Genomic DNA, 57,671 nt, shown 5'->3' on the forward strand with positions numbered 1-57,671 from the left:
CACGTCGCGCGAGGTGCCGAAGTTCTGCACCTGGGCGTCGCCGTAGCCGATTTTCGTGAGCGAGTCGCGCAGCGGCTCGAGCGGCACCGCCTGCGGATACTGCACTTCAATGACCGTGCCGCCCGTGAATTCGATCGACAGGTGCAGGCCGCGGTGGAAGAGGAAGAACACCGCCGCGATGAAGGTAAGAAGCGAGATCGCGTTGAAGATCAACGCGTGCTTCATGAACGGGATGTCCTTGCGGATGCGGAAAAATTCCATGTTCGTGACTCCGTATCAGCGGGACGAGCCGGTGTTGTTGCCGGAGCCGCCGGTGCCGCCCTGGGCATCGCGGCGGCGCACGACCGGTTTGGCGCGCGTGGCGCCCTTCGCGCCGGCCTTGGCCGGTTCGCGCCGGGCGGTGCCGGTGGTGGCCGCAACGGCGCGGCCCGTGTCGGTGCCAGCATCGGCGCCGGCGAGCGCGGGCGGGCCTTCATCCGGCTCCGGACGCCAGACTTGACCCACTGCAAGCGACTTGAGCTTCTTCTTGCCGCCGTACCAGAGGTTCACGAGACCGCGCGAGAAGAACACGGCCGAGAACATCGACGTCAGAATGCCGATACAGTGCACGATCGCAAAGCCGCGCACCGGGCCCGAACCGAACGCGAGCAGCGCGAGACCGGCGATGAGCGTGGTCACGTTCGAGTCGAGAATCGTCGCCCAGGCGTGTGCGTAGCCGTTCTGGATGGCCAGCTGCGGCGGCGCGCCATTGCGCAGTTCTTCGCGCACGCGCTCGTTGATCAGCACGTTCGCGTCGATCGCCATACCGAGCGCCAGCGCAATAGCCGCGATACCCGGCAGCGTGAGCGTGGCCTGCAGCATGGAGAGCACGGCCACGAGCAGCAGCAGGTTCACCGACAGGCCGATCATCGAGATCGCGCCGAACAGCATGTAGTACGCGATCATGAACACGGCGATGGCGGCGAAGCCGTAGATCACTGAGTCGAAGCCCTTGCGAATGTTGTCCGCGCCAAGGCTCGGGCCGACCGTGCGTTCCTCGATGATGTCCATCGGCGCGGCGAGCGAGCCTGCGCGCAGCAGCAGCGCAAGGTCGGCGGCGGCCTGCGGCGTGGGCTGGCCCGTGATCTGGAAGCGGTCGCCCAGTTCCGACTGGATGGTCGCCACCGTCAGCACTTCGCCCTTGCCCTTTTCGAACAGCACCATCGCCATCGGCTTGCCGATGTTGTCGCGCGAGACGGCGCGCACCGCGCGGCCGCCCGCCGAGTCGAGGCGGATGTTGACCGACGGACGTTGATGCTCGTCAAAGCCCGCCGAGGCGTCGATGATGCGGTCGCCGGTGAAGATCACCTGCTTGCGCAGCAGCACCGGCGCGGCGTTGCCTTGCGTGAAGAGCTCGTCGCCCGGCGGCACCGGCGCATTCACGTCCGGATGCAGGCCCATCGGGTCGGCGAGGCGCGCTTCGAGCGTCGCCGTGCGGCCGATGATGTCCTTCGCCTTGGCGGTGTCCTGCACGCCCGGCAGCTCGACCACGATACGGTCGTCGCCTTGCTGCTGGATCACGGGCTCGGCCACGCCAAGCTCGTTCACGCGGTTGTGCAGCGTCTGGATGTTCTGCTTGAGCGCGGCTTGCTGAACCGCCGTCTTCACGGCCGGCGTGAACGTGCCGACGAGCTGTACGCCGCCTTCGGGGTTGTTCTGGGAGGCCCACTGCAGTTCGGTGATGCCGCCCGAGCCCGCGAGGACCTTGCGCGCCTGCTCGGCCGTATCGGCGTCGGCGAAATTGACGACCACCGACTGGTTCACGCGGTTCACGCCGCCGTCGCGGATGTTCTTGTCGCGCAGGAGCGTGCGCACGTCCGAAGCGTCGGAGTCGAGCTTCTTGTTGAGCGCGCCGTTCATGTCGACCTGGAGCAGGAAGTGCACGCCGCCACGCAGGTCGAGGCCGAGGTACATCGGCAGCGCGTGCAGCGACGTGAGCCAGCGCGGCGACGCGCTCTGCAGGTTCAGGGCGACGATGTACTGCGGGTCGTTCAGGTCGGCGTTCAGCGCCTTGTTCAGCGCGTCTTTCAGGCGCAGCTGCGTGTCCGTGTCGGCGACGCGCACGCGGATATTCGCGTTCATCGTCGAGTTGTCGAACGTCACGTCGGTCGCGCGGATATTGTTCGCGGCGACCGCGGCTTCGACCTGGGCGAGCGTGCCCGAGTCGAGCTTGACGGTGGCTTTACCGCTCGACACCTGGACCGCGGGCGCTTCGCCGAAGAAATTGGGCAATGTGTACACGAAGCCGATGACGAGCGCCACCAGCATCACGACATATTTCCAGAGGGGATAACGGTTCATTGGTTGACCCAACGGGGGAGGGGAATGGCCTTAAGCGCTGCGTGCGCGTCCGGCGTTGCCTTCGGGGCGTACCTGCATTGACGTTTGCTGGTCAGTGGCTGCGAGGGCGGGCCGGATGCGCGAGGCCGTTCTTTTGATGGCAACGGCCTCGGGGAAACCGTGAAGCTTTACAGCGACTTGATCGTGCCCTTCGGCAGGATGGTCGAGACCGACGACTTCTGCACGGTGATTTCCGTGCCGTCCGCGATTTCGACGCCGACGTAGGCTTCGCTGACCTTGGTCACCTTGCCGACGATGCCGCCGCTCGTGATCACTTCGTCGCCCTTGGCCATGGCCGCGAGCATGTTGCGATGTTCCTTCTGACGCTTCATCTGCGGACGGATCATGATGAAGTACAGCACAGCGAACATCAGAATGAGCGGCAGGAAGCTCATGAGGCTCGATTCGGCACCACCTGCTGCACTGCCTTGCGCGAAGGCATTGGAAATGAACGACACGTTGGTCTCTCCGTTTTTTACGATCAAAAAGCGAGCCGGTTATTCTACCACCGGCATTCATCGCGACGATGACGCAAAATAGGCTTTGCGATCAAGTGCTTATCCCGGATCCCGCCCCGGCGCGGCATGTGTGTGCGCGAAAACCGGGGCGGTGCGAGCGGACCGCATGCCTTGCCCGCGCCATCGTCACGAAAGGATATTGTAATGTTTGGCGTCCGGCGTTAGTCCACGCCGCGTGCGCGCTGCTCGGCGAAGCGCTGGCGGAACGCCGCGAACGTCTTCGTCTCGATCGCCGCGCGCATCTCGCTCATCAGCTCCAGGTAGTAGTGCAGATTGTGGATCGTGTTGAGCTGCGCGCCGAGGATCTCTCCCACGCGGTGCAGGTGGTGCAGGTAGCCGCGCGTGAAGTTGCGGCAGGTGTAGCAGCCGCATTGTTCGTCGAGCGGGCGCAGCGAGTTGCGGTGCACGGCGTTGCGGATCTTGATGTCGCCAAAGCGCGTGAAGATCCAGCCATTGCGCGCGTTGCGCGTGGGCATCACGCAGTCGAACATGTCGACGCCCGAGGCCACGCCCGCCACCAGGTCTTCCGGCGTGCCTACGCCCATCAGGTAGTGCGGCTTGTCGGCCGGCAGCTTCGGCGCGATGTGTTCCAGCACGCGCATCATGTCTTCCTTCGGTTCGCCCACCGAAAGACCGCCGATCGCATAGCCGTGGAACGGCATCTGCGAGAGGCCGGCGAGTGATTCGTCGCGCAGGTCCTCGAACATGCCGCCCTGCACGATGCCGAACAGTGCATTCGGGTTGCCGAGACGGTTGAACTCGTCGATCGAGCGCTGCGCCCAGCGCATCGACATGCGCATCGAATCCGCGGCTTCCTTGTGCGTGGTGGGCACGCCGTTGGTCGCGTAGGGCGTGCACTCGTCGAACTGCATGACGATGTCCGAGTTCAGCACCTTCTGGATCTGCATCGACACTTCGGGCGAGAGGAACAGCTTGTCGCCGTTGACGGGCGAGGCGAAGCGCACGCCGTCTTCCGAGATCTTGCGCAGGTCGCCGAGCGAGAACACCTGGAAGCCGCCCGAATCCGTGAGGATCGGCCGGTTCCAGCCCATGAAGCGATGCAGGCCGCCGTGCGCCTCGATTGTTTCCAGGCCCGGGCGCAGCCAGAGGTGGAAGGTGTTGCCGAGAATGATCTGCGCCTTCATCTCTTCGAGCTCGCGAGGCTGCGTGGCCTTCACGGTGCCGTACGTGCCCACGGGCATGAAGATCGGCGTCTCGACCACGCCGTGATTGAGCGTGACGCGGCCACGGCGGGCGAGGCCGTCGGTGCCGAGCAGTTCGAATTTCAGGCCGTTTTGCGGGCGTTCACCCAGATAGGCGCCGTGTTCGGCGCGTGCGTTGCTTTGATGACCGTCGGTCATGCGGTTGACTCCTGTGCAACCGGAAAACAGTCCGGCGCAGATGGTGAAACGCCGCCGCGCGTTCGATGTATCGCGCGACGGCTTGGGAAAGGTGCGTGTTACTTGTTGAGCGCGTCGTCGGTTCGGGTCAGCAGCATCGCGTCACCGTAACTGAAGAAGCGATAGCGTTCCGCAATCGCGTGACGATACGCAGCGCGTATCGTTTCGATGCCCGCGAACGCCGAAACGAGCATCAGGAGCGTGGACTTCGGCAGGTGGAAGTTCGTCACGAGCCGGTCCACCACACGGAACTGGTAGCCAGGCGTGATGAAGATATCGGTTTCCGCCTGCGTTGCCGCAAGCGCGCGGCCTTCGCGGTCGGCGTCGCGCGCAGCGGCTTCGAGCGCGCGCATCGAGGTCGTGCCCACGGCGATCACACGGCCGCCGCGCGCACGCGTGGCCGCGATCTTGTCGACGAGCGATTGCGGCAGTTCGTACCACTCGCTATGCATCTTGTGCTCGGCGATGTTCTCCACGCGCACCGGCTGGAACGTGCCCGCACCCACGTGCAGCGTGAGCGTGGCGCGCTCCACGCCTTGCGCGTCGAGTTGCGCGAGCAAGGCGTCGTCGAAGTGCAGGCCCGCCGTGGGCGCGGCCACCGCGCCCGGATTCTGCGCGAACACCGTTTGATAGCGCGTTTCGTCGCTCGCGTCGGCGTCGTGCGTGATGTAGGGCGGCAGCGGCAGACGGCCGTGCTGCTCGATCAGCGTGAGGCAGTCGTCGGGGAAGTGCAGTGTGTAGAACTGATCGACGCGCTCGCCCACCGTCACTTCGAACGCATCGGCGAGGCGCAGCACCGTGCCGGGGCCGGGGCTCTTGCTCGCGCGGATCTGCGCGAGCGCCGTGCGCGCGCCGGTCAGGCGCTCCACGAGCACCTCGATCTTGCCGCCGCTCGCCTTCTGGCCGAAGAAACGCGCCTTCAGCACCTTGGTATCGTTGAAGACGAGCAGGTCGCCCGCCGCGATGCACGCGGGCAGGTCGGAAAAGCGGCGATCGGTCAGACGCGCGGGTTGGCCTGGCAACTGCGTCGTGTTGTCGACCTCGAGCAAGCGGCTCGCGCTGCGCTCGGGCAGGGCGGTCTGCGCGATCAGTTCCTCGGGGAGGTCGAAATCGAAATCGGAAAGCTTGAACATGCGGCCTGAAATAACGGAAATGCGCCGGAGGCCCGGCGCGCGGCGGCTTTGCGGAGCCGAACCGTCGAACGGTTGTGCCCCAAAAAGCGGCTGCAATGGCCGTTCGTGCGTGACGAAAGGCTATGATTGCGGGACGTGCGCGATAGCGATGCGTGCGACGCGCCCGATGGCAGAGGCCTTGCGCCGCACGCGGCGCGCCATGCCGGAAAGCCGATATTGTACTTGCGAAGCTGCCCATGCCCCCATCCGTTAGCCGATTGATGTCCGAAGCCGATTCCGCGAGCGACGCGCCCGACGACGCGCGCACGCCCGAGGACGGCGCGCGCAAGCGGCAAACGGACGCGACGCAAGGGGCCGCAGCGCCCGCGCGCAAACGCGCCGCGAAAAAGTCCGCAGACAAGGCCGTGGAAGACGCCGTAGAAAAAGCCGCAGCCAAAGACAAGCCCAAGCTCACTAAAACCGCCGACCGCCTCGCCAAACTCGGCCTGCGTAGCGATATCGATCTCGTGCTGCATCTGCCGATGCGCTACGAGGACGAAACCACGCTCACGCCCATCGGCGAGCTGCTGCCGGGCGGCATCGCGCAAACCGAAGGCGTGGTGTTCGACAACGAGATCGCCTACCGGCCGCGCCGCCAGCTCCTCGTGAAGCTGGAGGATCACAACGGCGACCAGCTTCATTTGCGCTTCCTGAACTTCTACGGCTCGCAGGTCACACAGATGGCGATCGGCAAGCGCCTGCGCGTGCGCGGCGACGTGCGTGGCGGCTTCTTCGGCATGGAGATGGTGCATCCGGCGGTGAAGGTCGTGGAGGGCGACGCGCCGCTGCCGCAGGCGCTCACGCCGGTGTATCCGTCCACGGCGGGCGTGAGCCAGGCGTATCTGCGCAAGGCGATCGACAACGCGCTTTCGCGTGCGCATCTGCCAGAACTGCTACCGGATGCGGTGGCGCACGAGTTCATGGAGCCGCTGAATCTGCCGCCCTTGATGGACGCAGTGAAGACGCTGCACCACCCGCCCGTGAACGCCGACGAGCATGAGCTGATCGACGGCACGCATCCCGCGTGGACGCGCATCAAATTCGAGGAACTGCTCGCGCAGCAACTGTCGCTCAAGCGTGCGCACGAAGAGCGCCGCACGCGCGCCGCGCCGGCGATGGCGCGCCACATCGCGGGCCGCAAGAGCGATGAGACGCTGCTCGCGCGGCTGCGCGGCGCGCTGCCGTTCACGCTCACCGGCGCGCAGGAGCGCGTGGTGGCCGAAATCGCGCACGATCTCGAACAGCCGCACCCCATGCAGCGCCTGCTGCAAGGGGACGTGGGCAGCGGCAAGACCGTGGTCGCGGCGCTCGCGGCTGCGCAGGCCATCGACGCGGGCTACCAGGCCGCGCTCATGGCGCCCACCGAAATCCTCGCGGAACAGCACGCGCGCAAGCTGCGCGGCTGGCTCGAGCCGCTCGGCGTGCAGGTGGCGTGGCTCGCGGGCAGCCTCAAGGCGAAGGAAAAGCGCGCGGCGCTCGAAGCCGCGGCGCTCGGCACGGCGCAGCTCGTGATCGGCACGCACGCGATCATTCAGGAGGCCGTGGAATTCGCGCGCCTTGGCCTCGTGATCGTCGACGAGCAGCATCGCTTCGGCGTCGAGCAGCGGCTCGCGCTGCGCGCCAAGGCGCAGAATGCGAAGGCGCCTGGAGACACGCATCGCGAGTTTCAGCCGCATCAACTGATGATGTCGGCTACGCCGATCCCGCGCACGCTCGCCATGACGTACTACGCGGATCTCGACGTCTCCACCATCGACGAACTGCCGCCCGGCCGCACGCCGATCCTTACGAAGCTCATTTCCGACGCGCGCCGCGAGGAAGTGATCGCGCGCGTGCGCGCGGCGGCGCTCACGGGTCGTCAGGTGTACTGGGTATGTCCGCTGATCGAGGAAAGCGAGACGCTGCAGCTGCAAACGGCCGTCGAGACTTACGAAACGCTCGTGGCTGCGTTGCCGGAACTCACCGTGGGCCTCGTGCACGGGCGCCTCGCTTCCACGGACAAGGCCGCCGTCATGGATGCGTTCTCACGCAACGAGGTGCAACTGCTCGTGGCGACGACGGTCATCGAAGTGGGCGTGGACGTGCCCAACGCGTCGCTGATGGTGATCGAGCATGCCGAGCGCTTCGGCCTCGCGCAATTGCACCAGTTGCGCGGGCGCGTGGGGCGGGGCAGCGCCGCTTCGGTGTGCGTGCTGCTCTATACCGGGCCGTTGTCGCTCACGGGGCGCGCACGCCTGCAAACGATGCGCGAGACCACCGACGGCTTCGAGATCGCGCGCAAAGACCTCGAAATCCGCGGCCCCGGCGAATTCCTGGGCGCGCGTCAATCTGGCGCGGCGATGTTGCGCTTCGCGAACCTCGAGACCGACGCGTGGCTCATCGAGCCGGCGCGCGGCGCAGCCGATCGTCTGCTGCACGAGTTTCCGCTCGTCGTCACGCAGCATTTGAACCGTTGGCTCGGCGCCCGCGAGCAGTACCTGAAAGCCTAAATAGTCCAACTGCGAGTCCATTGCGCGGAACCTGCGCGCGCCTACGCCGTCTGACCCTTTTGCGCTGATCACGCCCCGCATAGGGGTGTTGATTATTGGCGAATCACCGCCATAGGTGTATAACTACAAGCTATTGATTCACCTTTTTTGATTGGTCCCCGAATGACGCTCACTGAACTGAAATATATTGTCGCGGTAGCTCGAGAGCGCCACTTCGGACGGGCAGCGGAAGCCTGCTTCGTGAGCCAGCCGACCCTTTCGGTCGCGATCAAGAAGCTCGAAGACGAACTGAACGTGCAGATCTTCGAGCGCGGCACGAGCGAGGTGAGCGTGACGCCCATCGGCGAGCAGATCGTCACGCAAGCGCAGCGCGTGCTCGAACAGACGCTCGCGATCAAGGAAATCGCCAAGCAGGGCAAGGACCCGCTCGTGGGGCCGCTGCGCCTTGGCGTGATCTATACGATCGGGCCCTACCTGCTGCCCACGCTCGTCAAGCAGATGATCAAGCGCGTGCCGCAAATGCCGCTCATGCTGCAGGAGAACTACACGCTCAAGCTCATCGAGCTGCTCAAGCAGGGCGAGATCGACGTGGCGATCATGGCGCTGCCGTTCCCCGAAACCGGCCTCACGCTGCGGCCGCTCTATGACGAACCGTTCGTCGTGGCGCTGCCGTCGGGCCATGCTTGGGAACAACGTCCGAAGATCGACCCGGACGACCTCAAGCAGGAAACCATGCTGCTGCTCGGCAGCGGTCATTGCTTCCGCGACCACGTGCTGGGCGTGTGCCCGGAACTGATGCGCTTCTCGCAGAACGCCGACGGCATCCAGAAAACGTTCGAAGGCTCGTCGCTGGAGACGATTCGTCATATGGTCGCGAGCGGCGTGGGCATTACCGTGCTGCCGCGCATGTCGGTGACCGAGGTGAAGCCGCACGCGGGCGGCGTGGATTCCGGGCTGCTTTCCTATGTGCCGTTCGACGAACCCGTGCCGGACCGCCGCGTGGTCCTCGCATGGCGCAAGAGCTTCACGCGCATGCCGGCGATCGAGGCGATCGTCGACGCCATTCACGCCTGCGATCTGCCCGGTGTGAAGAAGATCGAGGCGCCTGCCGAAGCGGCCTGACGTACATCGCGCCGTGCGCTTTCGGGCTGCGCGGCGCGTTTGCCTCTCCGGCGCGGCATTCGTCCGCGCCACCATTCCCCAGTCTTACGTTTCTTGCGACCCCAATAATCAACGTCTATTCGATAGATTGAATAAATCAAATTACAGATATCGATAGTCATTGATAAAGTTTCCTCTAACCGATCCCAACCGGAAACCCCTGGAGGAAGCGATGCAAACCACCACCCCGAACACTCCCAGCACGTCGGCACGCGCCCATTCTGGCCTTCGCACCGTGTGGTTCTCGCTGCTCGTCGACCGAGCGCTGTCCGCCTGACGGCCACGCGCCATCCCGAAGCAAATATCACCGAATTCCAGAACACACACGCAAGCAAGGAAGGAATCCAGCATGACCGACCGTACTCTCACCTCGGCAGCCGGCGCGCCCGTCGTCGATAACCAGAACTCGCTCACCGCCGGTCGGCGCGGCCCGGTGATGCTGCAGGACGTGTGGCTCCTCGAAAAGCTCGCGCACTTCGACCGCGAAGTGATTCCCGAACGCCGCGTGCACGCGAAGGGCTCGGGCGCGTTCGGCACGCTCAAGGTCACGCACGACATCTCGCGCTATACGAAGGCGAAAGTGTTCGGCGAGGTCGGCAAGGAAACGCCGCTCTTCATCCGCTTCTCGACCGTGGCGGGCGAGCGCGGTGCGGCCGACGCCGAGCGCGACGTGCGCGGCTTCTCGATCAAGTTCTACACGGAAGAGGGCAACTGGGACATCGTCGGCAATAACACGCCGGTGTTCTTTATTCGCGATCCGCTCAAGTTCCCGGACTTCATCCACACGCAAAAACGTGATCCGCGCACCAACATGCGCAACAACGTGGCGGCGTGGGACTTCTGGTCGCGTCATCCGGAGTCGCTGCATCAGGTGACGATCCTCATGAGCGATCGCGGCATTCCGAAGAACTATCGCCAGCAGCACGGTTTCGGCTCGCACACGTTCTCGTTCATCAACGCGAATAACGAGCGCTTCTACGTGAAGTTCCACTTCAAGTCGGCGCAGGGCGTGGAGAACTACAGCGATGCCGAAGCCGCGCAAGTGATTGCTCAGGACCGCGAATCGGCGCAGCGCGATCTCTTCAACGAGATCGACAAGGGCAATTTCCCGAAGTGGCATTTCCGCATTCAGGTGATGCCAGAGGCCGATGCCGCGAAGGTGCCGTACAACCCGTTCGACATCACGAAGATCTGGCCGCACAAGGACTATCCGCTGATCGACGTGGGCACGATCGAGCTGAACCGCAATCCGGAGAACTATTTCGCCGATGTCGAGCAGGCCGCTTTCACGCCGGCGAACGTGGTGCCGGGCATCGGTTTCTCGCCGGATCGCTTGTTGCAGGGGCGTCTGTTCTCGTATGGCGACACGCAGCGCTATCGCCTCGGTGTGAACCATCACCAGATTCCGGTGAACGCGCCGCGCTGCCCGTTCCACTCGTTCCATCGCGACGGCGCGATGCGCACTGACGGCAACCTGGGCGGCAACGTGAACTACGAACCGAGCCGTTTCGGCGACTTCGCGCAGCGTCCGCAGGCGGGTGAGCCGCCGCTCGCGGCCGGTGCGGTCGATCACTACGATCACCGCGAAGACGACGATTACTACAGCCAGCCGGGCGCGTTGTTCCGGCTGTTCGATGCGCGCCAGCGCGAGCGGCTTTTCGCGAACATCGCCCGGCATATCAACGGCGTGCCGGCGGAGATCGTGGAGCGCCAGATCGAGCACTTCCGCCGCGCCGATCCGGCGTATGCGCAAGGCGTGATCGACGCGATCGCGAAGCTGGCGAAGTAAGGACGCGGGCGCGGTTTGTTGTCACAACCTTGAGACAGCGAGCCGCGCCCGAAGCAGGACTTCGAGGAAACACCACAGGAGCACGATCATGACCCGAACGATGACGATGACCCTCAAGACCATGGGCCCAGGAAATGCGACCGCGATGGCGCGCACGCGCGCGCAAGGCACGGAGATCGTGCGCCGGGTGGTGGGCTTCGCGATCGTGGCGAGCGGTTTCGTGGCGATCGCCACGCAAGCCTTCGCACACCTGGCGGGGCACTGAACGAGCCGGGCACGTTGCTGCACAGTAGGGTCGGATGAGCGGGCTTTCTGATATTTCCAGGCTACACTGACGACCGATCGAGCGCTCGCGCGCCAGTTTTTCAAGGCGCAGGCGGCGCAACAGGATCGTCAAGCACGCGTAGTCTCACTGCTACACAAGGAGTCGTCATGGCCAAAAAAGCAACCGTACAGCACGTGAATATCGGTATCAGCGACAAGGATCGCAAGAAGATCGCGGACGGTCTCTCGCGCCTGCTCGCGGACACCTACACGCTGTATCTGAAGACGCACAACTTCCACTGGAACGTCACGGGGCCGATGTTCAACACGCTCCACCTGATGTTCGAAGGGCAGTACAACGAACTCGCACTGGCCGTGGACGCCATCGCCGAGCGTATTCGTGCGTTGGGCGTGCATGCGCCGGGCAGCTACAAGGAATTCGCGAAGCTCTCGTCGATTCCCGAAGCGGACGGCGTGCCGGCCGCGGAAGACATGATTCGCCAATTGGTGGAAGGCCAGGAAGCCGTGGTGCGCACCGCGCGCGCAATTTTCCCGTCGACGGAAGCGGCCAACGACGAACCGACCGCCGACCTGCTCACGCAACGCATGCAGACGCACGAAAAGACCGCGTGGATGCTGCGCTCGCTGCTGGCCTGATGCCGATGCAGCGCCTGGGCGCTGCACCTGAAGCACGATTAGCACGATGAAAGGCCCGCCGGATGTCCGGCGGGCCTTTGTTTTTGCGCGGGTGCGGCTCGCGGCGACGGCGTGCCGCCGTGGCCTACAATAGCGGCATCGCTTTTCCCGCCCCGATCATGTTCGCCCGACTCCCGCTCTATTTGCGGCTCGTCCGCATGGACAAGCCGATCGGCAGCCTGCTGCTGCTGTGGCCGACGCTCAACGCGCTATGGATCGCCTCGGACGGCCATCCGCCCCTCTCGCTGCTGATCATTTTCACGGTCGGCACCGTGCTGATGCGCTCGGCGGGCTGCGCGATCAACGACTACGCCGACCGCGACTTCGACCGCCACGTGAAACGCACGGCCGAACGCCCCATCACGTCGGGTCGCATTCGCGCCTGGGAAGCGGTGGCGATTGCCGCGGGCCTCGCGCTCGTGTCGTTCCTGTTGATCCTGCCGCTCAATGCGCTGACGAAGCAGCTTTCGGTCGTGGCGCTGTTCGTGGCGGCGTCGTATCCGTTCACCAAGCGCTTTTTCGCGATTCCGCAGGCGTATCTGGGCATTGCGTTCGGCTTCGGCATTCCTATGGCCTTCGCCGCCGTGCAGGATCACGTGCCGGCGCTCGCGTGGATCATGCTGTGCGCGAACGTGTTCTGGTCCGTGGCCTACGACACCGAGTACGCGATGGTCGATCGCGACGACGACATCAAGATCGGCATTCGCACCTCGGCGCTCACGTTCGGCCGCTTCGACGTGCTCGCGATCATGCTCTGCTATGCGGCCACGCTCGGCATTTACGTGTGGGTGGGCGTGACGCTGGGCTTCGGCTGGCTCTACTGGCTCGGCTGGGCGGCCGCCGTGGGCTGCGCCATCTACCATTACACGCTCATCAAGAACCGCGAGCGCATGCCGTGCTTCGCCGCGTTCCGCCATAACAACTGGCTGGGCGGCGTGCTGTTCGTCGGGATTGCGGCCCACTACGCCGTCGCGGGACTCTGAGGCCAGATCGATGAAAAAAGCGCCGGGTGCATGACACACCCGGCGCTTTTTTTATCTGGACGCTGCAGCAGGTTTACTGCTTGCCGAATTCCTCGCCCATTTCCTTCGCACGTGCATCGGCCGCGAGCGCGCCCTTGACGATGGCGGCCTTCACGCCCGACGCGTCGAACGACGCCAGCGCCGCAGCGGTCGTGCCGCCCTTGGAGGTCACACGCTCGCGCAGCACGGCGGGCGGCTCGTCCGATTGCAGCGCGAGTTGCGCCGCGCCCGTGAACGTGGCGATGGCGAGCGCGCGGCCTTGCTGCTCGTCCATGCCGAGCTGGCGCGCCGCTTCTTCGAGCGCTTCGATGAAGTAGAAGACGTAGGCTGGGCCGCTGCCCGAGATGCCCGTGACCGCGTCGATCTTCGCTTCGTCGTCGAACCAGACCGTTTGGCCGACTGCGCCGAGCACATCCGAAGCGAGCTGGCGGCCCGCTGCGTCCACGCCGCTGCTCGCGACGAGGCCGGTTGCGCCCATGCCGATCAGCGCGGGCGTGTTCGGCATCGTGCGCACGACGCGCGCGTGGCCACCCAGCCAACGCGAGAGGTCGTCGATGCGAATGCCGGCCATGATGCTGATGACGACCTGATTGGCGCCCAGGTGCGGGGCGATGCCTTCGGCCACGGCCTTGGCGATTTGCGGCTTCACGGCGATCAGAACCGCGTCGTAAGAAGCGAGCGCGGAGTCCGCCGCAGCGCCGGTGCGCACGCCGAACTGCTCGGCGCTGCGCTTGCGGGCGTCCTCGTTCGGATCGATCGCGTAGAGGTTGTCGGCGGGAACGCCCTTGCGGATCAGGCCGCCGATGAGTGCGGCGGCCATGTTGCCGCCGCCGATGAAGGCAATTTTCATGGTGATGGAATCGTTCAGTGAATCAGTGAGAGTAGTCGCGCGCGCCGAAAATCGCGGTGCCGACGCGCACGATCGTCGCGCCTTCGAGCACCGCGGCTTCGAGGTCGGCCGACATGCCCATGGAGAGCGTGTCGAGCGCGAGGCCTTCTGCGCGTAGCGCGTCGAACAGCTCGCGCAGTTGGCGGTGCGGCGCGCGTTGCGCCTCGAGCGAGGTTTCCGGCTCGGGAATCGACATGAGCCCGCGCAGGCGCAGGTTGGGCAGGGCGGCGATCTGGCGCGCGACCTGCTGCGCTTCTTGCGGGGTGACGCCGCTCTTGCTGGCCTCGCCGCTCACGTTGACCTGGAGGCAGACGTTGAGCGGCGCCATGCCGGCGGGACGTTGCGCCGACAGGCGTTCGGCAATCTTCAGACGATCGACCGAATGGACCCAGTCGAAGCGCTCGGCTACGGGGCGTGTCTTGTTCGATTGGAGCGGCCCGATGAAATGCCATTCGATGCTCGCGCGCAAGTCGGCGAGCGCCTCGATCTTGTCCACGGATTCCTGCACGTAGTTCTCGCCGAACGCACGCTGGCCAGCGGCGTGAGCGGCGCGCACGTCCTGCGCGGGAAATGTTTTCGAAACCGCGAGCAACTCCACGCTTTTCGGGTCGCGGCCGGCGTTGCGGGCGGCGGCGGCGATGCGCTCGCGGACAGCTTCGAGATTGTGGGAGAGATCGGTCATCGGGGCTGAAGGCTGGCGCGTGAAATGCCGGGCGCCGCTTTTGGATCCAAAACGAACAGAACGACGGCCATTATACGGACTGCGCACGGCGCGAAACACTGGCCAGAAAGGCTATACCGAATGGCCGACTGTTGGCGCGCCGCGCGTCTTGTTACGCTGGTTCCGTTCCCGATCGGTTCAATTCGTCACCAGCATATGTTCGACCAGCTCAATCCAGTGCGTGACCGGAATCGCCGTGCCGCTTTGCAGGTGCGTGATGCAGCCGATGTTGGCGGAGACGATCAATTGCGGCTCCAGCGCCTGCAGCCGGTCCACTTTCTGGTTGCGCAGCGTGTAGGAAAGGCGCGGCTGCATGATCGAATACGTGCCCGCAGAGCCGCAGCAGAGATGGCTGTCGGCGGGCAGTCGCACGTCGAGTCCGAGCGCGGTGAGCAGCCGTTCCACGCCACCACGCAACTGCTGGCCATGCTGAAGCGTGCAGGGCGGATGCCAGGCTACCGTCTTGATGCCGCGCCGCCTCGTCGCGGCCACGAGCTGTTCCTCGAATGCGGGCAGCAGCTCCGAAAGATCGCGTGTGAGCTCGACCACGCGGCGCGCTTTTTCCACATAGGCCGGATCGTCGCGCAGCAGGTGCGCGTATTCCTTCACCGTCGCGCCGCAGCCCGAGGCGTTCATCACGATCGCTTCCGCGCCTTGCTCGATGTAGGGCCACCAGGCGTCGATGTTCGCGCGCACATCGTCGAGCGCATCGTCGGCGTAGCCCATATGCAGGCGAATCGCGCCGCAGCAGCCCGATTGCGGCGCGACGATCGTTTCGATGCCAAGGGCGTCCAGCACGCGCGCGGTCGCGGTATTGATGTTGGGCATCATCGAGGGCTGCACGCAGCCTTGCAGCATCAGCATCTTGCGCGTGTGCTTCGCCGTGGGCCACGCGAGCGAGCGCTGGCGCACCGGCACCTTGTCGCGCAGGCGTTTGGGCAGAAGCGGCCGCACCTGCTGGCCGAGGCGCATGGCCGGCGTGAAGAGGGCGCGGCGCGGCAGCACGCCCGCGAGCAGGCGGCGCATGACGCGCTGGCGCAGCGGACGCTTCACCATCTGTTCGGCATGCTTGCGGCCCACTTCCACGAGGCGCCCGTATTGCACGCCGGAAGGGCAGGTGGTCTCGCAACTGCGGCAGGTGAGGCAGCGGTCGAGGTGCGTGAGCGTGCTCTTCGTGACTGGCGCGCCTTCCACCATCTGCTTCATGAGATAGATGCGCCCGCGCGGGCCGTCCAGCTCGTCGCCGAGCAACTGATAGGTTGGGCAGGTCGCGGTGCAGAAGCCGCAATGCACGCACTTGCGCAGGATCGCGTCGGCTTCGTCGCCGTCGGGGGTGTTGCGTATGAAGTCCGCGAGGTTCGTCTGCATTGCCGCGTGTGGGTGTCGTCAGAAGTCGGAATACAGCCGGCCGCGATTGAAGATGCGGGCCGGGTCGAAGGCGGCCTTCAGGCCGCGATGGATCTTCATGAGCGGCGCGGGCAAAGGCGTGAAGACCCCCGCGCTGCGGTCGTAGTCGCGCCCTGTGCGGAACATCGTGGCGTGACCGCCGGCTTGCTTCGCGCTGATACGCACCGTTTGCGCGTCGGTTTCCGTGATCCACCAGCGCTGCGCGCCGCCCCATTCCATGAGCTGCGCGCCCGGCAACTGCAGGGGCTCGGCGATCGAGGGCAGCGCGAGCCGCCACAGCGCCGCGTTGGGCGCAATCGACGCAAAGAACGGATCGGTCTGCTCGCGCAGGCCCGCCCAGAAGCGCTCGGCCTCCACAGCGTCCACCACTTCGCCGCCCAGGCTCGCGCGGGCCGTCTTCACCGCGGCTTCCGCGCCCGCGAGGCGGACCGCGAGCGTGCCGTTGCGCCAGGCGCTCGCCGTCATCGGCAGCGGGCGGCCGCCCCATTCGTTGAGCTTGCGCACGGCGTCGGTGCCGTTCATGTCGAACTTGAGCGTGGTTTCCGCTTGCGGTACCGGCAGCACCTTCACCGAAAGCTCCAGCAGCAGGCCGAGCGTGCCGAGCGACCCCGCCATGAGCCGCGAAACGTCGTAGCCCGCGACGTTCTTCACGACCTGGCCGCCGAAATGCAGCACCTCGCCGTGGCCGTTCATGAGCACCGCGCCCAGCACGAAGTCGCGCGGTGCGCCCGCGCTCGCCCGCCGCGGCCCGGCAATGCCTGCGGCAATGCAGCCGCCCAGGGTGGCCTGTGCGCCGAAGTGCGGCGGCTCGAACGCGAGCATCTGGCTGTGGGCCGCGAGCGCCGTTTCGATTTCCGCAAGCGGTGTGCCGGCGCGCGCCGTGATCACCAGTTCTGCCGGGTCGTACGCGGTGATGCCGCGGTGCGCGCGCGTGTCGAGAATCTCGCCTTCGAGCGACTGGCCGTACCAGTCCTTCGTGCCCCCGCCGCGAATGCGCAGCGCCCGGCCATCGGCGCTCGCCGCCCGGATGCGTTCGGACCAGTCCGAGACGATGTCGTCCTCTTCCATGTCGTGATGGTCGCGCTCGTTCGTTATATGGTTCGTTCGATTGTACTGAGCGAACCTCTCCTGACAACCCGGAGCGGACCCTCATGCGGGTCACGCGATATGCATAGACTGCGCGGTGCCGGGTGGGTGTTTGCGCGTCTGTCAGAACCGCGGCAACTCGGGGTGTGGCAGCAGATTCCCCCGCACGTGCATGCGCCCGTACTCGGCGCAGCGCGCACGGGTGGGGATGCCCTTGTCGGGGTTGAGCAACCTGGCCGGGTCGAACGCGTGTTTTACCGCATGAAACGCGTCGCGCTCCTGAGGCGAGAATTGCACGCACATCGAATTGATCTTTTCGATGCCCACGCCGTGCTCGCCCGTCACGGTGCCACCCAGTTCGACGCAGGTCTCGAGAATGTCCGAGCCGAAGGCCTCTGCGCGGTGCCATTCGTCGAGGTCGTTGCCGTTGAAGAGAATGAGCGGGTGCATGTTGCCGTCGCCGGCATGGAAGACGTTGATGCAGCGCAGTCCATACTGCTTTTCCATTTCGTGGATGCGCGCAAGCAGCGGCCCGATCGCGCGGCGCGGCACAGTGCCGTCCATGCAGTAGTAGTCGGGCGAGATGCGGCCCGCCGCCGGAAACGCATTCTTGCGGCCCGACCAGAAGCGCAGGCGTTCTTCCTCGGTGCGCGAGATCTGGATGCGCGTGGCGCCATGCTCGCGCAGCACCGTGGTCGTGCGCGCGATCTCGTCGGCGACTTCCTCGGGCGTGCCGTCGGCTTCGCACAGCAGGATCGCGGCGGCGTCGAGGTCGTAGCCCGCGTTCACGAACTCTTCCACGGCGCGCGTGGCCGGCTTGTCCATCATTTCGAGGCCGGCCGGTATGATGCCCGAGGCAATGATGCCCGCCACGGCATCGCCGCCTTTCACGACGTCGTCGAAGCTCGCCATGATGACTTGCGCGGTTTGCGGGCGCGGAATCAGCTTGACGGTCACTTCGGTCACGATCGCGAACATGCCTTCGCTGCCGATCATTACCGCGAGCAGATCGAGGCCCGGTGCATCGGGCGCGAGCGAGCCGAATTCGACGATCTCGCCGTCCATCGTCACTGCGCGTACGCGCAGCACGTTGTGCACCGTGAGGCCGTACTTGAGGCAATGGACCCCGCCCGAATTCTCCGAAACGTTGCCGCCTATCGTGCAAGCGATCTGCGACGAAGGGTCTGGCGCGTAGTAAAGGCCGAAGGGCGCCGCCGCTTCGGAAACGGCCAGATTGCGCACGCCGGGCTGCACGGTCGCCGTGCGCGCGTAGGGATCGACTTCGAGGATGCGCTTGAAGCGCGCGAGCGAAAGCACAATGCCGTGCCGGATCGGCATGGCGCCGCCCGAGAGGCCGGTGCCCGCGCCGCGCGGCACGACCGGCACGTCGAGGCGCCGGCAGATCTGCACGATGCGTTGCACTTGCGACTCGGTTTCCGGCAGCGCCACGGCGAGCGGCAGCCGACGGTACGCGGCAAGGCCGTCGCACTCGTAGGCGACGGTGTCCTCCTCGCGATGCAGCAGGCAATGCGCCGGCAGCACGGCCATCAGCGCCTGGACTACCTCGCGCTGACGTTGCGCGAGCGCTTCCGGGCTCAGCTCGGGCAAGTTCGCCTCTGGTGCGTTCATCTCTCCTCCCGTCTGTTGCGCTTGTGTGCGCTTCTCAGCGCTTGTCGGTTACACCGCCCAGCTGAAGATCTTGCCCGGGTTCATCAGGTTGTGCGGATCGAGTGCGTGCTTGATTGCGCGCATCGTGTCGATGGTGTCCGCGCCGTGCTCTTCCACGAGGAAATCCATCTTGTGCAGGCCTACGCCGTGTTCGCCCGTGCAGGTGCCGTCCATCGCGATCGCACGCTGCACGATGCGGTGATTCAGGCGCTCGGCCTCGTCGATTTCCTCGGGCTTGTCTGGGTCGATCAGGATCGCCACGTGGAAGTTGCCGTCGCCCACGTGGCCGACGATCGGGCAGGGCAGCGGCGAGGCTTTGAGATCGGTTTCCGTCTCGATCACGCATTCGGCGAGACGCGAGATCGGCACGCACACGTCGGTCGTCACGGCGCGGCAGCCGGGTTTGAGCTGCAGCATCGCGAAGTAAGCGTTGTGGCGCGCGTTCCACAGGCGGCTGCGGTCTTCGGGGCGTGTGGCCCACTCGAAGCCTTCGCCGCCGTGCTGCGCGGCAAGCTCCTGTACGAGTTGCGCCTGCTCAGCGACACCGGCCTCGGTGCCGTGAAATTCGAAGAAAAGCGTGTGCTTTTCGCGCAGCGTGAGGTTCGAATGTTTGTTGATCGCGCGCACCGCGAGCGAGTCGATGAACTCCACGCGCGCGATCGGCACGCCGATCTGGATCGTCTCGATCACCGTGCGCACGGCCTCTGCCATCGAAGGGAACGCGCACACCGCGGCCGAGACTGCCTCGGGCTGCGGATAGAGTCGCACCGTGATTTCGGTGATCACGCCGAGCGTGCCTTCCGAGCCGACGAAAAGGCGTGTGAGGTCGTAGCCCGCCGACGACTTGCGTGCGCGCGTGCCGGTTTTGACCACGCGGCCGTCGGCGAGCACGGCGGTCAGGCCGAGCACGTTCTCGCGCATCGTGCCGTAGCGCACGGCATTGGTGCCCGAGGCGCGCGTGGCCGTCATGCCGCCGATGCTCGCATCGGCGCCCGGGTCGATCGGGAAGAACAGACCCGTGTCGCGCAGCGCCTCATTGAGCTGCTTGCGCGATATGCCAGGCTCGACGGTCACGGTGAGATCTTCGGCGTTGATCGAGAGCACGCGGTTCATTTGCGAGAGGTCGATCGAGACGCCGCCCTGCACGGCCAGCAAGTGACCTTCGAGCGACGAGCCGTTGCCGTAGGGAATGATCGGTACGCCATGACGGGCGCACAGCTTCACGATGGTCTGGATATCCTCGGTGCTCTGCGCGAACACCACGGCGTCGGGCAGTTGCGGGTCGAAGGGCGATTCGTCGCGGCCGTGATGGGCGCGTACGGCTTCGGAGGTGGACACGCGTTCGCCGAACGCGCTGCGCAGTTGATCGAGGAGTTCAGTGGGGAACGGGCGGCGTGCGAGGGCCGGCGGCGCGGGGTGATTCACGCGGGTGTCTCCTTCGTATGGGTATGACTTCTGGCTCGATCCATTTTACGCTGAACGTTCGCGCCGCAAAGCCGCGCTCCTTTTGCTGCGGTGCACGAAACCTATAATGGGGCCGGCAGCCGTGGGCGCCTCGCACGGCGCCGGGCGCACGTGATGCGCGACATGCGCGTATTTACAGCTTCGGAGAGCACAACATGGGCAATCGCCTGAGCAAGATTGCAACGCGCACCGGCGACGACGGCTCGACCGGACTCGGCGACGGCAGCCGCGTGCGCAAGGACGACGCGCGCATCGCCGCGATTGGCGACGTCGACGAGCTGAACTCGCAGATCGGCGTACTGCTGTGCGAAACGCTCCCCGACGACGTGCGCGAGGCGCTCGTCGCGATCCAGCACGACCTGTTCGATCTGGGCGGCGAGCTGTGCATACCGGGCCACACGCTCGTGACCGACGAACACCTCGCGCGGCTCGACGGCTGGCTCGAGCACTACAACGCCACGCTGCCGCCGCTCAAGGAATTCATCCTCCCGGGCGGCTCGCGGGCGGCGGCGCTCGCGCATGTGTGCCGCACCGTATGCCGGCGTGCCGAGCGCGCGGTCGTCGCATTGGGTGCTTCGGCGAACTCAGGCCCGCCGCTCGCCGATACGCCGCGCCGTTATGTCAACCGGCTTTCCGACCTGCTGTTCGTGCTCGCTCGCGTGCTCAACCGGGCCGCGGGCGGCAGCGACGTGCTCTGGCGGCACGACCGGGGCACGGGCAAGGGCGCGTAAGACATAAAAGGGCGTGAGCAAGCGCCGCCCTCGTCCGAAAAAGACTGTTTCCCGCATCGCAAAAGCTCCTCCGAAGCCCGCGCGGCGGCCATCCGCCGCGCATTCACGGCTGGCGCAATCCGGAAATTGCTGGGGTGCGACAAAATGCCTGGGTCGGCCTGTCGCATTAAAGATGTATCTTGTGTGCATCTTTACCACGGAGAAGCCGTAAATGACTGCGCTCACCGCCGACCAGATGGCCCGCGTGAAGGCCACTGCGCCCGTTTTCGCCGAGCACGGCGCCACGATCACCAAGCATTTCTACAAGCGGATGTTCGCCGCGCACCCCGAGCTCAAGAACATCTTCAACCAGACGCATCAGCAAAGCGGCAGCCAGCCCGAAACGCTCGCCCGCGCGGTGTATGCCTACGCGGCGAACATCGACAATCTGGGCGCGCTCGGCGGCGCGGTCACGCACATCGCGCACAAGCACGCGAGCCTGAACATCCGTCCGGAGCACTATCCGATCGTCGGCCGCCATCTTCTCGGCGCAGTCGTGGACGTGCTCGGCGACGCAGTGGACCAGCCCACGCTCGACGCCTGGGCCGTAGCCTACGAGCAACTCGCGAACATCATGATCGGCACCGAGGCGAAGCTGTACGAGGGCGCTTCGTGGAGCGGCTTCCGTCCGTTCAAGGTGATGCGCAAGCAAGTCGAAAGCGACGAGATCACCTCGTTCTATCTCGCGCCGGCCGACGGTGCATCCGCAGGCGGCTTCGAGCCGGGCCAGTACGTGAGCGTGACGCGTTTCGTCGACAAGCTCGGCGTGGACCAGCCGCGTCAGTACAGCCTCTCGGACGCGCCCCACGGCAAGTGGCTGCGCATCTCGGTGAAGCGGGAAACTGGCCGCGGCGACGCGCAGCCGGGCCACGTGTCGAACATCATGCATGACGGCGTGGAAGAGGGCACGGTGGTGCACGTGAGCGCGCCGATGGGCGAATTCACGCTCGATCGCAAGAAGACGTCGCCAGTCGTGCTGATGAGCGGCGGCGTGGGCATCACGCCGATGAAGTCGATGCTCTCCACGCTGATCGCCGAGCGCAGCGAGCGCAAGGTGACCTTCGTGCACGCATGCCGTAACGCGCAGGTGCACGCATTCCGCGACTTCCTGCGTCACGCGGTCTCCGAGTACCCGAACGTCAAGCGCGCGGTGTTCTACGAAGAAGTCGGCGCAAACGACCGCCAGGGCGTGGACTACGACTTCGAAGGGCGCATCGATATCGGCCGCGTCGAAGCGGATGTGCTGCTGCCCGACGCCGACTATTACTTGTGCGGCCCCGTGGCGTTCATGCGCGAACAGCGCGAGGCGCTGATTGCCCGCGGCGTCGATGCTTCGCGCATCCACACGGAGATCTTCGGCTCCGGCATGCTGTAACGTTGCACATCTGGCACGCTGAAATTACAAACTGAGTATGCCGAACGAAAAAACGCCGCGCGAGAGCGCGGCGTTTTGCGTATGCAGCCGTAAAACATGTATCGAATTGCGACCGGCATCACTCGCCCGAAGCCCGCCGGTTCACGGCGCGATACCCCGATGGCGAAATCGAGAGCCTGCGCCGGAAGATCCGCGCGAGGCGTTCGCCGCGCGGCACGCCGCAGCGTTGTGCGATCTCGTCGATGGGAAGATTCGTTTGCGCGAGCAGCAGGCAGCTAGCGTCGAGCCGGGTACGCAGCAGATATTCGGACGGCGTGAGGCCCGTTTGCGTCTTGAAGTGGCGCAGGAAATTTCGCATGCTCATCTGCGCAACGCGCGCCGCATCGGCCACCGAGATCGGCTGATGGTAGTTCTCGCGCAGCCAGTGCGCGGCCGAGTTGATCTTGCCATTTGCGCTGTCCGCTTCGCCATCGTCGAGCATGGGGCCGAGCCGTTCCCACGAGCCCGGCATCGAGTCCTCGGACACGCGCTGTGCGAGCGCGACGCCGTGATTGCGCTTGACCACCTTGAGCGCGGCGACGAGCGCCTCGGAAGGCGTCACGACCGAAGCACCGGCATTGCGCGCTTCCAGCGCCCGGCGCAGCCGTTGCGCGGAGCTGGCCGTATTGCCGCCCGTGCGCAGGAAGGGCACATCGGCAGCGGCGAGTACGGCGCGTCCTTCGCCCAGTGCACGGATGATGCGCACTTTCGGTGCGAGCGTCTGCAGCCGGGTGATGAGTCGCGCATTATCGCGTGCCTCCATCGCACCGGGGCCGCCGGCGATGAATAGTGTGTCGAAGCCGCTGCGCAGCGGGCCATGCAGGCTCTCGGACCATATGCGCAGGCCGCAGCCGCTGGCCACGTTGCCGCCAGGCTCGGAAAGCATAACGATCGAATAAGCAGGAAGCGTATCGGCGCAGGCGTCGTTGGCGAGACGAAACACATCGGCGAGCAAGGTCACGTCCCCGAGCGGGAAGCCCTCGAAAACCAGGATGCCTATGCGTTTGGCCACGTGTCCGAACTTCAAGTGAGCGCCGCGCGGCTGGAAAGCAGCTTGCCGGCAGACCACCCTATCGATGTACATGGCCGGTTCCTCGCGCAGAAAGGATTCGCAGGAGTACGTTGCGTTTTTTGCGCCGCGCGCCCTGATCCGGCTGTGTCGGGCTGTTACATGCGGTCACATCACGCTCTCGGGATTCATGATAGGCCGGTGGGCTGCTGGCGCACGCCGCAGTCTGAAAATGCCGAGAAGTTGGCAGAATGGCTCGGTATGCTGGGCAAGGCGGCGCGGCCCTGGCGCAGCGATGCATCCGGCGCCGCGGGCCCATACAGGCGTCTAGCGTGAGCTTAATGAAAGCCGTGCGGACAATGCATGAGGCGCGCGCATGCCTGTCAGCTCGGCGTTTTCAGCAGAAATATTGTTTCGTATTGTTGTGCACGTCGTCGCGCGTGAGTAGCTCTTCGGGCCAGAGCCACGCGTACTGGCTATGCTGGTCAAAGCGCCCGACGGGCACCGTGCTGTCCAGCATGAACGCATAGGCAAGCACTACATAGTGTGTGCCGATGCCGTTCTCTGCCGCGAAGTTGTCGGGATAGTGATGTTCGTACACGCCGACAAAGCGCGCCGCGGAGCGCTGCATGCTCGCAATGCCGAGTTCCGTTTCGACGATGCGGGTGAACGCGGCGTCTAGCCGTTCGTCTTTGCGGATGCGTCCGCCGGGAACGAACCAGGTGCCGCGTGCGGGGCGGTTGCGTCGCTGGCCCACAAGCACGCGGCCGTCGGCGTCGGCGACGATCAGGTCCATCGCGATGAGCGGTGCGAGCCGCACCACCTCCAGGAATTCTGTAGGCGACAGCATGGACGAGCGTATCCGCGGGGTGTCGGTCGTTTCGATTAGATGGTCCGAAGCGCAGTCGCTGCGCACACGGCGCGTGTGAAGCACGCGGCACGTTCATCAGCAGTCTAGGCGGGTCAAAAACGCGTTGCACTGTCCAGAGCCGCCTAAGTCTCGCTATCGTGGGCCAAGATGCGAACCGTGACCCTCGCGCTCAAGGCTTCGGCGCGACGTAGCCCGCGGGCGTCACGGCGTTCGATCTGGCGACCTCGACGTTGTCCGATACCACGTATACAGGCGATTCGGTCAGGCGCAGCGGGAGCATGCCGTCGTTGTAAGTCATGCTGGTCGGGTTGCCCATCATGTCGAACACGCTCACCTGGCCCGCGCGCCCGCGCGCGTCCACCTGAAGCGTGTAGTTCGTTGCGCGCGTGGCATCGAAGCCGGTCTTCGCGCTCCAGCGTGCGTTGTCGTGGCTCCACAACGCCGTAATCACCTTGCCTCCGCCCGGACGTGCGAACGCGTAGGCGTAGACGCCCGCGGGCGTGCCGCGTAGCGGCCCGAGTGTATACGTACCGTCGATCAACCGCGTCATGGTCGCTACCGCGAGCGCGGCCGGCTTCGGGCTGATGTTCGACGCGCCGTACATGCCCTTCGGATGCTCGAGTTCGAAGAACACGCCATAGCCTGGCGTCGTCTCCGGCATGTCTGCGCCATAGAAGATGAACGTGGTGTCCGCGCCTTCGCCGAGCAGGATGAGATGCGAGCGCGCGACGACCGCGCCCTGCGCGTAGAGCGTTTGTGCATCGGGATAGTTGGCTGCGTAATTCGTGCCGATGTCGTAACTGATACCCGTTTCGGTCACGAAGAGCGGGGCGCCCGGCTTGAGTACGTCGCGCATCGTCGTGCGTAGTTCGCGCATGGCTTCGGGCAGCGAAAGCGTGCCTTTTTCGGGCGCGCCGTACAGCCGCTCCGGCGGATGCGAAGGGCTCGTGCCGAAATCGTAGTAACCGTGGATCGTCACGCCATCGAGATATTTAGCAATGCCAAGCGGTGCGAACTTCTTGAGCCACTCTGTGTTGCCCTGTACGCCTGCATAGGTCGGGCCCATCACGATCGCCGACGGGTCAGTGGAGTGTATGCCCTCGTAGACGGTCTTGTAGAGATCGACGAAATGCGCGTCCGTGTCTTTCCATGGCAGCCCGCCGTCCTTGTCGGGCTCCCATGTGACCTGATAGTAGTTGTGCGCCTGGTGCGGGAAGACGCGCGCACGGATGCGTGCGGACTCCTTGCCTACGCGCGACATGTAATCGCGCAACTGGGCCAGTGACGAAGGCACGTAGCTATGGGTTTCCTGGCCGCCCGGACTGGCCCACCCGGGGAAGCCGTCGACCGTGATCAAGCGCATGATGTCGCCGGGCTTGAACTGGAGATCGAGCTCGGAGGTGGCAGCGTCGAACGTATTCGGACCTTTCGGCTCCATGGCGTACCAGCCCCGCTTGTCGTTGGCCCACGCAAGACCGAGGTCCGTGTAGAGCGGACGCAAGCCGTCGCCGCCGCAACAGTGCTGTCCGGGCGCGATATATGCTGAGCCTTGCCCGCCGAAGCGGTGCAGGTCCTGGCGCGCGAAGGTGGGTGCGGGAAGTGCTGCGCTTACGTCGGGCAGCACGCCGAACGTGGTGATGCCGGCCGGCCGGGTGCCGCGCTGGGGCAAACCCGTAGAGGGTTGCGAAGCGAGCGACGCCGAAAACGCGAAGTAGCCCGCCTGCGGCATCGTGCAGGTGAGCGACGTGACGCGCGGACCCGCTGCCACCGCAAAGTTGCCGCTTGCCTGCGGGCGACTCCACGTATCCGTGATCTGCCATTGCACCTTGTCGTCGTGCGTCGCGCGCGTGGTCACGTCGATGCGCACGCTCTTGCCGCGCGCAAAGAGGCGTGTTCCGTCGCTGCCGGGCGTATCGGCGGTGATGGGATCGTCGCCTGCGTCTGTCGCCGCACGGCCGGCGACGCTCCTGCAAACGGGCGCGTCGGCGGCGCGGCAACTCATTGCCGGGAGCAGCACGCCGAAAACGACGAGCGCGAGCGTTGCGGCCAGCACCGATGAAATAGCGCGCGAACTGCGCGCGGGAGGAGGGTTCACAAGTGCGGATGCAAGGGCTGGGCGCATTGTCATTGGCAAGTTCCTCACAGCATGAAAGGGTAAGACTAGTTGCTCGAGCAAGTCATCTGACGCCAGCCTCCAGGCTTTTCGCGCAATTTTCCCTCGAAGCCGCCCAAGAGAGTTGTGCAGTGCTCGCGGAGTCCAATCATATAAAGCGGGTTTTTGTGAATTTTTTTATTGTGCGGCGCAAACAGGATTTAACAGGTTTAAAATGCGCTTCGCATGCTCGAATTCTGAGCACAAGGCTTCTTAAACATCATTTAATCAGACGAATCGACTAGCAGTCTTTAATTGCCCGTTTCGCTTCCATCCCATGCGTACGCATCGATCGGAAGGCGTCGAATGATTTTGTAGTAACAAAGGCGAAAATACCTGCCTGCAACGGTTATCCGGCACTATTGCCGATTCGATGTAATCGAACCAATCGCCTTTCACGTAGTTTGCTTTTTTGTCATTTAGCTTGGCGCCAAACCTTCTAATCGGTCCTCGACCGGACTAAATGCGCCAATGTCTCGCCAGTTTCGGTCAGTCGTCGTTGCGGGAATTTTTCTCTGCATATGATGCACTGCACATGGAATGCTATCGAAATGCTATTACCGGGACTTTTCGCTTGGTACGGGGGATTGTTTAGGGGAAAAGCATGGCGTACGCAAGTCTGGATTTGCCGTCGTTCAGTCGCCCGCACCTAGTGACCGCGGGCATCAGTCGAGAGGTGCGTCATATCGCAATTCTGCTGTTCGACGGTTGTTCGCTCCTCGGCGCCGGTATCGTGGCTGAAGTGTTTCATGTAGCGAATGAACTCTCGACAGACACCGCTCGCAGTTCACCTTACGATGTAAGTATCCTTTCGGCCGATGGTGGCAACGTAACGTGCTCGTCGTCGGTACGGGTCTGGACAGATGGACTCGATGCACGCCACTACGTCGGTTTCGACGCGCTGTTCGTGGCGGGTGGAAAGGGCGCCTTCGCGGCCGCCAACGACGAACGTCTCGTCGCATGGCTGCGTCGCGTGCATGCGAATACCGGCACCATTCGTCCGATTGGTGAAGGCCGTTCATTGCTCGAGGCAGCGAGTCTGTGCGGCCAGCGCACGCAGCACGAGTTCAGTTCGTATGCGATGCAAACGGGACGCGAAGAAGCAGGCGGCGACGCCGGCGACCGGCTCGAGTCGATGAAGAGCGCGCTCACGCTCGTCAAGCGCGACCTGGGCGTGGATGTTGCGCGCGCTGTGACAGAGCGGCTCATGCCCGATTCGGGCGGCAACCTGTTGCCGTTTCTCGGCGATGCGCTTGGCAGCGCACCGGCTGACAAAGTGCGTGCAGCGGCGCGCTGGCTGCAGGAAAACTGTCAGCGGGCTATTTCGATAGCGGACGCGGCACAGGTCGCCGCGATGAGCGAGCGTAACTTTCTGCGCCGCTTCAAGCTGGAGATGGGCATCACGCCATCTGATTACTTACTGCATGCGCGCCTTGCGATTACCTGCAGCCTGCTCACCGATTCGGAGTTGCCGGTCGACAAGATCGCGCGCCGCACCGGCATGGGCAATGGCGATCGCCTCGCCAAGATCTTTCGCAAGCGCATGATGATTTCGCCCACCGAATACCGCGAGCAAAGCCGCCGCGAGGCCGGCGTAGCTGTCTCGTAACGCCGCGGTAACAACGGTCGCACTTCGTTACAAACGGGGTCGCTATTCGCGAGCCGAGGTGATCCTGCCCGATATGAAGGAGTCCGAAGATGAATGAAAGGTCATCGATTCATGAAGGACAAAGTCAGTCCCGTGCAGAAAGCGAGCCAGGTACAGCGCGCCAGGACACAACGCCTTGCACGCGCATCGTGCCTGTGGTGCTGGCAGGAGGTTCCGGTACGCGTTTGTGGCCGATGTCGCGCGAGCAATTCCCTAAGCAGCTAATTGGTGTGGTGGGCAGCGATACACTGCTGCAGGCAACCGTACATCGCCTTGACGGCTTTTCGTCAGAGTGGCAGGTCGCGAGTTCGCCAATCGTCGTATGTGGTGAAGAACACCGCTTCGTGATCGTCGATCAGTTGCGTGCGTGCGGCATGGACGCTCGGCTCGTGGTGGAGCCTGCGCGGCGCGACACGGCGCCGGCGCTTACACTCGGCGCGGCGCTCGCGTGCGCGAACGGCGACGACGCGATTCTCATCGTGATGCCATCCGACCATGCGATCGCCGACCAGGACGCCCTGCAGCGCGCGCTCGAATGCGCAGCGCGCCATGCGCAGCGCGGCGCGATCGTCACGCTCGGCGTGCCGCCGCGATCGCCCGAAACAGGGTTTGGTTACATCCGCGTCGGCGAAGAGATTGCCGATGGCGCGCACCGTATTGACGGCTTCGTTGAAAAGCCTGCGCCCGAACTTGCCACGCAGTACATCGCGCAGGGCGGCTATTGGTGGAACAGCGGCATCTTCGTGATGCGTGCGAGCGTCTGGCTCGATTCGCTGCGCGCGCTGCAGCCCGACATGCACGCAGCGTGCCTTGCCGCGTTCGTCGATGGCCAGCAGGATGGCCCCGTGTTCCGGCCGGCCGCGGAAGCCTTCAAGGGCGCTCCGTCCGACTCGATCGATTACGCGGTCATGGAGCGGCTATCGGGCAGCAACGGCTGGACGCCGGAGGGCGTGGTGGTCGCGCTCGACGCGGGCTGGTCCGATCTCGGCTCGTGGGACGCCGTGTGGGCCGCGATGGAAAAGGACGAAGACGGTAACGTCGGACGCGGGCGCGTGGTGTTCGAAGGCGCTGTGGCGACTTACGCGCATTCCGACGGCAGGCTCGTGGCTTGCGTGGGTACTTCGAATCTCGTGGTGGTCGAAACGGCGGATGCGGTGCTCGTCGCCGATCGCTCGAAAGTGCAGGACGTGAAGGGGCTCGTTGCGCGCATCAAGGCGGAACGCGCGCCCGAGGCGGCTTCGCATCGCAAGGTGCAACGTCCGTGGGGCTTCTACGATTCGATCGATTCTGGCGAGCGCTTCCAGGTCAAGCGCATCGTCGTCACGCCGGGCGCGCGGCTTTCGCTGCAACTGCATCACCATCGCGCCGAACACTGGACGGTTGTGCGCGGTACCGCGCTCGTCACTCGTGGTGAGGAATCCTTTCTTATGACGGAAAACGAATCCACTTACATTCCGCTCGGTGTGCGTCACCGGCTGGAAAACCCGGGCAAGGTGCCGCTTGAAATCATCGAGGTTCAGTCGGGAGCGTATCTGGGAGAGGACGACATCGTCCGTCTCGACGATACGTATGGCCGCTGCAGTTGAACGCAGCGGCACGGACTGCAGGGAGAAAAAAAGGGAGAAAGCATGCGCGAGCTACAAAATCTGATGGCGAGAGTGCTCGACGTATCTGCCGTAATGATCGGCGCAAGCGTGGCTTCGGAGATTCGCTTCGAAGATATCGTGCCGCGTGGCGTGAACGAAGCCTTCGTGCTGCTCTCGGCAGCCTTCGCGCTCGTGATCTTTCCGGCGTTCGAGCTTTACCAGTCGTGGCGCGGCCGCTCCAAAGCGTTGCTCGCGGGCCAGGTGTCGCTTGCCTGGCTCGTGGTGCAAGGTTGCGCACTGATCTCGATGTACTCGACGATGCATCACGTTGATGTTGTCTCGCGCCTGTGGTTCGCGTACTGGACCGCCGTTGCCGGCGGCTTGCTCATCACATGGCGTGTCCTCGCCCACGGCGTGCTGTCGCATATGCGCCGCGCGGGCATGAATCTCCATCAGGTCGCCATTGCGGGTTCCGCCTCGCAGTGCGACGAGATCGTGCGGCGCATTGATGCGGAGCCGGGCTCCGGCTTTCGTGCGAGCGCGCTCTATAACACCATGCCGCAAGCGGCGCGGCCCGCGTGCGAGAAGGACGCGCCGGTGTGCGACACGATCGAGGCTTTCGCGCAGCACATCCGCGAGCATGACGTGCACGAGTTGTGGCTCGCCCTTTCGCTTGCGGAGGAGCGCACGGTGGTTCGGCTCGTCAGCGAGTTTCGCAACGATCTTGTGAACATCCGCTTCATTCCAGACGTGCGCTCACTGGCTCTGTTCGACACCAGTACGGTGATCGAGCTGCTCGGCGTGCCCGCGATCAATCTCGTCGCCTCGCCGCTGCCCGCGAGCGCACAGCTCAAGAAGGCGCTGTTCGATCGCGTGTTCGCAGCGCTTGCGCTCGTGAGCCTCATGCCGCTTCTCATCGGCATTGCGATTGCGGTGAAGTTTTCCTCACCGGGGCCGGTGCTGTTCAGGCAGCGACGCAAGGGTGCCGATGGCCGCGTGTTCACGATCTACAAGTTCCGTACGATGCGCGAGCACAAGGAGGCGCCCGGGACGGTGAGTCAGGCGACGCGCCATGATCCGCGCGTGACGCGTCTCGGCGCGTTCCTGCGCCGCACGAGCCTCGATGAATTGCCGCAGTTCTACAACGTGCTGCGCGGCGACATGTCGGTGGTCGGACCGCGTCCGCATGCGCTCGAGCACGACGATCTCTATCAGAGCGTGGTGAAGGGGTACATCCACCGCTATCGCATCAAGCCCGGCATTACCGGCTGGGCGCAGGTCAACGGATTTCGCGGCGAGACCGATCGCCTCGAGAAGATGGAAATGCGCGTAGCGCACGATTTGTATTACCTCGGCCATTGGTCGTTCTGGCTCGACATGCGCATCATCGCGGCCACGATCATTCACGGACTGGTCGGCCGTAACGCGTATTGAGCGCTGAGGCGCATTCGAGCAAGCATCACCAGCAAGCAACACCAGGTTTCGGGAGAAGCAAGATGGCGATGAATTATGACGGCGCTTACTATGGCGCAGCAGGCGCCGACGAGCGATACCTAGGCGACTACCTGCAAACGATGGTGGCGAACTGGCGCGCCATCGCGATCGTGACGCTTGCCGTCACGCTGCTGGGCGCGGCCTATGCGTTTCTCGCCACGCCGACCTATCGGGCCGACGTGCTGTTCCACCTCGTCGACAAGGGCGACGCCAGCAAGAAGGACAGCAGCCTGCCGCCGCTCACGGGCATGTTCGACGAGAAGTCGACCGCGAATGGCGTGATCGAAATGCTGAAGTCGCGCAACGTGACCGAGGAAACGGTGCGCAAGCTGCACCTCGATATTTCGGCGCGGCCGCGCGAAATGCCCGTGATTGGCGGCATGCTCTCGGGCATCATGAGCGCGCCCTGGGCGCAGCACCTGCCCGGGTTCATGCGGCCGTCCGGCTATGCATGGGGCGGCGGCGACATCAAGGTGTCGCGCTTCGATACGCCCGAAGCGATGTATGAGCGCGACTTCACGATCGTCGCCGGTGAAGAGCCCGGCACCTTCACGCTGCGCGACCCCGACGGCATTCCGCTCCTGCAGGGCCGCGTGGGCGAGGACGTGAGCGCCAACACATCGGTCGGGCCGATCGCACTGCACGTGGATAGCTTGAGCGGGCCGCCCGGAACGCCGTTCCTGCTCACGCGCGCCTCGACGCTCACGACCGTCGACCGGCTCGAGAATTCGCTGCAGATCCAGGAGGTCGGGCTGCAGTCCGGCGTGATCCGCGCGAGTCTCGAAGGCCATAACAGCAAGATGACGGCCGCGATCCTCAACAATGTGGCGCACGAGTTCATCAAGCAGGACATCGCAAGCCGTTCGGCGGAAGCGGAACACATGCTCGCATTCCTCGACGACCAGCTGCCGCAACTGCGCGCGCAGGTCGACGCGGCCGAGCAGAAGTACAACAAGTTCCGTAACGAGCACGGCACGGTCGATCTCGGCGAAGAAAGCCGGCTGCTGCTCCAGCAGGTGAGCGACAACAAGATCCGCCTCGAAGATCTGCGCCAGCAACGCGCGGAACTCGCACAGCGTTTCACTGAGCATCACCCGGCCGTTCAGGCGCTCGACGCGCAGATCGGCACGCTGCAAGCCGCGCAGTCGCAGCTCACGCGTAACGTGGCGCAACTGCCGGATACGGAACAGTCCGCCGTGCGCCTCTTGCGCGACGTGCATGTGAGCACGGAGCTTTACACGAGCCTCCTGAACAGCGCGCAGCAACTGCGTGTGGCGCGCGCGGGACAGGTGGGCGACGTGCGCGTGGTCGACTTCGCCGAAGCGCCGGATGATCCCGTGCGTCCGAAGAAGCTGCTCGTGATCGCGCTCGCGATCGGTGCGGGGCTCGTGCTGGGCGTGCTCGTCGCGTTCGTACGCAAGTCGCTGTACGGCGGCGTGGAGCGTCCGGACGAACTCGAAGCCGCGCTCGGCGTACCGGTCTTCGCAGTGGTCCCGCGCAGCCCGCAGCAATTGCGCCTGCAGCATCACGTTACGTTGCGCCGGCGCGGGCTGCACGTGCTCGCACAGCAGAATCCGCAGGACGTCGCCGTGGAAGGTGTGCGCAGCCTGCGCACCTCGCTGCAGCTCACGCTCAACGACGCGCGCAACAACATCGTGATGCTCACGGGCTCGCGCCCCGATATCGGCAAATCGTTCCTGTCGGTCAATCTCTCCGCGCTGGTCGCCTCGGTGAACAAGCGCGTGCTGATCGTCGACGGCGACATGCGGCGCGGCGATGTGCACTCGCACTTCGGCATCAAGCACCAGCCGGGTCTCTCCGACGTGCTGCTCGGCGCCGATCTGGAACAGGCGATCCAGCACGAGGTGCTGCCTGGACTCGACGTACTGGCCAAGGGCTCGCTGCATTCGCATCCGTCCGAGCTGCTGATGAGCCCGCGCTTCGAGGCGCTGCTCGAAGAACTGGGGGCGAGGTATGACCTCGTGATCGTCGATACGCCGCCGGTGCTCGCGGTGACCGACTCGACGGTGATCGGGCGCTACGCCGGTACGACGCTTCTCGCGATCCGCCATGGCCGCCACCCGATCTCGGAGCTCGAGGAAACGGTCAAGCGCCTGCGCATTGGCGGCGTGAATCTGCGTGGCGTGCTGCTCACCGACGTGCCGAAGACGGGCGCGTTCATCGGTGGCGGGTATCGCGGCGGGTACTACGGTTACGAAAGCGTTTCAGGGTAGCAGCAGGGTAACAGCAGGTTGACAGCAGATTCGCGGTTGGCCGGGGGGCCGCCGCGGATAGTGGAACCACCGAATCCCATTTCGCTCACGCGAGGAGAGAACGATGGCGATGGCTCGCAAGGTTGCGTTGATCACCGGTATCACCGGTCAGGACGGTTCGTATCTGGCAGAACTGCTATTGAACAAAGGCTACGAAGTGCACGGCATCAAGCGGCGCTCGTCGCTCTTCAACACGGACCGCATCGATCACCTGTATCGCGACGTGCACGACCCGGAACCCGGCATCCAGCTGCATCACGGCGAGCTGACCGATTCCACGGCCTTGCTGCGCGTGATCCAGCGCGTTGCACCCGATGAAATCTACAACCTCGCCGCGCAAAGCCATGTGGCGGTGTCGTTCGAGGAACCCGAATACACCGCGAACGCGGATGGCCTCGGCACGCTGCGCATTCTGGAGGCGATCCGCATTCTCGGCCTCACGCTGAAAACGCGCTTCTATCAGGCATCGACCTCCGAACTGTACGGGCTCGTGCAGGAAGTGCCCCAGCGTGAAACTACGCCGTTCTATCCGCGCAGTCCGTATGCGGTGGCGAAGCTGTTCGCGTACTGGACCACGGTCAATTACCGCGAGGCGCATGGCATCTTCGCGTGCAACGGCATCCTCTTCAACCACGAGTCGCCGCAGCGCGGCGAGACGTTCGTCACGCGCAAGATCACGCGCGCCATCGCGCGCATCGCGGTCGGCCTGCAGAAGATGCTCTATCTCGGCAACCTCTCCGCCATGCGCGACTGGGGGCACGCGCGCGATTATGTCGACATGCAGTGGCGCATGCTCCAGCAGGAGCAGCCCGAAGACTTCGTGATCGCAACGGGGGTGCAGTACAGCGTACGCGACTTCGTGCGTGCGGCCGCTGAGGAACTGGGAATCACCGTGCGTTTTGAGGGCACCGGCGTGGACGAAGTCGGCATTGTCGACCATGTGGAATCGCGCGACATGCGCCTCGAACCGGGCGACGTGATCGTGCGCGTGGATCCGCGCTACTTCCGCCCGACCGAGGTCGAAACGCTGCTCGGCGATGCCTCGAAGGCCCAGGAAAAGCTGGGCTGGAAGCCGGTCACCACGTTCCAGGCGCTCGTCAAGGAAATGGTGCGAGCCGACTATCAGGCTGCGCGGCGCGACGCGCTCGTCAAGCTGGCCGGCTTCAGGGCCCTCGAACATCACGAGTGAACGCATGGACAAGAACTCCCGAATCTTCGTGGCTGGCCACCGGGGCATGGTGGGCTCGGCGCTCGTGCGCGCGTTGCAGGCGAATGGCTACTCGAACCTCGTCACGCGCACACATGCCGAACTGGACCTAACCGACCAGGCCGCGGTGAACAGCTTCTTCGAAGGCGAACACATCGACGCGGTGCTGCTCGCGGCCGCGCGCGTGGGCGGCATCCTCGCGAATTCGACGCAGCCCGCACAGTTCGCCTGGGACAACCTGGCGATCGAGACCAACGTGATCCGGGCGTCGTACAACGCGGGCGTGCAGCGCCTCGTGTTCTTCGGCTCGTCGTGCATTTATCCGCGCGAATGTCCGCAGCCGATCCGCGAGACCTATCTGCTCACCTCGCCGCTCGAGCCGACCAACGAGGCCTACGCGATCGCGAAGATCGCGGGCCTGAAGCTCTGCGAAGCGTACAACCGCCAGTACGGCACGCATTTCGTCTCGCTGATGCCGACCAACCTGTACGGCCCCAACGATAATTACGACCTCGGCAGCAGCCATGTGCTGCCCGCGCTGATCCGCAAGGCGCACGAGGCGCGCAGGAACGGCCAGCGCACGCTGACCGTCTGGGGTTCGGGCAGGCCGCGCCGCGAGTTCCTGCACGTCGACGATCTCGCCGATGCGACGATCTTCGTGCTGGAGCACGAGACCGGCGACGGCGTGTACAACGTCGGCGTTGGCGAAGACCTGTCGATCCGCGACCTCGCGCAGCGCGTGTGCGACGTCGTGGGCTTCGAAGGCGAACTGGTATTCGACTCGACCAAGCCCGATGGCACGCCGCGCAAGCTGCTCGACGTGTCGCGCCTGGGCGATCTGGGCTGGCACGCGCACATCGGCCTCCAGGAGGGGCTTGCCCGCACTTACGACGACTTTCTTCAAACTCAGGCCGCGCCGGCGTACGAGGCGGGCATGCGGGTTTGACGTGGCCTGACGGGACCGATGGCTTTCAAACGATCGGCTCAAAAGGACGAAGGGAATAGGCGTCTGGTTGGTGGTGGGCGTCGTGCGCGGACCGGATGCACGACGCCCGCTTTTTTTCGCTCGGCGCGCGAGACGATTAAAAGCGGTAGACAAGCCGCTCAAAAGCAGTTCAGGGACGGAAGCGACGCAATGAGAATCCTGATCTACGGACTGAATTACGCGCCCGAAGTCACAGGCGTCGGCAAATACACAGCCGAAATGGCGGAGCTGCTCGCGGCCCACGGCCATGACGTGCGCGTGATCTGCGCGCCGCCTTACTACCCGCAATGGCGCGTGCATGAAGGCTATCGCGCGGGGCGTTACCAACGCGAAACGCTGCGCGGCGTGAGCATCTGGCGTGCGCCGCTGTGGGTGCCCGCACAGCAGGGCGGCTTGAAACGCATCGTGCATCTGGCGAGCTTCGCGCTCTCGTCGCTGCCGCTTCTTGCACGGCTCGCGGCGTGGCGGCCCCAGGCCGTCATGCTGATCGTGCCGACACTCTTCTGCGCGCCTGGAGCACTCATGCTCGCGCGCACCATCGGCGCGAGCAGCTGGCTGCATATTCAGGACTTCGAAGTCGACGCGGCATTCGATCTAGGGCTGCTGCGCGGCGGCCAGGGTTCGCGTCTCGGGCGCATGGCTCTCGCCGGCGAACGCTGGCTGCTGCGGCGCTTCGACGTCGTCTCGTCGATTTCCGCGCGCATGGTCGAGCGCGCCATCGACAAGGGCGTGAGCGCCTCGCGCGCCGTGTGCCTGCCGAACTGGGTCGACACCGAGGCGATCTTCCCGCTGCCGTATCCGAGCGCGTTCCGGCGTCGCCTCGGCATCCCGCAGGACAACACCGTCGTGCTCTACTCGGGAAACATGGGGGCGAAGCAGGGTATCGAGATCCTCGCGGACGTCGCAACGGCGCTCACCGCGCGGCCCGATATCAGCTTCGTCTTCTGCGGCGACGGCGCGGCCAAGCGCGAGCTGATGGCGCGTTGCGAGCCACTCTCGAACTGTCACGTGTTGCCGCTGCAGCCGTCCTCGATGCTCAACGAACTGCTGAACGTGGCCGATATCCACGTGCTGCCGCAGCGCGCCGACGCCGCTGACCTCGTGATGCCCTCGAAACTCACCGGCATGCTCGCGAGCGGCCGTGCGGTGGTCGCCATGGCGCGGCCGGGTACGAGTCTCTTCGATGTGGTCTCGGACCACGGGATCGTGGTGCCGCCCGAGGATAGCGCAGCGCTCGCTGCGGCGATCGTCGATATGGCCGGCGACCCCGCGCGCCGCGCCGAGCTTGGCCACGCCGCACGGCGCTACGCGAAGCGCATGCTGTCACCGCAAGCGATCTTCGATGTGCTCGAAGCGAAGCTTGCCGCGCTAGCGGGTGGGATTGCCGAGCCGGCGGGTCAGACGCGGGTCGAGCCGCAGACCGCGGCAAGTGGTGCTGCTTCGGCGCAGCAAGGTGCGAATCAACCTGCGCCTCAAGCGGGCAAAGGCGGTTCGACGTTGCCGGAGGTCGAGCAGTCCGATGTTTGATCGCCAGCGCCCAAGGCCGCGATTGCTGCCTTGGGCTGTTTCGCAGCGCTAGCAGAAAGAACTTACCAGGGCGACTTGTAGAGTTCCGAGTTGGACTGGTCCGGCGACCCGTACGGGCTCGCATACGGATTGCCGTAGACCTGGGCGGTCGGAGAGGTTTGGCTGGCGCCGTAGTCATAGCCGGCTGTCGAGCGATTGCGTCCCGCACCGCTACCGCCGCCGCTCCCGCCGGTGCTCCTCGCCACCGCATTGCCGGCGCGCGACATGCCGTTTGCGGCGATCCTGCTGTGATTCGCGGCGCTCCCGCCTCCGCCCGAAGCGCCGCTCCTGTCGCCCCTGCCACCGTTGGCGCTCGCCGCGCTCGCGGCGTAATCCCCAGGCGTCACGACGTGCATGTGCTTTTCGTTCGTGAGCGCGTCTCGCGCGTCGTCTGGCGAAGCGCCGTTGCTGCTGTACGGGGTCACGCTGTACGGGTTGTCCGAACTGCCCGGACCGCCGAGCAGGCGCTGTTCGTCTTGTTGCTGGCGCTGCACGGCGCTGGAGTGGGTGTCGCCCTGGCTACTCTGGTCACTCGCGGCAGCGGGGGAGCCGCCGGAGCCGGCGCCGTACGGGGCGTTCTGCGCAATCACCGCGCACGGCCATGCGGCGCACGCGGCCTGCAGCGCGGCGGCGAGCACATAAGGCGTAAATCGATGACGAGAAAAACTGGACATGGCATTGATCCCGCGCGCCGCGAACCATGCGGCCTCAAGCCTTCATGTTGCCCACGACGCGTCGCGCCGCTGCGCCAAAACCCCTGCCGTGTCGGCCACGCGCGCGAGGCGATGCGGTGGCCGCCCGATAATGAAATCGTGGCTCGATGCGTCCCGTTATGGGGGCCGCGCGCCAGCCTGTAACTAGCAGGAAGCCAATAGGGAACCGACCCGGATGGGCAAGGAGCGTTCATGACGGAAGCGGTCGAAGGTCTAGGGACACTCAAAGGGAGCGCCAGCGCGGCTGGGCGCAGGGATGGGACGGGCGAAGCGCCGCCTGCGGGTGTCGTGCCGCCGCAAGCCGCCAATGACGCACGAGCCGCGGAAACCCGCGTGATCGATTTGAGCCGTGCGGGCAAGGGCAACTTCGTCGCGCGCCGGGGCAAGTTCGTGCAGGCCGCGTGGTATCTGGTCGAGACCTGCGTGCTCGACAATCGTCTGCTGCCGCTTTCCGCGCTGCGCGTGGGCCTGCTGCGCCTGTTCGGCGCGAAGGTCGGCCAGGGCTGCCGTCTCGTACACCCCATGCGCGTGAAGGCGCCGTGGAATCTGGAAATGGGCGACAACTGCTGGATTGGCGTGGACGTGTGGATTTACAACCAGGCGCCCATCCGCATCGGCTCGAACGTCTGCCTTTCGCAGGGCGCGTTTCTGAGCGCCGGCTCACACGACATGCGCACGAACATGGACCTGCACGTCGCGCCGATCGTGATCGAGGACGGTGCGTGGGTCTCGTCGAAATGCGTGGTGCAGATGGGCGTGACGATCGGACGCTCGGCGGTCGTCACGCCGCTCTCGGTCGTGCATCGCTCGCTGGAAGCCGGCGGTGTGTATGGCGGCAATCCGTGCCGCTTTATCCGCTGGCGCTTCGAGGAAAGCAAGCCGCCCAAGGCATAAGGGCGGCGCGAGGCTGGCTCGTTTCAAGCAGACTCATTCAACATATGAGCAGGCCCGAAGGCCTGCTCATACTCATCACTCCACCGGCTAGTACCCGCCGTAACCCACCGCCCGGCCCGCTGCGGCTGCCTGCGTACTCGGCAGGATCAGGTTGATGACGCGGCTCCACTTCACGAGCGCCGACGCATCGACGAACACGACATCGTTCGGCTGCAACTCGAACTCGTCGGCCGTCGCCATGGCTTCCGGCGACGACGCGTCGAGATGGAAGACCTTACGCTGCCCTTCCTTCTGCCCGCGCACCACGTACACTTGCGAGGCGTCGCCCGAACCCTGGCTGACACCGCCTGCGTTGCCTAGCGCGTCGTTCAGCGAGAGGTGGCCGTTATCGAACGGCAAGGGCCCCGGGTGTCCGACTTCGCCCAGCACGAACACGCGGCTTTCGTTCGCCGAATACACGCGCACGAGGTCGCCGTTCTGCAGCAGGATTTTGTCCGGATTCACGCCTTTCTTGATCATGTCCGGAATGTTCACCATGATCGTCTTGTCGCCGCGCGTGACACTAACCCGCGAGCGGTCGCCCGCCGCCGTGAAGCCGCCCGCGCGGTTGATCGCCTCGGGCAGCGACATCGTCATGTCGTTGAGCACCATGAGGCCCGGCGTGCGCACTTCTCCGTCCACATACACGCGCCGGCTGCGGTACGACTCGATGCGCAGCGTCACCTGGGGCTTGTTCAGGTAGTAGGCGAGCTTTTTCGACACCAGGTCGCGCGCTTCCATCTCGGTGAGCCCTGCCACGTGGATCGGACCCACGTAGGCCACCTGGATCGCGCCCGACGAGTCGACGGTATAGCCCGACTGCACCTGGCTCGCGCTCTGATCCTGCGCGCCGTTGCTGCCACCGCTACCGTTTGTCGGCAGGTTCATCTCAGGGTGATCCCACACGACGATGCTGAGCACGTCGCCGGGCCCGAGCGTGTAGGGCTTGGGCGTGCCGAACAGCGTCTCGACGTTTGCCGGGACGGTCGTCGGTCTCGATGCCGCTTCCTTCGCGACCAGATCGTTGTTGATCTCAATAAGTGCACCCGGTGGTGGTTGATCGCCGCTGCCGCTCGTGCGCGCGGCGCCGGTCGCTGCCTTCGCCTGCGTGACGCTCGAAGGCGCCTGCATCCCAGGCGATAGCCCACAGCCTGCAAGCAGGGCCGCGGTCGTCACCATGGTTGCCATCGCCGCCAGGGCCGCCCGTGCGCGGCCCAACGATAATCCGCGCAAACTACGCGCGCTCTGCTGCGCGGTTACGTCGACGGTCTCGCCGCCAGAACAATCAGGTATGCTGTTTAACATAGTGTTGCCCCCTTACTAACAGGATTCGCACATCGCCACGAAAGTGCAACGCGGGCTCATCGTTCGACTCGTTATGACGCTTCAGCTGCGTTGCTTCGTCACCCCTGCCAATCCCTACCATTTCCGCTATCTGAATTTGATGCCGCCTTTTTCAATTTATTCAGTCTGCTCCGCGGGTTCGCCCTGCGCCATGGCGCTCATCGGACGCCCGCGGCGAAATCGCGCGCCAGCGTGCGCCGGATGTTCCTGCAGCAAGCCCAGCAGCGATCGCACCATGCCGTCCATCGCGAAGCGCGCGTCGAACGTGCGCCGCGCCTGAGAGCGCATCGCGTCGCGCGCGCGCTCGTCGAGTGCCCGCCACGACGCGAAGTTCCGCTGCGTGCCGGCGACCGTATCGGGCGCAACGAATCCTGCGCCGTCCTCGTCGATCTCGCGCCAGACGCCCACCTTGTCCGAGACCAGTGCGGGCAGCCCGCACGCCAGCGCCTCCGCCACGGAAACGCCGAAGTTCTCCTGGTGTGACGGCAGCACGAAGACGTCGCTAGCAAAAAACGCGCCCCACTTCAGGTTGCCTTGCAGCATGCCCGGCCAGCTGATGCGGTGCGTAATGCCGTGCGACTGCGCCATCGCTTGCAGCGCGGGTTGCCAGTTGCCCTGGTCGGGGCCCGCCATCACCAGATGCGCATCCGGCGTTTCGCGCGCATGTTCGGCGAACGCGTGAACCAGCACGTCGCAACCCTTTTTCGGATGCAGACGCCCGAGAAACAGCACGATGCGCTTGTTGCGCAAATGCGGCGACTCTTGCAGGAAGGCTTCGCGCAGCGTGTCCGGGTCTTCGTGCGGCGCATTGGTGCCGAACGGCACGACGCGCTCGTTCGCGCGGTAGAGCCAGAACGATTCGCGCGCGAGCAGGCGTTCTTCGTCGGTCGTGAAGATCACGGCGGAGGCGTCGCGCAGCACGCGGAAATCGGCCCATGGCCAGTAAGCCCATTTCTTCAGATGCTTGACCGGATAGGTGGCCTTGAACCACGGATCGAGCATGCCGTGCGTGTACACGTAGTACGGCACCTGGGCGTGGCGCAACGCGCGCCACGCGCCGAAGCCATGGTATTGCCAGAGCCCGTGCACGATCGCCGCGTCGAAGCGCCTCGCGTTCGCGCGCAGCCACGGCACGTAGCCCGCGCAGTATCCGTAGTGCCCGCGGCCGGGGCCCAGCGCGTGCAGCGGGAGAGGAAATTCGCGCACATAAGGCGCGTCGATCGGGTCGAGCGACGCCACTTCAATCTGGTGATTGAGCGCCGTCATCGCGAGACCGCTCTGGCGAACGCCCTCAATCGGGCCGCCCGAGCGGGGGTCGACCGTGGAAACGAGGTGCAGGATTTTCATCGGGGCTCCGGAGTCGCATACGTGTTAAGCGGCACCGGCGCCGCCGCGGGCGCCGTGGGTCGGAAGGCAGGCTCGCGCCCGTAGGCAGGGTGCAGGCGCTGGCGCTTGCGTTGCAGGTCGATGCGGTAATGAAGCTGCGAATACAGTGCGACGATGAGCCCGAGCGCGAGGCCGTACACGAGGCCCGAGAAGCGCGTACCGAGCGGATTGCCGCCGATCGACGCGCCCGGCAGCGCGGCGAGCACGAGCAGCGCCATGCTGAGCGGCATGAGCATCGGGTGACGCGGCGCGATGCGGTGCCATCGTCTGAATGCGCGGCCGCCGACGATGAGCGCGACGATCACCGCAATCGGCATGCAGCCCCCGAACACGATACCTTCGGCATAGAGCTGGTACACCCAGAAATTGTGGCCCGCCACCCAGTCGCTGGTGTTGAAGTAATCGTCCTTGCTGAAGGTCTGGTTCACGTACTGGTAGTAAATGGGCGAGTAGCGGTAGAGGTGGCCGTAACCCTTGCCGAACAGTACCGATTCGACCGATTCGGTGACCTGGTCGTACTGGTCGCGCATCTCCGCAATACGCGTGACCGTGGTCGGATCGCGGTCGGAATCCGCGTTCTGCGCGGCTGTTACGCGCTGCGTCCAGTGTTCCGTGATGGACGGGAAGAGCCACGCCGTTCCGACACCGAGCGCCACGACGAACGACAGCGCGATACCCGTGCGGAAGAACGACTTGATCAGGTGGCTCAACGACGGCGAGGCGAGCCACGCCGCGAACATGGCGAGCAGGATCGTCGCGATCAGCAAACTACGCGTGACGCTCAACAATTCGACGACGAGCGTGGCGAGGAACACGAGTACCATCGTCATGTTGAAGCGCCGCGCAACGATGAACTGGTGCAGCAGCATGGCCTGCAGCGCGAGCATGGTCGGCGAGACGATGCGAAAACGTATATCGGCGAGCGGCCCGCCGACTGCCAGTATGCCGAAGAAGAACGTAAACACGAGGCCCAGCACGTTCGCGTAATAGAGCGCACGCTGCATCTGCACGATGCGAATGATGTGCCACGGCCGGCACATGGCCGCATAGCCGAGCGCGAACAACAGGAACGGCAACATTACACGCAGGTACTGGCCAATCGGATTGTGTTGCAGCACTTGCGCAATGAGGCTGCCGACGAGGCTCGCCACCAGCGCGCCCGTTATGAACGAGCGCAACTGGATCGGCCGCGCGAAACGCGGGCCGATCATCGCAAGAACAAGCGCGCCGGCAAGGGCAGGAATGACGGCCAGCCATTGCGCGCTATGGCCAAACTGGGAGTCCGGTGCCTTATAGTCGAAAGCGAGAGGCACGAGACACACCCAGAGCCATATGACAGCATGTTTGTTTCGCATCGGCGTTTCTCCCGGTGCGGTGCATTGGATTGCATACGTTGCGCAAAATACATGCGCGCCGCACGTGTTGGCTCGACTCAATATAAAACGCCGCAAGTGGCTTGCGCATGCGCGTGGCGGGAAGCGGCAGGGTTGTGGCGGCAGGAAAAAAATTCTGATTTGGCGTGTGGTTTCCCGCACACACCTGGCTGAGAACGGCGGGAACTTGGCGCACGCGGCACGGCGCCTGTGTCCATGATGGGGCCGGCAGGAGTAAGTTTTTCATCGTCTGCCTTGCGCATGAATCCGGCGGCATGGACGAAGCGAGGGAAAGGTCATGAAGCTACTACACGGAGTGAGACTGCCGACGAAAGCGCGTTCCGTCGAGCTCGACTTCGTGCGTGGCATTGCGATCTTTGTCGTGATGGGCTACCACTTCCACACGGTGCGCACCGGCCATCCGTGGGTGAGCGTGATCGAGTACCCGCTGAAAAGCTTCGGTCACGAAGGGGTGAATCTTTTCTTCACACTAAGCGGCTTTCTGGTGGGCGGCCTGCTGCTGCGCCAATACGCGCAAACGGGCCACATCGGCGCGCGCCGTTTCATCGTGCGCCGGATCTTCAAGATCTGGCCCGCGTACTACGCGCTGATTTTTTTTCACCTGCTTGCCGGCCGCCATCGGCCCGATACCTTCCTCTGGCAGAACCTCACACACATGCAGAATTACTTCGGCACCTCCATTGCGCAAACGTGGAGCCTCGCTGTCGAAGAGCACTTCTATCTGTTCCTGCCCGCGCTGTTGATCCTGCTCTCGCACTTCCGGTTGCGCGCGAATGCGCTGATCGCCGTGATGGTCAGCCTCTGCGCGATCGTCTTGACCGCGCGTTGCATCGCCGTATCGCACGGCGATCTCGTCGGGGCGTTCAATTACACGCAGTACCGCATGGACAGCCTGCTCATCGGCGTCATACTCGCCACTGTTTACTGGATGAAGCCTGAACTCTGGAGCGTGCTCGTCGCGAAGAAGCGCTGGCTGTTCGGCGTGGTGGGGCTGCTCCTCGCCTGGTTGATTTTCGCGACGCCCGACGCCGCGCTCGACGAGAGCGTTGGCTACACGATTCAGGCCGTCGGCTTCTGCGCGCTCATCATGCTCGTGCTCGAACATTCGGGCAGATTGCGCTCGACGTGGCTGTACCGCGGGCTTGCGTGGCTCGGCGTGTACTCGTACGGCATTTACCTCTGGCATTCGCTCGCGCTCGCGCCGGGCGACTATCTGATCCACAAGGCGAGCGCGCTCGGCGTGGCGCCGCTTGCCGCCTGGCCCGTCGTGATCGTCGCGCAGTTCTTTATCGCCGCGGTACTGGGCTATGTCACCACGCGCGCTGTCGAGTTCCCGTTCCTGCGCCTGCGCGAAGCGATGTTCCCCGACATGCGCGGGGCCGTTCCTGCCGAGCGACCCAACACGGGCGCCGCGGACAACAAGGTCGAAGGCGTTGCGTGATCCTGTGTGACCGGGTCGAACTAATTCGGGTTGCTCAATATTGATTGAAGTTGCGAGCGGACGTTGCGAGTGTTCATGTCATCGCGGCCTGCAGCGTGCGCTTGAACTGTTCGAGCGTGTTGCACGACAGGAGGTGGTCGCCCGTTGGCTGCGCGGCATTCGAGCCTGTGCGCCAACGCTCGGCGAGCGTATCGAGCGCGTGCGCGATCGTGGCGGGCTCGAGGTCGTCGAGCAGGGGGCCGAGGGCGCCGTCGCGGCAATACCAGCCGATCAGACCGTCGGCGCTGGCCACCACAGGCTTGCCGAAGCGGTACGCCTGCACGAGCACGCCACTCATACCGTAGTGCTGCTTGTAGCCGAGCCACACGGCATCGCACGCGGAAAAGAGTTCGCGCTCCATCTCGTCGGAAATGAACTGATTGAAGATCACCGGCGCGCTCGCGAGTAGCGGCGCGTGGGCGTCGATGAACGCGCGCGTTTCGTCGTCCTGCTGGCCCGCGATTACGAGGCACGGTGCGTCGGGTTTTTGCTCGAGCGCTAGCATCAGTTCGCGAATGCCCTTGCGTTCACCGATCGCGCCATACACGAGCAGATAACGCGTCTGCGCATCGAGCTTCAGCTTCTCGCGCGCGAGCGCGGGGTCCATGCCTTCGATTTCGGGAAACGGGTCGGCCAGATAGCTGAGCGGTGCGGCGCGCTGGGGCTTCGTGGTCGCGAACCAGTCGGGCAGCGTCGGGTCGATCGTGAAGAGTTCGCGCAGCCCGCGCGAGCGCATGGCGCGGCGAAACAGCGCCGACTTGGCCAGGTCGACGAAACGCCGGCGCGGCGTGCGCAGGCCGATGCGCGCCTGATGAAACGTCATGCCCATGACGATGGCGATCCATGGCGTCTCGCGAAATGGCGAGTCGAACCCCGCGAGCGTGTAGAAGAAGTAGTCGGCGTAGGGCGCGATGACGAGCCGCACGTGCATCGTTTTGCTCACCTGACGGAACGCCCGCGCATAGAAGTTGCGAAAGCGCATGTACACGCTCGCGGCGAAATGCGGGCCGAAGGGAACGGTGTGCAGGTCGAGCAGCACGAGGCGCAGGTCGGGCCGCGCTTCGCGCACGATGCGCTGCGAGAGCGGATGGTCCGCGTACTCGGTATCGGTGACGACGAGGCAACGGTGCCCGGCTTCCACGCATGCCTGCGCGATCCACTCGACGTAGCGCCAGCGGTGGCCTGTGAAGTTCGGCTCGATGATGGCGATCCAGTCGCCGCCCACCGATGCGCGTGTGCCGAGAGGCTCGGACGTCACGAGTGTGTCGGCCTCGACGTCGGACAGTGCTGCGGCGTCCGGGGTGTGAGGGTCGGCATTGCGATATCTGGCGATCGACACGTTTTCCATGCGGGAGGCCCGATGAGCATTATTACGAACAAAATAGCAGTGGTGCGCAAGCGGCATGCGCCAGATTGCGGGGCAGGGTGGCCGAAAAAGCCTGGGGATATGCCGATCGCTTGAAGATTCATGATTTGCCGCCTCGCGGATCGCCCAACGCAAGCTCCCTCACGGACGGCCGCCTGACCCGTCCGATTCCGCCTGGTAGATGGCGCGTCGTGGGCGCTGCGGCGCGGTAAGGTCCAGAACGGGTGACGAAAACGCGTTCCCAAACATGCTTGAAGGGAACTGGGAAACGGGGCTAAAGCTCCGACTCAGGGATCGACAACAGGAGATGCATTTTGCGCGTAATGCGGCTGCCAGCAATACCGATCAAAGCAGGTTTCGGACCCGGCGCAGCGACCTGGGTGTTGTTGCAGCAGGTCGTCGTGCGCGGCCTCGTGGCCGTCAAGTTCCTCGTCATCGGGCGCATTCTCGGGCCGTCCGCAATCGGTCTCGCGAGCGTCGCGCTGCTCGCGGTCGCGATTGCCGAAGCGCTCTCCGATACCGGGCTCGCGCAAGCCGTCATTCAGGGCCAGTCGCCGCCAACGCGCGCCGAGGCCGGTGCCGTCTGGACCACGCTCGCCACGCGGGGCGTGCTGATCGGCTTGCTGCTGGTCGCGAGCGCGCCGCTCATGGACGCGCAGTTCCACCTGGGCGGCGCCATCGGGCTCGTGCAGCTCGCCGCGCTGCTGCCGCTCTTGCGCGGGCTCGCCTCGCCTGCGTATTTCATCACGCAGCGCGAGCGCCACTTCCAGCATATCGCGGCAATCGAAATCTCGTCCTCGTGTCTCGACTGCGCCTTCGGCATTGGGCTCGCACTCGCGGGTGCGGGTCCGTACTCGCTCTTGCTCGGCATGATGATCGGCGAGGCCTTCAAGAGCGTCGTCACATGGATCGCGCTTTCGCCGCGTCCGCCGATCCGGCTGCGCTGGTCGGGCATCGGCCATTACGTGGGCTTCAGCCGCTGGATCTGGGCGAGCAGCGTGATCATTCTCATCACCAACCAGTTCGACAAGGTGGTGGTGGGCAAGCTGCTCGGGCCGACGCAGCTGGGCGCCTGGCAGATGTCCTCGAAGCTCGCGCAAATGCTGCTCGCCGACGCCGCGCTCGCGCTGTCGCAGTATCTCTTCCCCACGTTCGCCGCGCATCATCGTGGCGGCCCGCAATCGGCCGCGCGCCTGTTCCGGATGTATCTCATGGTGGCCGTGGCGGGGCTCGCGTGCGTGGTGGTCGTGCTGCGCTTCGCCGCCGAGCCGCTCTTTTCGCTCGTGCTCGGCGCCGCGTGGCTGTCGGCCGTGCCGCTCTTTCGCATCTTCGTCATCAACATGGCGATCAGCGCGCTGAACTCGGTGCTCGCCTCGTATCTGCGCGCCGTTGGCGATGCGCGTGCCGTCACGGTCGCGTCGCTGCTCCAGGTCGTGGCGCTTATCCTGTCCGTGCCGCCTTCATTGCACATGTGGGGCGTGACAGGCGTGGCATGGTCGATGACCGTCGGCCTGACCTCGTGCGCGGCATGGATGCTGTATCGCGTCTCGCGGCAGAAATAAGCCGGAGTGCAAAGGGATTCAAGCGGGGATTCGAGCGAGGATTCAGGCGCGCAGCGCCGCTTCGACGATCTCGGCGAGCTGATGTCCCAACGTGGGCGAGTTGAGCTGACAGTAGAGCCCATGCGCGGCGGCGGCTGCCGCGCGCATTTCATCGGGCGGCATGGACCAGATGCGCCGCAGCGTTGCGGCGAGCGCTTCTGTGCCGCCGTCGCGTCCGAAGAAAAAGCCGGTGCGGCCATCCTCGACGTAGCCCGGCTCAGGGCCCATGTGCAGCGGCAGACGGTCGTGCACGATGGGCGGCAGGCTCAACGCGAACATGTGCACGACGCTCAAGCCCGCCGAGCCCGGATAGCAGCCCACACGGCAGCGCCGGCTGATAGTCGCGATGGCGTCGTCGTCGAACACCGCGCCATACCAGACCACGTAACTGCGATCGCTGTACTTGCGCTTGAGGCGCTCGCCGTGCTCGCCGTCGCCGATCACGTGGAGCGTGATGTCGCTGCCTTCCGCATGAAGCTGCCCGACCACGTCGATGAGCGGCTCGATCTCCGAACCTTCGCGCAGCCTGCCGATGAAGAGGACGCCGCTCTCGGCGCCCGTCTTGGTGGCGGGCTCCACGCCGCACGAGACAGTGAGTGCGTTGTTCGCGACGACGAGCTTCGCGAGCGGGCAGCCGATGGCCACGAGCGAGCGCCGCGACGCCTCGGTATAGCAGACGTAGCGCACGGCGAGCGCGACCGCGAGGCGGTAGCAGACCGTGCGCATGAATCCCGCGGACTCGTGCCGGTAGAGCCCCTGGCCGTGAATCAGCACGGGCACGCGCATCACGCGCCCGGCGAGGAGCGCGAGCCACAGCGAGAGATAGCGAACGTCTGCAAAGATCAGGACCGCATCGGGACGTTCGAAAACGATACGGCTCAACACGCGGCTTTGCATGCGAATATGCCGCGAGGGCAGACCCGCGAAACTCGCGATATGTGTTTCGACGAATTCGTCGCAGGCGGGCTTCTCGCGCGAAAAGCCGTTGGCTTCCACGCCCTCGGAGCACGCGAACACCTTGACGGAGAAAAGGCGGTTGAGCGACTCGATGACTTCGATGCGATAGCGCGCGATCAATGGCTGAACGTAGAAGACTACCGGGCGTTTGAGCCGCGCGCAGGATCCGTTTTCGCAAACCGTTGTCCCGGAAGAGAGGATCTCTTGTTCCACTGGCTGGCTCCGACGCGTCGACGCAGTCATGTTGAGAGGAACTTTCCGGGGGGGCGGGTTAGTCGGTCATATTTTCGCAAATCTCTTTTAGCAGTTGTAGTCGAGTCTTATCAAAAGAGGAATCCGAAAATTGCTATTGAACGAATCTACCGGACGGTGCCGCGCTATGGGCGATGCGTAATCGATAAATGCGCAAAAAGGTGCAATAAATGCGGAGTTAATTGAATGGAAGAAGAGAGGCGGTAAAAGGTGCGTCAATGCGCGAGCGGTACAGTTGCCGCGCACAGTGCGTTACCCAACGCATGCTCGTTCACAAACAGTTGGAATCAGTCGTTGAATAGATCGTTTCGGACAACTTCAATCCGGCCCGACTGGGAGGGCGAGTGCCTCGTGCTAACCTCGATTCGAGTCGAAACGACCACCGGAATGCGGAGAAACCGATGACAACGCTCGCCACCGATGATCTCGCATCTTCCATGGCGGCCCCGAACGGCGCGAAGGCGCGCATGCGCGTAGCGGTGGTGATCGCGACCAAGGGGCGGCCAACAGCGACCGCATGGGTCGTGCGTCTGCTCGCGCGGCAAACGGTGCGGCCGGATCAAATCATCCTTTCGGGCAGCAGTGCAGACGACATCGGACCTTACGACGCCAACGGTTTGCGCGTGAACGAAATCATCGGCACGGCGGGTTCGAGCGTGCAACGCAATCGCGCGCTCGACGCGCTTGCGCCCGACATCGACGTCGTCATTTTCCTCGACGACGACTTCGCGCCCGAGTGTCACTGGATCGAGCTTTGCGTGGAACTGTTCGAGAGCGACGCGAATCTCGTGGGCTTTTCGGGCCGCACGCTGCGCGACGGTGCGAACACGCAACCGATCGCATGGGAAGAAGCCATCGCGCTCGTGGACGGTGCGCAAGCCGAAGTGATGCGGCGTCCGCTGCTGCGGCCCTGCGTGGAACTGTATGGCTGCAACATGGCGTGCCGCGCGCAGGCTATCGCCGATCTGCGCTTCGACGAGCGTCTCGTGCTGTACGGCTGGCTGGAAGACAAGGACTTCTCGCGGCGCCTCGCGCGCCGTGGCGGGGTCGTGTACTGCGACTATCTGCTGGGTGTCCACCTCGGGCTGCGAGGCGGGCGCGTATCGGGCCGGCGCTTCGGCTATTCGCAGGTGGTCAACGCGATGTACCTGTGCAACAAGGGCGTGATGTCGCGCAAGGAAGCGACCAGCAACATCCTGCGCGCGCTAAGCATGAACTGCGTGAAGTCGGTGCGCCCGGAGGCGCACCTCGACCGGCGCGGCAGGCTCATCGGCAACGTGATCGGGATTGCCGATCTGTGCATCGGCGCAGTGCGGCCCGAGCGCGCGGAGCGGCTGTAATTCACGCGCGGCGCGGCTCAAATGGCCGCACCGCGCGCTCCGATGCGTGCGGCTCTCAGTTGCCCGAACCGCGCGCAATGCGGCGCTGCTTCACAGCTTGCGCGAGCCCTTCGAGCACGCCCACGCTTTCGTCCCAGCCGATGCACGCGTCGGTGATGCTCTGGCCATAGGTCAGCTCGCAGCCTTCCTTCAGGTCCTGGCGGCCCGCCACGAGGTGCGATTCCACCATCACGCCCACGATGCGCTCGTCGCCACCCGCAATCTGGCGGCCGATGTCGGCACACACCGGAATCTGGTTCTCGTGCTTCTTCGAGCTGTTCGCGTGGCTCGCGTCGATCATGAGGCGCGCGGCGAGACCCGCCTTGCCGATATCGCTGCATGCGGCGTTCACGCTATCCGCATCGTAGTTCGGCGTCTTGCCGCCACGCAGAATCACATGGCAGTCCTCATTACCTGCAGTCGAGACGATGGCCGAGTGGCCGCCCTTCGTCACCGAGAGGAAATGGTGCGGCTGCGACGCGGCCTTGATCGCGTCCACGGCGATCTTCACGTTGCCGTCCGTGCCGTTCTTGAAGCCGACCGGGCACGACAGGCCCGAAGCCAGCTCGCGGTGCACCTGCGATTCCGTTGTGCGCGCACCGATCGCGCCCCACGAGATCAGATCGGCGATGTACTGCGGGCTGATCATGTCGAGATATTCGGTGCCGGCGGGCAGGCCCAACTCGTTGATTGAGACGAGCAACTCGCGCGCGGTACGCAGACCGTCGTTGATCTTGAAGCTGTTGTCGAGGTACGGGTCGTTGATGAGGCCCTTCCAGCCCACCGTCGTGCGCGGCTTCTCGAAGTACACGCGCATCACGATCTCGAGCTCGTTCTTGAAGCGCTTGCGCTCTTCGACGAGCTTCTTCGCGTAGTCGACCGCGGCCTTGGTGTCGTGAATCGAGCACGGCCCGACGATGACGATCAGGCGGTCGTCCATGCCGTGCAGGATGCGGTGCATGGCGCGACGCGATTCGAAGATCAGCGTGGAGGCGGCTTCCGAGCAGGGGAATTCGCGGATCAGGTGAGCGGGCGGCGTGAGTTCCTTGAGTTCGCGGATGCGGACATCGTCGGTGTTGTGCGGGGGCATGGTCGTTTTCTCCTGATCCTGTGCGTAGCGTGCGTCGTGCGGACGGTGCTTCAAATTCGGTTAGATGAAGGTGCGGCTCGTAACTGTTGTCGAAACTGCGGGGCGAAAAAAAACCGCCAGGCTTGGCTGGCGGTTTCTCGTGTGTTCGGGGTCCTGCGCGTACTATCAACCCTCTCGATCCGCCAGCGGTCTGAGATACCAAAAGAAGTAAAAATAAAACTTCGTGGCGAACATGGCGGTCGTGTCTGAACGTTCGTTACGTCGAAAGGTTGATTGCCTTTATACCCCGGCCTTCTCATGGCTGGCAAGCAGGGTGCGGTAAAAAAGCGGATTATCTGCGCAAAAAATGACTCATGTGCAGAAAATCCGCGCAGCGATGCGGAAATTCCGCATCACTGTGCATGGAATACGCACCTTAAACCGTGCCGCCGACCGTCATGCGGTCGATGCGCAGCGTCGGCTGACCCACGCCCACCGGCACGCTCTGACCCTCCTTGCCGCACACGCCCACGCCCGAGTCGAGGCGCATGTCGTTCCCGATCATGCTCACATACTTGAGCGATTCCGGGCCGCTGCCAATGAGCGTCGCGCCCTTCACGGGGTAGCTGATCTTGCCGTTCTCGATCATGTAGGCTTCGGATGCCGAGAACACGAACTTGCCGTTCGTGATGTCCACCTGGCCGCCGCCGAAGTTCACGGCATACAGGCCGTTCTTCACCGAAGCGATGATTTCCTGCGGGTCCTTGTCGCCGTTGAGCATGTACGTGTTGGTCATGCGCGGCATGGGGAGCGCTGCGTACGACTCGCGGCGCGCGTTGCCCGTCACGGGCATCTTCATGAGGCGCGCGTTCAGCGAGTCCTGAATGTAGCCCTTGAGAATGCCGTCTTCGATCAGCGTCGTGCACTGCGTTGGGTTGCCTTCGTCGTCGATATTGAGCGAGCCGCGGCGGTTGGGTAGCGTGCCGTCGTCGACCACGGTCACGCCCTTCGCGGCCACGCGCTCGCCAATGCGCCCTGCGAACGCCGACGAGCCCTTGCGGTTGAAGTCGCCTTCGAGGCCGTGGCCGATCGCTTCGTGCAGCAGCACGCCGGGCCAGCCCGGGCCGAGCACGACAGTCATCGCGCCGGCGGGCGCCGGGCGTGCTTCCAGGTTCACGAGCGCGGCGTGCACGGCGTCGTCCACGTACTTCGAGAGAATGTCGTCGGTGAAATAGCCGTAGTCGTAACGGCCGCCGCCGCCGCCGTTGCCGATTTCGCGGCGGCCGTTCTGCTCGGCGATCACCGTGACCGAAACGCGCACGAGCGGGCGGATGTCCGCGGCGAGCGCGCCGTCGCTGCGTGCGACGAGCACCACGTCGTACTCGCCTGCGAGCGCGGCCATGACTTGCGTGATGCGCGGATCGCGCCCACGCGCCATCTCCTCGATGCGCTCGAGCAGCTTCACTTTTTCGGTGGCGTCGAGCGAACTCAACGGGTCGGAGGGCAGGTACAGATCGCGGCCCGCAATGCCCGTGAGCGACTTCGCCACCTGAATTTTCTGCTTGCCGCCGCCGGATTTCGCGATCGAGCGCGTGGCGATGGCGGCCTGGCGGATCGCTTCGGGCGAGAGGTCGTCGGAGTAGGCGAAAGCGGTGCGCTCGCCGGACACGGCGCGCACGCCTACACCCTGGTCGATGCTGAAGCTGCCCGACTTGACGATGCCTTCCTCGAGGCTCCAGGCCTCGCTGCGCGTGGTCTGGAAGTAGAGGTCGGCGTAGTCGATGCGATGCGTGAAGATCTCGCCGAGCGTGCGCGTGAGCACTGCCTCGTCGAGGCCGTAGGGCGTGAGGAGCAGGTCCTTCGCGGTCGCCAGATTGCGGATGCCGGGTTCGATGATGTTCATGCGCTCTGTGGGATCAACGATAAAGTCTGTCAATAAAGATTCGGGCGCGGTGCTGCGAAATCAAGCGCCTTAAACGTAGAACTCGCGTGGAATTCGATGGTGTTCATTCGCGGGGTACGGGTCGTCGCGTGCGCTACAGGCCTTGCGTGCGTCACGCGCAGTCGAGCACGCGGTGCCGCCACGCCGGAAGGCTCGCGCGCACGCTCGCGATGCGTTCGAGGTCGATGTCGCCGGCCACCACCCCCGCGCCTTCGTCGCGCACGTCGACGATCTCGCCCCAAGGGTCGATCAGCATGCTGTGACCCCATGTGCGGCGGCCGTTCTCGTGCGTGCCGCCTTGCGCCGCGGCGAGCACGTAGCACTGGTTCTCGATCGCGCGGGCGCGCAGCAGGATCTGCCAGTGGGCGCGGCCGGTGGTGTAAGTGAACGCTGAAGGCACGACCATCAGTGCGCAGTCTCCCATGCGCCGGTACAGCTCGGGAAAGCGCAGATCGTAGCAGACCGACAGGCCGACACGGCCAAACGGCGCCTCGAACGTGCGCACCTCGGCGCCGGGCCGGATCGTGCGCGCTTCGTCGAATGATTCGGCGCCTTTTTCGAAATTGAAGAGGTGGATCTTGTCGTAGCGCGCGCGCTCCTCGCCGCTCGGATCGAACACGAGCGTGGTATTGAGCACGCGGGTTTCTTCGGGCGCATTCAGCGGCAAGGTGCCGCCGATCACCCAGACGCCATGGCGCTTCGCCGCATCGGCGAGAAAACGCTGGATGGGGCCGTCGCCGTGCGGCTCGCGGATCGCGAGCTTGTCGCTGTCCTTGTGACCCATGAAGCAGAAATATTCGGGCAGCAACACGAGGCGCGCGCCTGCGGCGGCGGCCTCGGCGATCAACTGCTCGGCTTCGGCGAGATTGCGCTCGCGATCCGGCGTGCTGACCATCTGCAGCGCGGCGACGCGAAACGGGTCGAGAGGAGGAGCGCTCATCGGCAGAACTTGAATGGATTCGGGGTGCATGGCGCGCATACCGCGTGCCCATGCGCACTCGCCGGCAACTCAGTGCGCAATTCAGTGCACGGTGGCCGGCGCCTGCGCGTCCATCTTACCCTGATCGCCATGCAGTCGCTCGACGTGCGGTTTGGCCCATGGGCCCGTAATCGCGAAGTCCATCGCGAACGCGTGCTCGAGCGTTTGCGAGAGCACGACGTCGCCGATCAGCGCGCCGAGGCCGAAGAGCGGATTGATGATGGTCGCTGCGATCACGCCCGCTCCCGCGCTGACCGTCGGCACCACGTGCACGCGCAGGTCCTGGGTTTCGTGCGCGAGGTCCACACTGCCGGCCATCGTCGCGCGTCCGGGGGCGGTGATGAGCTTGAAGTCGTTGGTGCTGCCAATGCCGTTCTGGATCTGCGCGGTGGCCGTCGCGCTCGTGAAGGGCAGGCCTTCGCCGATGATGTCGCGGAAGTCCGTCGTGAGGAAGCGCGCGAGGCTTTGCAGGCTCAGCACGCCGAGCAGCCTTGCAATGCCCGGATCGACCTTGAGGATCTGGCCGTGTCGCAGGTCGAGATTGAGGTTGCCGTTGAGCGAGGGGAAGTCGATGCGCGTGGGGCCGCCTTGCCACTCGAGGTTGCCCGAGAGCGTGCCCGAGCCGCTCTTGAGCACGTGCGGCTTGCCGGCGCGTTGGAGCAGCGCACCGGCGTCCTTGATGTCGAGATGGAAGTCGAGCGCCGTGCGGCGCGGCGTATGCATGCCGGCGGCAGCCGAGTCGTCGTTGGCTGCCGTGTCGCCCACCGCGCGCCAGTTTTCCGTGGCGGTGAGGTGCGCGTCCGGGTTGCTGATGTCGAGCTGGTCGAGCTGCCAGACCGGCACGCCGTTGTCGTCGAAGTTGTGCGCGTTCACCTGGAGGCGGCCGAGATCGCGGTCGCGCACGATGAGCTGGTTCACGACGAGGTCGATCGACGGCATGTTCTGCGCGGGCTGCGACATCGCCTGGCCGAGCAGGTCGTTTTCGGTGGCGGCGGGTACGGTGAGGCGCGCGAGCCGCGCTTCGAGCGTGCCAGGCGCGCCCGGCACGGCGCCCGCCTTCCACGAGACGTGGCCCGAGACCTGGTTGGACGCGACGTTGGCCTGCCATTCGTTGCCGCGCTCGCCGGTGCGCGACGCGCCGAGCACGACGTTCTCCCAGTGGCGCTTGAGCAACGTGAGCGTGCCGACGTGGACCGCGAAGCGCGACGGCAGGAACTGGCCGACCGCGCCGTTGGGCGCGAGCGGTGACGAGGCGGCGCTTGGCGCTGCCGCCGTGGTTGCTGTGGTTGCCGATGCGGGGCTTTGCGGCGCAGCAGCAGCGGCGGTGTTGTCCGCTTGCGACTCCGAGGCCGCGCCCGCAGCCTCGTTTCGAGCCATCCGCTCAGCCGCTCTTTCGGCCGCCGTTCGCGGCGGGGGAACCGGCGCCTGGGCACCGCTCACCGGCGCGCTCGCAGGAGTCGCGCCCTGGGCCTGCGCCGCTACGGTCCCACGCAACTGCTGCACCACGGCGCGCCAGGCGTCGGCGTCGAAGGTGGGCAGATCGACGGCGGCCGTCACGCCTTCCGATGGCAGATCGGCGGGTCGGTTCATGCCGATCGCGCCGCGCACCACCTCGGGCACGTGACCCGGATGACGGCGCATCACGTAACGCGCGGCGAGCGGCCCGAGCGTGAGTTCTGCGTGTTCGAACGCGGCGTCGTCCGCCTTGGCATCGGCGCCGATGGCGGCTTCCGCGGGCGCGCCCGTGCCCGGCTGCAATTCGAAGTTCAGCGGCATCGGCGTGCCGGCCGCCTTGCCGAACGGCGCGGGCAGGTCGAGCGCGAGGCCGGTGAGGTCGGCGTTGGCCTTCACGTCCGGCAGCCGCCCGCGCTGGCCGGCCACCGAAAGCGAGTAGGGCGCCGCGCCCGAGAGGCGTCCGAGCGCCGCTGCCGCCATACCGTGCAGGTTCAGGCCGCGCGCCGCATCGACCGCGACGTCGCCCGCCACGTTCACCGCATAGTGCCCGTCGTCGCGCATGCCGCCGCTTGCGCGCAGATCGCCGCCGAGAAAGCGTGCCGTGAGCCCGTCGACATTGGCGCTGTGGTTCGTGAAGCGCACCCGGCCGGTTAAGTTCGAGACGGGCGGCACGTTCTTCGCGGTGAGCGTGTTGTTCTCGAAGCCGATGGCGCCCGCGAGCAGCACCTTCGGCATCGGATGGCGCGGGATCGTGAGCTTGAGCGCGAGCGTGGACTGCCCTTGCGCACTTACCTTCGCGGTGGCGTGCTTCGACATGTAGCCGATCGAGCTGTTGTCCGCGTAGTCGAGCAGGTCCGCGAGCGGCCCGCGCCCGCTGCCCTCGATCACGATATCGGAGCCCTTGATGCCCAGCTCCTCGATGCGCCCGCTCACGTTGCGCAGCACAAAGTTGCGGTAGTGGCCGCGATCGACGTCGAAACGCAGCTTGTTCTCATGCAACTTGAACACGCCGTCGATGCCGTCGAACGCCGGCCAGACGTTCGGCGCGCCGTTGCGCATCTTGCGCGGCGGGAACGGCGACGGGTCGAAGCGCCCGCCCGTGAACGGCGCGACGATGCGGAACTGGCCCGCGTCGGGGTCGCGCGAGTAGGGGAATTTGGTGAGGTCGCCGTGGATCTCGATCGTCGCGCCCTTCGACAGGCCCGCCTGCAGGCCGTGGCCGAGATAGATGCGCGTCTTCTCGCTGATGGCGGTGGGCAGGTAACGCGGGATGGCCTTGACCTTGGCCTCGTCGAAATGCGCGACGAGGTCGAGCGAGCCGCGTCCCTTGCCGGGGTTCGTGTAGTGCGCGGTCATCTTCGCGCGCGCGTCGGCGTTCTCGATGCCCAGGTTCGCGACATCGACGGTGAATGCCTTGAGCCGGTTGCCGGGCTCGCGCTCAGCGGCCACGGTCCATTTGGCCGCGCCGGAGAGCCGGTCGAACGTGAGGCGGGGATTGTCGAACACGCCGGGCAGCGTGATGGCGACGCTGTTCGTGTCGAGGTCGATGGTGCCGTGCGACTCGTCGGCGTCGATGTGCCCCCAGAGATTCTCGACCCCCGGCAGGCCTGCGCGGGGGTGGCCGCGCGGCGTGAGGCCCGGCCCCGGCTCCTGCGCATTCATGCTGATGCCCTGCAGGTCGCCCTTGAAGCGATAGTGGGTGACCGGCTCGACGCTCGTGGAGCGCTGCTCGGCAGCCGCTTCGCCCGACTCGGGCTTCGCGCGCTCGAGCGAGAGGTCGTAGTTCGCCACCAGCCCGCGCGGGTCGAAGCGCACGAGCGCGCCCTGCACGCGCCCGGGCAGCGGCAGCGCGCGCATGAACTCGGCAAGGATGCCGAGATCGATGCGGTCACCGCGCACGCTCATCAACTGGCCGTGCTGGAGCGTTTGCTGGCGAAAGCGCGCATCGAGCGTCGTGAGCGCGAGCGAGCGCGTGAGCGGCGTGCCGTCGTCGAGCGGCGGCTGGCCCAGTTCCGCGTGCAAGTCGCGCAGTTTAAGCGCGTAGTCGTCGGGCTGGATGCCCAGGCTCCAGTGGAAGCTGGCGACCGGCATGTCGAGCAGCGGCTGCGTGGGCCGCGTGCGCAACGAGACGTTTGCCCCTTCCAGCGCGCCGCTCGCCTCGAGAATGCGTCCGTTCGAGAAGTGCGCCCAGATCGAGTTGTCGATGCGCCCCGCGTAGGTGGCGATCGGGAAGTTGATGTAGCGCGCGAGCGTGGGCAGATCGACGGGGCCGGTCGAGAGGTAGGTGTCGCCCGTCCAGCTGATGGGCTTGCCGGCCTGCG

At 65.0% G+C, this 57,671-nt stretch carries 43 protein-coding genes (2 of these 43 cut by a window edge); 19 read left to right on the forward strand and 24 right to left on the reverse strand.

The features are described from left to right. The 5 genes from secF to queA all read right to left on the reverse strand — a co-directional run. On the reverse strand, nucleotides 1-261 hold the 5' portion of the coding sequence (secF, locus tag E1N52_RS10170; protein WP_133182430.1) for a protein translocase subunit SecF. The gene continues 690 nt to the left of window position 1, outside the view; only the first 261 of its 951 coding nucleotides appear in the window; the start codon lies at nucleotides 259-261; its stop codon lies off the left edge, out of view. Between the two features lie 15 nt (nucleotides 262-276). Then, on the reverse strand, nucleotides 277-2,340 hold the full coding sequence (gene secD, locus E1N52_RS10175) for a protein translocase subunit SecD (RefSeq protein ID WP_133182431.1): 2,064 nt from the start codon (nucleotides 2,338-2,340) through the stop codon (nucleotides 277-279). A gap of 167 nt (nucleotides 2,341-2,507) precedes the next feature. Further along, nucleotides 2,508-2,837 carry a preprotein translocase subunit YajC gene (gene yajC / locus E1N52_RS10180; RefSeq protein WP_042262488.1) on the reverse strand — a complete coding sequence of 110 codons (330 nt, stop codon included), beginning with the start codon at nucleotides 2,835-2,837 and terminating at the stop codon, nucleotides 2,508-2,510. 221 nt (nucleotides 2,838-3,058) lie between these two features. Further along, nucleotides 3,059-4,258, reverse strand: coding sequence for a tRNA guanosine(34) transglycosylase Tgt (gene tgt, locus E1N52_RS10185; protein WP_133182432.1), 1,200 nt, complete (start codon nucleotides 4,256-4,258; stop codon nucleotides 3,059-3,061). A gap of 98 nt (nucleotides 4,259-4,356) precedes the next feature. Beyond that, nucleotides 4,357-5,430 (reverse strand): tRNA preQ1(34) S-adenosylmethionine ribosyltransferase-isomerase QueA, encoded by a 1,074-nt coding sequence (gene queA, locus E1N52_RS10190; RefSeq protein WP_133182433.1) that lies wholly within the window; start codon nucleotides 5,428-5,430, stop codon nucleotides 4,357-4,359. Between the two features lie 236 nt (nucleotides 5,431-5,666). On the opposite strand from queA, the gene recG reads away from it, so the two are divergent. The 6 genes from recG to ubiA all read left to right on the forward strand — a co-directional run bounded on the left by recG (nucleotide 5,667) and on the right by ubiA (nucleotide 12,851). Next, on the forward strand, nucleotides 5,667-7,958 hold the full coding sequence (recG, locus tag E1N52_RS10195; protein ID WP_133182434.1) for an ATP-dependent DNA helicase RecG: 2,292 nt from the start codon (nucleotides 5,667-5,669) through the stop codon (nucleotides 7,956-7,958). A 162-nt stretch (nucleotides 7,959-8,120) separates the two neighbouring features. Continuing rightward, on the forward strand, nucleotides 8,121-9,080 hold the full coding sequence (locus E1N52_RS10200; protein WP_133182436.1) for a hydrogen peroxide-inducible genes activator: 960 nt from the start codon (nucleotides 8,121-8,123) through the stop codon (nucleotides 9,078-9,080). Between the two features lie 388 nt (nucleotides 9,081-9,468). Then, nucleotides 9,469-10,908, forward strand: coding sequence for a catalase (locus E1N52_RS10205; protein WP_133182438.1), 1,440 nt, complete (start codon nucleotides 9,469-9,471; stop codon nucleotides 10,906-10,908). A gap of 88 nt (nucleotides 10,909-10,996) precedes the next feature. Beyond that, nucleotides 10,997-11,173 (forward strand): hypothetical protein, encoded by a 177-nt coding sequence (locus tag E1N52_RS44010; RefSeq protein WP_165979356.1) that lies wholly within the window; start codon nucleotides 10,997-10,999, stop codon nucleotides 11,171-11,173. Nucleotides 11,174-11,340: 167 nt separating this feature from the next. After that, nucleotides 11,341-11,829, forward strand: a complete 489-nt coding sequence (locus E1N52_RS10210) for a Dps family protein (RefSeq protein ID WP_028209467.1) — start codon at nucleotides 11,341-11,343, stop codon at nucleotides 11,827-11,829. Between the two features lie 158 nt (nucleotides 11,830-11,987). Beyond that, nucleotides 11,988-12,851 carry a 4-hydroxybenzoate octaprenyltransferase gene (ubiA, locus tag E1N52_RS10215; RefSeq protein WP_133182620.1) on the forward strand — a complete coding sequence of 288 codons (864 nt, stop codon included), beginning with the start codon at nucleotides 11,988-11,990 and terminating at the stop codon, nucleotides 12,849-12,851. A gap of 73 nt (nucleotides 12,852-12,924) precedes the next feature. Here the strand turns inward: ubiA and proC are convergent, their stop codons facing one another. The 6 genes from proC to E1N52_RS10245 all read right to left on the reverse strand — a co-directional run bounded on the left by proC (nucleotide 12,925) and on the right by E1N52_RS10245 (nucleotide 20,086). Then, on the reverse strand, nucleotides 12,925-13,740 hold the full coding sequence (gene proC, locus E1N52_RS10220) for a pyrroline-5-carboxylate reductase (RefSeq protein WP_133182440.1): 816 nt from the start codon (nucleotides 13,738-13,740) through the stop codon (nucleotides 12,925-12,927). Between the two features lie 22 nt (nucleotides 13,741-13,762). Then, nucleotides 13,763-14,461, reverse strand: coding sequence for a YggS family pyridoxal phosphate-dependent enzyme (locus tag E1N52_RS10225; protein WP_133182442.1), 699 nt, complete (start codon nucleotides 14,459-14,461; stop codon nucleotides 13,763-13,765). Between the two features lie 177 nt (nucleotides 14,462-14,638). Beyond that, nucleotides 14,639-15,868: a glycolate oxidase subunit GlcF gene (gene glcF, locus E1N52_RS10230; RefSeq protein WP_133182444.1), complete on the reverse strand. Its 1,230-nt coding sequence runs from the start codon at nucleotides 15,866-15,868 to the stop codon at nucleotides 14,639-14,641. Nucleotides 15,869-15,886: 18 nt separating this feature from the next. Then, on the reverse strand, nucleotides 15,887-16,975 hold the full coding sequence (gene glcE, locus E1N52_RS10235) for a glycolate oxidase subunit GlcE (protein ID WP_133182446.1): 1,089 nt from the start codon (nucleotides 16,973-16,975) through the stop codon (nucleotides 15,887-15,889). Between the two features lie 141 nt (nucleotides 16,976-17,116). Continuing rightward, nucleotides 17,117-18,622 (reverse strand): FAD-linked oxidase C-terminal domain-containing protein, encoded by a 1,506-nt coding sequence (locus tag E1N52_RS10240; protein ID WP_028201996.1) that lies wholly within the window; start codon nucleotides 18,620-18,622, stop codon nucleotides 17,117-17,119. A gap of 48 nt (nucleotides 18,623-18,670) precedes the next feature. Then, complete coding sequence (locus E1N52_RS10245; protein ID WP_133182448.1) at nucleotides 18,671-20,086, reverse strand: FAD-binding oxidoreductase; 1,416 nt, start codon at nucleotides 20,084-20,086, stop codon at nucleotides 18,671-18,673. 194 nt (nucleotides 20,087-20,280) lie between these two features. Between E1N52_RS10245 and E1N52_RS10250 the strand changes: the two genes are divergently transcribed. Then, nucleotides 20,281-20,856: a cob(I)yrinic acid a,c-diamide adenosyltransferase gene (locus E1N52_RS10250; RefSeq protein ID WP_133182450.1), complete on the forward strand. Its 576-nt coding sequence runs from the start codon at nucleotides 20,281-20,283 to the stop codon at nucleotides 20,854-20,856. Nucleotides 20,857-21,067: 211 nt separating this feature from the next. Beyond that, nucleotides 21,068-22,270 (forward strand): NO-inducible flavohemoprotein, encoded by a 1,203-nt coding sequence (gene hmpA / locus E1N52_RS10255; RefSeq protein ID WP_133182452.1) that lies wholly within the window; start codon nucleotides 21,068-21,070, stop codon nucleotides 22,268-22,270. Between the two features lie 118 nt (nucleotides 22,271-22,388). On the opposite strand, the gene E1N52_RS10260 is transcribed toward hmpA, so the two are convergent. The 3 genes from E1N52_RS10260 to E1N52_RS10270 all read right to left on the reverse strand — a co-directional run bounded on the left by E1N52_RS10260 (nucleotide 22,389) and on the right by E1N52_RS10270 (nucleotide 26,311). After that, on the reverse strand, nucleotides 22,389-23,393 hold the full coding sequence (locus E1N52_RS10260) for a GlxA family transcriptional regulator (RefSeq protein WP_133182453.1): 1,005 nt from the start codon (nucleotides 23,391-23,393) through the stop codon (nucleotides 22,389-22,391). 322 nt (nucleotides 23,394-23,715) lie between these two features. Continuing rightward, the gene (locus E1N52_RS10265; RefSeq protein ID WP_133182455.1) at nucleotides 23,716-24,168 is read right to left on the reverse strand and encodes a GDP-mannose mannosyl hydrolase; all 453 of its coding nucleotides are present in this window, start codon (nucleotides 24,166-24,168) and stop codon (nucleotides 23,716-23,718) included. A 190-nt stretch (nucleotides 24,169-24,358) separates the two neighbouring features. Next, a complete protein-coding gene (locus E1N52_RS10270) occupies nucleotides 24,359-26,311 on the reverse strand; it encodes a hypothetical protein (RefSeq protein ID WP_425468038.1) in 1,953 nt (650 codons plus the stop codon). Between the two features lie 634 nt (nucleotides 26,312-26,945). On the opposite strand from E1N52_RS10270, the gene E1N52_RS10275 reads away from it, so the two are divergent. From E1N52_RS10275 to E1N52_RS10305, 7 genes are all read left to right on the forward strand, one after another. Then, nucleotides 26,946-27,950: a GlxA family transcriptional regulator gene (locus E1N52_RS10275; RefSeq protein ID WP_133182459.1), complete on the forward strand. Its 1,005-nt coding sequence runs from the start codon at nucleotides 26,946-26,948 to the stop codon at nucleotides 27,948-27,950. A gap of 89 nt (nucleotides 27,951-28,039) precedes the next feature. After that, nucleotides 28,040-29,575, forward strand: coding sequence for a mannose-1-phosphate guanylyltransferase/mannose-6-phosphate isomerase (locus E1N52_RS10280; protein WP_133182461.1), 1,536 nt, complete (start codon nucleotides 28,040-28,042; stop codon nucleotides 29,573-29,575). A 42-nt stretch (nucleotides 29,576-29,617) separates the two neighbouring features. Then, the gene (locus tag E1N52_RS10285) at nucleotides 29,618-31,009 is read left to right on the forward strand and encodes an undecaprenyl-phosphate glucose phosphotransferase (protein WP_133182463.1); all 1,392 of its coding nucleotides are present in this window, start codon (nucleotides 29,618-29,620) and stop codon (nucleotides 31,007-31,009) included. A 62-nt stretch (nucleotides 31,010-31,071) separates the two neighbouring features. Beyond that, nucleotides 31,072-33,303, forward strand: a complete 2,232-nt coding sequence (locus E1N52_RS10290) for a polysaccharide biosynthesis tyrosine autokinase (protein ID WP_133182465.1) — start codon at nucleotides 31,072-31,074, stop codon at nucleotides 33,301-33,303. Between the two features lie 109 nt (nucleotides 33,304-33,412). Further along, nucleotides 33,413-34,531, forward strand: coding sequence for a GDP-mannose 4,6-dehydratase (gene gmd / locus E1N52_RS10295; protein ID WP_133182621.1), 1,119 nt, complete (start codon nucleotides 33,413-33,415; stop codon nucleotides 34,529-34,531). 4 nt (nucleotides 34,532-34,535) lie between these two features. Further along, a complete protein-coding gene (locus E1N52_RS10300) occupies nucleotides 34,536-35,495 on the forward strand; it encodes a GDP-L-fucose synthase family protein (protein ID WP_133182467.1) in 960 nt (319 codons plus the stop codon). 189 nt (nucleotides 35,496-35,684) lie between these two features. Next, nucleotides 35,685-37,061, forward strand: coding sequence for a glycosyltransferase WbuB (locus E1N52_RS10305; protein ID WP_133182469.1), 1,377 nt, complete (start codon nucleotides 35,685-35,687; stop codon nucleotides 37,059-37,061). Between the two features lie 62 nt (nucleotides 37,062-37,123). Here the strand turns inward: E1N52_RS10305 and E1N52_RS10310 are convergent, their stop codons facing one another. Then, complete coding sequence (locus E1N52_RS10310; protein ID WP_133182471.1) at nucleotides 37,124-37,774, reverse strand: hypothetical protein; 651 nt, start codon at nucleotides 37,772-37,774, stop codon at nucleotides 37,124-37,126. 231 nt (nucleotides 37,775-38,005) lie between these two features. On the opposite strand from E1N52_RS10310, the gene E1N52_RS10315 reads away from it, so the two are divergent. After that, nucleotides 38,006-38,707, forward strand: a complete 702-nt coding sequence (locus E1N52_RS10315) for a DapH/DapD/GlmU-related protein (protein ID WP_246089014.1) — start codon at nucleotides 38,006-38,008, stop codon at nucleotides 38,705-38,707. Between the two features lie 87 nt (nucleotides 38,708-38,794). On the opposite strand, the gene E1N52_RS10320 is transcribed toward E1N52_RS10315, so the two are convergent. From E1N52_RS10320 to E1N52_RS10330, 3 genes are all read right to left on the reverse strand, one after another. Then, on the reverse strand, nucleotides 38,795-39,925 hold the full coding sequence (locus E1N52_RS10320; RefSeq protein ID WP_246089015.1) for a polysaccharide biosynthesis/export family protein: 1,131 nt from the start codon (nucleotides 39,923-39,925) through the stop codon (nucleotides 38,795-38,797). 282 nt (nucleotides 39,926-40,207) lie between these two features. After that, on the reverse strand, nucleotides 40,208-41,437 hold the full coding sequence (locus E1N52_RS10325; RefSeq protein WP_205965599.1) for a glycosyltransferase: 1,230 nt from the start codon (nucleotides 41,435-41,437) through the stop codon (nucleotides 40,208-40,210). Beyond that, nucleotides 41,434-42,831 carry a hypothetical protein gene (locus E1N52_RS10330; RefSeq protein ID WP_133182474.1) on the reverse strand — a complete coding sequence of 466 codons (1,398 nt, stop codon included), beginning with the start codon at nucleotides 42,829-42,831 and terminating at the stop codon, nucleotides 41,434-41,436. The genes E1N52_RS10325 and E1N52_RS10330 overlap by 4 nt, the downstream gene beginning before the upstream one ends. A 316-nt stretch (nucleotides 42,832-43,147) precedes the next feature. Between E1N52_RS10330 and E1N52_RS10335 the strand changes: the two genes are divergently transcribed. Continuing rightward, complete coding sequence (locus E1N52_RS10335; RefSeq protein ID WP_133182476.1) at nucleotides 43,148-44,311, forward strand: acyltransferase family protein; 1,164 nt, start codon at nucleotides 43,148-43,150, stop codon at nucleotides 44,309-44,311. A 73-nt stretch (nucleotides 44,312-44,384) separates the two neighbouring features. Here the strand turns inward: E1N52_RS10335 and E1N52_RS10340 are convergent, their stop codons facing one another. Then, nucleotides 44,385-45,698: a glycosyltransferase gene (locus E1N52_RS10340; RefSeq protein ID WP_133182478.1), complete on the reverse strand. Its 1,314-nt coding sequence runs from the start codon at nucleotides 45,696-45,698 to the stop codon at nucleotides 44,385-44,387. A gap of 332 nt (nucleotides 45,699-46,030) precedes the next feature. On the opposite strand from E1N52_RS10340, the gene E1N52_RS10345 reads away from it, so the two are divergent. Next, complete coding sequence (locus E1N52_RS10345) at nucleotides 46,031-47,278, forward strand: oligosaccharide flippase family protein (RefSeq protein WP_133182480.1); 1,248 nt, start codon at nucleotides 46,031-46,033, stop codon at nucleotides 47,276-47,278. A 42-nt stretch (nucleotides 47,279-47,320) separates the two neighbouring features. Here the strand turns inward: E1N52_RS10345 and E1N52_RS10350 are convergent, their stop codons facing one another. Then, nucleotides 47,321-48,487: a glycosyltransferase gene (locus E1N52_RS10350; RefSeq protein WP_246089017.1), complete on the reverse strand. Its 1,167-nt coding sequence runs from the start codon at nucleotides 48,485-48,487 to the stop codon at nucleotides 47,321-47,323. Nucleotides 48,488-48,927: 440 nt separating this feature from the next. On the opposite strand from E1N52_RS10350, the gene E1N52_RS10355 reads away from it, so the two are divergent. Then, the gene (locus E1N52_RS10355) at nucleotides 48,928-49,866 is read left to right on the forward strand and encodes a glycosyltransferase family 2 protein (protein ID WP_246089018.1); all 939 of its coding nucleotides are present in this window, start codon (nucleotides 48,928-48,930) and stop codon (nucleotides 49,864-49,866) included. A 55-nt stretch (nucleotides 49,867-49,921) separates the two neighbouring features. Here E1N52_RS10355 and aroG read toward each other — a convergent pair whose 3' ends face one another. The 4 genes from aroG to E1N52_RS10380 form a co-directional block, all read right to left on the reverse strand. After that, nucleotides 49,922-50,995: a 3-deoxy-7-phosphoheptulonate synthase AroG gene (gene aroG / locus E1N52_RS10360; RefSeq protein ID WP_133182484.1), complete on the reverse strand. Its 1,074-nt coding sequence runs from the start codon at nucleotides 50,993-50,995 to the stop codon at nucleotides 49,922-49,924. Between the two features lie 415 nt (nucleotides 50,996-51,410). Next, nucleotides 51,411-52,877 (reverse strand): metalloprotease TldD, encoded by a 1,467-nt coding sequence (gene tldD, locus E1N52_RS10370; protein WP_133182488.1) that lies wholly within the window; start codon nucleotides 52,875-52,877, stop codon nucleotides 51,411-51,413. 151 nt (nucleotides 52,878-53,028) lie between these two features. Further along, the gene (locus E1N52_RS10375; protein ID WP_133182489.1) at nucleotides 53,029-53,856 is read right to left on the reverse strand and encodes a carbon-nitrogen hydrolase family protein; all 828 of its coding nucleotides are present in this window, start codon (nucleotides 53,854-53,856) and stop codon (nucleotides 53,029-53,031) included. 81 nt (nucleotides 53,857-53,937) lie between these two features. Then, nucleotides 53,938-57,671 carry the 3' portion of a YhdP family phospholipid transporter gene (locus E1N52_RS10380; protein WP_133182491.1) on the reverse strand. It continues 742 nt past the right edge of the window, so only the last 3,734 of its 4,476 coding nucleotides appear in the window; the start codon falls outside the window, past its right edge; the stop codon is at nucleotides 53,938-53,940.

The organism is Paraburkholderia guartelaensis (assembly GCF_004353905.1).
Classification (GTDB): domain Bacteria; phylum Pseudomonadota; class Gammaproteobacteria; order Burkholderiales; family Burkholderiaceae; genus Paraburkholderia; species Paraburkholderia guartelaensis.

What these genes read in the sequence shown, in the direction of transcription:
- secD (WP_133182431.1), bottom strand. Translation starts at nt 2,340, where the DNA reads ATGAACCGTTATCCCCTCTGGAAATATGTCGTGATGCTGGTGGCGCTC.
- tgt (WP_133182432.1), bottom strand. Translation starts at nt 4,258, where the DNA reads ATGACCGACGGTCATCAAAGCAACGCACGCGCCGAACACGGCGCCTAT.
- queA (WP_133182433.1), bottom strand. Translation starts at nt 5,430, where the DNA reads ATGTTCAAGCTTTCCGATTTCGATTTCGACCTCCCCGAGGAACTGATC.
- recG (WP_133182434.1), top strand. Translation starts at nt 5,667, where the DNA reads ATGCCCCCATCCGTTAGCCGATTGATGTCCGAAGCCGATTCCGCGAGC.
- E1N52_RS10200 (WP_133182436.1), top strand. Translation starts at nt 8,121, where the DNA reads ATGACGCTCACTGAACTGAAATATATTGTCGCGGTAGCTCGAGAGCGC.
- E1N52_RS10205 (WP_133182438.1), top strand. Translation starts at nt 9,469, where the DNA reads ATGACCGACCGTACTCTCACCTCGGCAGCCGGCGCGCCCGTCGTCGAT.
- E1N52_RS44010 (WP_165979356.1), top strand. Translation starts at nt 10,997, where the DNA reads ATGACCCGAACGATGACGATGACCCTCAAGACCATGGGCCCAGGAAAT.
- E1N52_RS10210 (WP_028209467.1), top strand. Translation starts at nt 11,341, where the DNA reads ATGGCCAAAAAAGCAACCGTACAGCACGTGAATATCGGTATCAGCGAC.
- ubiA (WP_133182620.1), top strand. Translation starts at nt 11,988, where the DNA reads ATGTTCGCCCGACTCCCGCTCTATTTGCGGCTCGTCCGCATGGACAAG.
- proC (WP_133182440.1), bottom strand. Translation starts at nt 13,740, where the DNA reads ATGAAAATTGCCTTCATCGGCGGCGGCAACATGGCCGCCGCACTCATC.
- E1N52_RS10225 (WP_133182442.1), bottom strand. Translation starts at nt 14,461, where the DNA reads ATGACCGATCTCTCCCACAATCTCGAAGCTGTCCGCGAGCGCATCGCC.
- glcF (WP_133182444.1), bottom strand. Translation starts at nt 15,868, where the DNA reads ATGCAGACGAACCTCGCGGACTTCATACGCAACACCCCCGACGGCGAC.
- glcE (WP_133182446.1), bottom strand. Translation starts at nt 16,975, where the DNA reads ATGGAAGAGGACGACATCGTCTCGGACTGGTCCGAACGCATCCGGGCG.
- E1N52_RS10240 (WP_028201996.1), bottom strand. Translation starts at nt 18,622, where the DNA reads ATGAACGCACCAGAGGCGAACTTGCCCGAGCTGAGCCCGGAAGCGCTC.
- E1N52_RS10250 (WP_133182450.1), top strand. Translation starts at nt 20,281, where the DNA reads ATGGGCAATCGCCTGAGCAAGATTGCAACGCGCACCGGCGACGACGGC.
- hmpA (WP_133182452.1), top strand. Translation starts at nt 21,068, where the DNA reads ATGACTGCGCTCACCGCCGACCAGATGGCCCGCGTGAAGGCCACTGCG.
- E1N52_RS10260 (WP_133182453.1), bottom strand. Translation starts at nt 23,393, where the DNA reads ATGTACATCGATAGGGTGGTCTGCCGGCAAGCTGCTTTCCAGCCGCGC.
- E1N52_RS10265 (WP_133182455.1), bottom strand. Translation starts at nt 24,168, where the DNA reads ATGCTGTCGCCTACAGAATTCCTGGAGGTGGTGCGGCTCGCACCGCTC.
- E1N52_RS10270 (WP_425468038.1), bottom strand. Translation starts at nt 26,311, where the DNA reads ATGCGCCCAGCCCTTGCATCCGCACTTGTGAACCCTCCTCCCGCGCGC.
- E1N52_RS10275 (WP_133182459.1), top strand. Translation starts at nt 26,946, where the DNA reads ATGGCGTACGCAAGTCTGGATTTGCCGTCGTTCAGTCGCCCGCACCTA.
- E1N52_RS10280 (WP_133182461.1), top strand. Translation starts at nt 28,040, where the DNA reads ATGAATGAAAGGTCATCGATTCATGAAGGACAAAGTCAGTCCCGTGCA.
- E1N52_RS10285 (WP_133182463.1), top strand. Translation starts at nt 29,618, where the DNA reads ATGCGCGAGCTACAAAATCTGATGGCGAGAGTGCTCGACGTATCTGCC.
- E1N52_RS10290 (WP_133182465.1), top strand. Translation starts at nt 31,072, where the DNA reads ATGGCGATGAATTATGACGGCGCTTACTATGGCGCAGCAGGCGCCGAC.
- gmd (WP_133182621.1), top strand. Translation starts at nt 33,413, where the DNA reads ATGGCTCGCAAGGTTGCGTTGATCACCGGTATCACCGGTCAGGACGGT.
- E1N52_RS10300 (WP_133182467.1), top strand. Translation starts at nt 34,536, where the DNA reads ATGGACAAGAACTCCCGAATCTTCGTGGCTGGCCACCGGGGCATGGTG.
- E1N52_RS10305 (WP_133182469.1), top strand. Translation starts at nt 35,685, where the DNA reads ATGAGAATCCTGATCTACGGACTGAATTACGCGCCCGAAGTCACAGGC.
- E1N52_RS10310 (WP_133182471.1), bottom strand. Translation starts at nt 37,774, where the DNA reads ATGTCCAGTTTTTCTCGTCATCGATTTACGCCTTATGTGCTCGCCGCC.
- E1N52_RS10315 (WP_246089014.1), top strand. Translation starts at nt 38,006, where the DNA reads ATGACGGAAGCGGTCGAAGGTCTAGGGACACTCAAAGGGAGCGCCAGC.
- E1N52_RS10320 (WP_246089015.1), bottom strand. Translation starts at nt 39,925, where the DNA reads ATGGTGACGACCGCGGCCCTGCTTGCAGGCTGTGGGCTATCGCCTGGG.
- E1N52_RS10325 (WP_205965599.1), bottom strand. Translation starts at nt 41,437, where the DNA reads ATGAAAATCCTGCACCTCGTTTCCACGGTCGACCCCCGCTCGGGCGGC.
- E1N52_RS10330 (WP_133182474.1), bottom strand. Translation starts at nt 42,831, where the DNA reads ATGCGAAACAAACATGCTGTCATATGGCTCTGGGTGTGTCTCGTGCCT.
- E1N52_RS10335 (WP_133182476.1), top strand. Translation starts at nt 43,148, where the DNA reads ATGAAGCTACTACACGGAGTGAGACTGCCGACGAAAGCGCGTTCCGTC.
- E1N52_RS10340 (WP_133182478.1), bottom strand. Translation starts at nt 45,698, where the DNA reads ATGGAAAACGTGTCGATCGCCAGATATCGCAATGCCGACCCTCACACC.
- E1N52_RS10355 (WP_246089018.1), top strand. Translation starts at nt 48,928, where the DNA reads ATGACAACGCTCGCCACCGATGATCTCGCATCTTCCATGGCGGCCCCG.
- aroG (WP_133182484.1), bottom strand. Translation starts at nt 50,995, where the DNA reads ATGCCCCCGCACAACACCGACGATGTCCGCATCCGCGAACTCAAGGAA.
- tldD (WP_133182488.1), bottom strand. Translation starts at nt 52,877, where the DNA reads ATGAACATCATCGAACCCGGCATCCGCAATCTGGCGACCGCGAAGGAC.
- E1N52_RS10375 (WP_133182489.1), bottom strand. Translation starts at nt 53,856, where the DNA reads ATGAGCGCTCCTCCTCTCGACCCGTTTCGCGTCGCCGCGCTGCAGATG.